50 protein-coding genes and 3 tRNA genes (1 of these 53 only partly in view) are annotated in these 55,022 nt (G+C 34.1%); 36 read left to right on the top strand and 17 right to left on the bottom strand.

The window, feature by feature from the left end:
- The 3 genes from ACR1PN_RS14200 to ACR1PN_RS14210 all read right to left on the bottom strand — a co-directional run.
- Positions 1-1,298, bottom strand: partial view of a sigma 54-interacting transcriptional regulator gene (locus ACR1PN_RS14200; protein WP_433980570.1) — the 5' portion only. Its footprint begins 157 nt before the window's first position; 1,298 of the gene's 1,455 nt are visible here — the first part of the coding sequence; the start codon lies at positions 1,296-1,298; its stop codon lies off the left edge, out of view.
- A 173-nt stretch (positions 1,299-1,471) separates the two neighbouring features.
- The gene (locus tag ACR1PN_RS14205; protein ID WP_433980571.1) at positions 1,472-2,611 is read right to left on the bottom strand and encodes a vWA domain-containing protein; all 1,140 of its coding nucleotides are present in this window, start codon (positions 2,609-2,611) and stop codon (positions 1,472-1,474) included.
- Between the two features lie 104 nt (positions 2,612-2,715).
- Positions 2,716-3,222, bottom strand: coding sequence for a DUF6438 domain-containing protein (locus tag ACR1PN_RS14210; RefSeq protein ID WP_378178705.1), 507 nt, complete (start codon positions 3,220-3,222; stop codon positions 2,716-2,718).
- Positions 3,223-3,336: 114 nt separating this feature from the next.
- On the opposite strand from ACR1PN_RS14210, the gene ACR1PN_RS14215 reads away from it, so the two are divergent.
- The 5 genes from ACR1PN_RS14215 to ACR1PN_RS14235 all read left to right on the top strand — a co-directional run bounded on the left by ACR1PN_RS14215 (position 3,337) and on the right by ACR1PN_RS14235 (position 8,116).
- On the top strand, positions 3,337-4,041 hold the full coding sequence (locus tag ACR1PN_RS14215) for a class I SAM-dependent methyltransferase (RefSeq protein WP_378178701.1): 705 nt from the start codon (positions 3,337-3,339) through the stop codon (positions 4,039-4,041).
- Positions 4,042-4,258: 217 nt separating this feature from the next.
- Positions 4,259-4,810: a ferritin gene (locus tag ACR1PN_RS14220; RefSeq protein WP_378178698.1), complete on the top strand. Its 552-nt coding sequence runs from the start codon at positions 4,259-4,261 to the stop codon at positions 4,808-4,810.
- Between the two features lie 154 nt (positions 4,811-4,964).
- On the top strand, positions 4,965-6,056 hold the full coding sequence (gene ychF, locus ACR1PN_RS14225; protein WP_433980572.1) for a redox-regulated ATPase YchF: 1,092 nt from the start codon (positions 4,965-4,967) through the stop codon (positions 6,054-6,056).
- Between the two features lie 272 nt (positions 6,057-6,328).
- Positions 6,329-7,267 (top strand): helix-turn-helix domain-containing protein, encoded by a 939-nt coding sequence (locus tag ACR1PN_RS14230; protein WP_433980573.1) that lies wholly within the window; start codon positions 6,329-6,331, stop codon positions 7,265-7,267.
- 84 nt (positions 7,268-7,351) lie between these two features.
- Positions 7,352-8,116: an SDR family NAD(P)-dependent oxidoreductase gene (locus ACR1PN_RS14235; protein ID WP_433980574.1), complete on the top strand. Its 765-nt coding sequence runs from the start codon at positions 7,352-7,354 to the stop codon at positions 8,114-8,116.
- A gap of 470 nt (positions 8,117-8,586) precedes the next feature.
- On the opposite strand, the gene ACR1PN_RS14240 is transcribed toward ACR1PN_RS14235, so the two are convergent.
- The gene (locus ACR1PN_RS14240) at positions 8,587-9,735 is read right to left on the bottom strand and encodes a methionine aminotransferase (protein WP_433980575.1); all 1,149 of its coding nucleotides are present in this window, start codon (positions 9,733-9,735) and stop codon (positions 8,587-8,589) included.
- Positions 9,736-9,909: 174 nt separating this feature from the next.
- Between ACR1PN_RS14240 and ACR1PN_RS14245 the strand changes: the two genes are divergently transcribed.
- From ACR1PN_RS14245 to ACR1PN_RS14275, 7 genes are all read left to right on the top strand, one after another.
- Entirely contained in the window at positions 9,910-11,796 is a 1,887-nt protein-coding gene (locus tag ACR1PN_RS14245) for a DNA topoisomerase IV subunit B (RefSeq protein WP_433980576.1), read from the top strand.
- Between the two features lie 34 nt (positions 11,797-11,830).
- Positions 11,831-12,313, top strand: a complete 483-nt coding sequence (locus tag ACR1PN_RS14250; RefSeq protein ID WP_378178674.1) for a hypothetical protein — start codon at positions 11,831-11,833, stop codon at positions 12,311-12,313.
- 2 nt (positions 12,314-12,315) lie between these two features.
- Positions 12,316-14,898 (top strand): DNA gyrase/topoisomerase IV subunit A, encoded by a 2,583-nt coding sequence (locus tag ACR1PN_RS14255; protein ID WP_433980577.1) that lies wholly within the window; start codon positions 12,316-12,318, stop codon positions 14,896-14,898.
- A 6-nt stretch (positions 14,899-14,904) separates the two neighbouring features.
- Positions 14,905-15,555: a rhomboid family intramembrane serine protease gene (locus ACR1PN_RS14260; protein WP_433980578.1), complete on the top strand. Its 651-nt coding sequence runs from the start codon at positions 14,905-14,907 to the stop codon at positions 15,553-15,555.
- Between the two features lie 30 nt (positions 15,556-15,585).
- Positions 15,586-16,698: a helix-turn-helix domain-containing protein gene (locus ACR1PN_RS14265; protein WP_433980579.1), complete on the top strand. Its 1,113-nt coding sequence runs from the start codon at positions 15,586-15,588 to the stop codon at positions 16,696-16,698.
- A 143-nt stretch (positions 16,699-16,841) separates the two neighbouring features.
- Positions 16,842-17,627 carry an SDR family NAD(P)-dependent oxidoreductase gene (locus ACR1PN_RS14270; RefSeq protein WP_378178662.1) on the top strand — a complete coding sequence of 262 codons (786 nt, stop codon included), beginning with the start codon at positions 16,842-16,844 and terminating at the stop codon, positions 17,625-17,627.
- Positions 17,624-18,601: an NAD-dependent epimerase/dehydratase family protein gene (locus tag ACR1PN_RS14275; RefSeq protein WP_433980580.1), complete on the top strand. Its 978-nt coding sequence runs from the start codon at positions 17,624-17,626 to the stop codon at positions 18,599-18,601. The genes ACR1PN_RS14270 and ACR1PN_RS14275 overlap by 4 nt, the downstream gene beginning before the upstream one ends.
- Before the next feature lie 3 nt (positions 18,602-18,604).
- Here the strand turns inward: ACR1PN_RS14275 and ACR1PN_RS14280 are convergent, their stop codons facing one another.
- From ACR1PN_RS14280 to ACR1PN_RS14305, 6 genes are read right to left on the bottom strand one after another with little or no spacing between them, the layout of a single operon-like run.
- On the bottom strand, positions 18,605-18,964 hold the full coding sequence (locus ACR1PN_RS14280) for a DUF4180 domain-containing protein (protein ID WP_433980581.1): 360 nt from the start codon (positions 18,962-18,964) through the stop codon (positions 18,605-18,607).
- 1 nt (position 18,965) lies between these two features.
- Entirely contained in the window at positions 18,966-20,003 is a 1,038-nt protein-coding gene (locus tag ACR1PN_RS14285) for a serine hydrolase domain-containing protein (RefSeq protein WP_433980582.1), read from the bottom strand.
- Between the two features lie 43 nt (positions 20,004-20,046).
- The gene (prmC, locus tag ACR1PN_RS14290) at positions 20,047-20,895 is read right to left on the bottom strand and encodes a peptide chain release factor N(5)-glutamine methyltransferase (protein WP_433980583.1); all 849 of its coding nucleotides are present in this window, start codon (positions 20,893-20,895) and stop codon (positions 20,047-20,049) included.
- On the bottom strand, positions 20,895-21,653 hold the full coding sequence (gene yaaA, locus ACR1PN_RS14295; protein ID WP_433980584.1) for a peroxide stress protein YaaA: 759 nt from the start codon (positions 21,651-21,653) through the stop codon (positions 20,895-20,897). Before yaaA ends, prmC begins: the two co-directional genes overlap by 1 nt.
- Positions 21,650-22,357 carry a lysostaphin resistance A-like protein gene (locus ACR1PN_RS14300; protein ID WP_433980585.1) on the bottom strand — a complete coding sequence of 236 codons (708 nt, stop codon included), beginning with the start codon at positions 22,355-22,357 and terminating at the stop codon, positions 21,650-21,652. The genes yaaA and ACR1PN_RS14300 overlap by 4 nt, the downstream gene beginning before the upstream one ends.
- A gap of 13 nt (positions 22,358-22,370) precedes the next feature.
- A complete protein-coding gene (locus ACR1PN_RS14305) occupies positions 22,371-22,982 on the bottom strand; it encodes an L-threonylcarbamoyladenylate synthase (protein WP_378178640.1) in 612 nt (203 codons plus the stop codon).
- A 101-nt stretch (positions 22,983-23,083) separates the two neighbouring features.
- Between ACR1PN_RS14305 and ACR1PN_RS14310 the strand changes: the two genes are divergently transcribed.
- The 4 genes from ACR1PN_RS14310 (at position 23,084) to ACR1PN_RS14325 (ending at position 23,791) form a co-directional block, all read left to right on the top strand.
- A tRNA-Met gene (locus ACR1PN_RS14310) sits at positions 23,084-23,156 on the top strand.
- Between the two features lie 31 nt (positions 23,157-23,187).
- Positions 23,188-23,260, top strand: a tRNA-Met gene (locus ACR1PN_RS14315).
- A gap of 37 nt (positions 23,261-23,297) precedes the next feature.
- A tRNA-Met gene (locus ACR1PN_RS14320) sits at positions 23,298-23,373 on the top strand.
- A gap of 181 nt (positions 23,374-23,554) precedes the next feature.
- Positions 23,555-23,791 (top strand): glutathione synthase, encoded by a 237-nt coding sequence (locus ACR1PN_RS14325; protein WP_378178464.1) that lies wholly within the window; start codon positions 23,555-23,557, stop codon positions 23,789-23,791.
- A gap of 55 nt (positions 23,792-23,846) precedes the next feature.
- Here the strand turns inward: ACR1PN_RS14325 and ACR1PN_RS14330 are convergent, their stop codons facing one another.
- On the bottom strand, positions 23,847-24,419 hold the full coding sequence (locus tag ACR1PN_RS14330) for a hypothetical protein (protein WP_433980586.1): 573 nt from the start codon (positions 24,417-24,419) through the stop codon (positions 23,847-23,849).
- A gap of 332 nt (positions 24,420-24,751) precedes the next feature.
- Here ACR1PN_RS14330 and ACR1PN_RS14335 point away from each other — a divergent pair, with 332 nt between their 5' ends.
- The 4 genes from ACR1PN_RS14335 to ACR1PN_RS14350 are packed head-to-tail and all read left to right on the top strand — an operon-like array spanning position 24,752 to position 28,870.
- Entirely contained in the window at positions 24,752-25,117 is a 366-nt protein-coding gene (locus ACR1PN_RS14335; RefSeq protein ID WP_047483601.1) for a BlaI/MecI/CopY family transcriptional regulator, read from the top strand.
- A gap of 1 nt (position 25,118) precedes the next feature.
- A complete protein-coding gene (locus tag ACR1PN_RS14340; protein WP_433980587.1) occupies positions 25,119-27,110 on the top strand; it encodes a M56 family metallopeptidase in 1,992 nt (663 codons plus the stop codon).
- A 34-nt stretch (positions 27,111-27,144) separates the two neighbouring features.
- Complete coding sequence (locus ACR1PN_RS14345; RefSeq protein WP_433980588.1) at positions 27,145-27,972, top strand: GLPGLI family protein; 828 nt, start codon at positions 27,145-27,147, stop codon at positions 27,970-27,972.
- Between the two features lies 1 nt (position 27,973).
- Entirely contained in the window at positions 27,974-28,870 is an 897-nt protein-coding gene (locus tag ACR1PN_RS14350; RefSeq protein WP_433980589.1) for a GLPGLI family protein, read from the top strand.
- Between the two features lie 72 nt (positions 28,871-28,942).
- On the opposite strand, the gene ACR1PN_RS14355 is transcribed toward ACR1PN_RS14350, so the two are convergent.
- The 4 genes from ACR1PN_RS14355 to ACR1PN_RS14370 all read right to left on the bottom strand — a co-directional run bounded on the left by ACR1PN_RS14355 (position 28,943) and on the right by ACR1PN_RS14370 (position 34,581).
- Complete coding sequence (locus tag ACR1PN_RS14355) at positions 28,943-30,799, bottom strand: peptidase M61 (RefSeq protein WP_433980590.1); 1,857 nt, start codon at positions 30,797-30,799, stop codon at positions 28,943-28,945.
- A 124-nt stretch (positions 30,800-30,923) separates the two neighbouring features.
- The gene (locus ACR1PN_RS14360) at positions 30,924-32,552 is read right to left on the bottom strand and encodes a M1 family metallopeptidase (RefSeq protein WP_433980591.1); all 1,629 of its coding nucleotides are present in this window, start codon (positions 32,550-32,552) and stop codon (positions 30,924-30,926) included.
- Between the two features lie 136 nt (positions 32,553-32,688).
- Complete coding sequence (tatC, locus tag ACR1PN_RS14365; protein WP_433980592.1) at positions 32,689-33,516, bottom strand: twin-arginine translocase subunit TatC; 828 nt, start codon at positions 33,514-33,516, stop codon at positions 32,689-32,691.
- Positions 33,517-33,621: 105 nt separating this feature from the next.
- Positions 33,622-34,581 carry a KpsF/GutQ family sugar-phosphate isomerase gene (locus ACR1PN_RS14370; protein ID WP_433980593.1) on the bottom strand — a complete coding sequence of 320 codons (960 nt, stop codon included), beginning with the start codon at positions 34,579-34,581 and terminating at the stop codon, positions 33,622-33,624.
- A 146-nt stretch (positions 34,582-34,727) separates the two neighbouring features.
- Here ACR1PN_RS14370 and recQ point away from each other — a divergent pair, with 146 nt between their 5' ends.
- The 14 genes from recQ (at position 34,728) to ACR1PN_RS14440 (ending at position 50,736) form a co-directional block, all read left to right on the top strand.
- Positions 34,728-36,932, top strand: a complete 2,205-nt coding sequence (recQ, locus tag ACR1PN_RS14375) for a DNA helicase RecQ (protein ID WP_433980594.1) — start codon at positions 34,728-34,730, stop codon at positions 36,930-36,932.
- Positions 36,933-36,949: 17 nt separating this feature from the next.
- Positions 36,950-37,201, top strand: a complete 252-nt coding sequence (locus ACR1PN_RS14380; protein WP_433980595.1) for a hypothetical protein — start codon at positions 36,950-36,952, stop codon at positions 37,199-37,201.
- A 337-nt stretch (positions 37,202-37,538) separates the two neighbouring features.
- Complete coding sequence (locus ACR1PN_RS14385; RefSeq protein WP_433980596.1) at positions 37,539-38,624, top strand: glycosyltransferase; 1,086 nt, start codon at positions 37,539-37,541, stop codon at positions 38,622-38,624.
- Between the two features lie 59 nt (positions 38,625-38,683).
- Positions 38,684-39,034 (top strand): hypothetical protein, encoded by a 351-nt coding sequence (locus ACR1PN_RS14390; RefSeq protein ID WP_433980597.1) that lies wholly within the window; start codon positions 38,684-38,686, stop codon positions 39,032-39,034.
- A gap of 39 nt (positions 39,035-39,073) precedes the next feature.
- Complete coding sequence (locus ACR1PN_RS14395; protein WP_433980598.1) at positions 39,074-39,556, top strand: hypothetical protein; 483 nt, start codon at positions 39,074-39,076, stop codon at positions 39,554-39,556.
- Between the two features lie 125 nt (positions 39,557-39,681).
- Positions 39,682-41,085, top strand: coding sequence for a dihydrolipoyl dehydrogenase (gene lpdA, locus ACR1PN_RS14400; protein ID WP_378178427.1), 1,404 nt, complete (start codon positions 39,682-39,684; stop codon positions 41,083-41,085).
- A 138-nt stretch (positions 41,086-41,223) separates the two neighbouring features.
- Positions 41,224-41,823 (top strand): hypothetical protein, encoded by a 600-nt coding sequence (locus tag ACR1PN_RS14405; RefSeq protein WP_433980599.1) that lies wholly within the window; start codon positions 41,224-41,226, stop codon positions 41,821-41,823.
- Between the two features lie 149 nt (positions 41,824-41,972).
- On the top strand, positions 41,973-42,845 hold the full coding sequence (locus ACR1PN_RS14410) for a DUF4476 domain-containing protein (protein ID WP_433980600.1): 873 nt from the start codon (positions 41,973-41,975) through the stop codon (positions 42,843-42,845).
- A gap of 4 nt (positions 42,846-42,849) precedes the next feature.
- The gene (locus ACR1PN_RS14415) at positions 42,850-43,332 is read left to right on the top strand and encodes a hypothetical protein (protein WP_433980601.1); all 483 of its coding nucleotides are present in this window, start codon (positions 42,850-42,852) and stop codon (positions 43,330-43,332) included.
- Between the two features lie 116 nt (positions 43,333-43,448).
- Positions 43,449-44,273 (top strand): CvfB family protein, encoded by an 825-nt coding sequence (locus tag ACR1PN_RS14420; protein ID WP_433980602.1) that lies wholly within the window; start codon positions 43,449-43,451, stop codon positions 44,271-44,273.
- A gap of 162 nt (positions 44,274-44,435) precedes the next feature.
- Entirely contained in the window at positions 44,436-45,029 is a 594-nt protein-coding gene (locus ACR1PN_RS14425) for a TetR/AcrR family transcriptional regulator (RefSeq protein ID WP_378178412.1), read from the top strand.
- Between the two features lie 93 nt (positions 45,030-45,122).
- Complete coding sequence (locus ACR1PN_RS14430) at positions 45,123-46,475, top strand: TolC family protein (RefSeq protein WP_378178409.1); 1,353 nt, start codon at positions 45,123-45,125, stop codon at positions 46,473-46,475.
- 4 nt (positions 46,476-46,479) lie between these two features.
- A complete protein-coding gene (locus ACR1PN_RS14435) occupies positions 46,480-47,541 on the top strand; it encodes an efflux RND transporter periplasmic adaptor subunit (RefSeq protein ID WP_433980603.1) in 1,062 nt (353 codons plus the stop codon).
- Positions 47,542-47,547: 6 nt separating this feature from the next.
- The gene (locus ACR1PN_RS14440; RefSeq protein ID WP_378178403.1) at positions 47,548-50,736 is read left to right on the top strand and encodes an efflux RND transporter permease subunit; all 3,189 of its coding nucleotides are present in this window, start codon (positions 47,548-47,550) and stop codon (positions 50,734-50,736) included.
- 527 nt (positions 50,737-51,263) lie between these two features.
- Here ACR1PN_RS14440 and ACR1PN_RS14445 read toward each other — a convergent pair.
- Positions 51,264-51,860 carry a hypothetical protein gene (locus ACR1PN_RS14445; protein ID WP_433980604.1) on the bottom strand — a complete coding sequence of 199 codons (597 nt, stop codon included), beginning with the start codon at positions 51,858-51,860 and terminating at the stop codon, positions 51,264-51,266.
- 154 nt (positions 51,861-52,014) lie between these two features.
- Between ACR1PN_RS14445 and ACR1PN_RS14450 the strand changes: the two genes are divergently transcribed.
- Both ACR1PN_RS14450 and ACR1PN_RS14455 read left to right on the top strand, forming a co-directional pair.
- The gene (locus tag ACR1PN_RS14450) at positions 52,015-52,887 is read left to right on the top strand and encodes an AraC family transcriptional regulator (protein WP_433980605.1); all 873 of its coding nucleotides are present in this window, start codon (positions 52,015-52,017) and stop codon (positions 52,885-52,887) included.
- A 287-nt stretch (positions 52,888-53,174) separates the two neighbouring features.
- Positions 53,175-53,975 carry a Cof-type HAD-IIB family hydrolase gene (locus ACR1PN_RS14455; protein WP_433980606.1) on the top strand — a complete coding sequence of 267 codons (801 nt, stop codon included), beginning with the start codon at positions 53,175-53,177 and terminating at the stop codon, positions 53,973-53,975.
- A 312-nt stretch (positions 53,976-54,287) separates the two neighbouring features.
- Here the strand turns inward: ACR1PN_RS14455 and ACR1PN_RS14460 are convergent, their stop codons facing one another.
- Positions 54,288-54,734, bottom strand: a complete 447-nt coding sequence (locus tag ACR1PN_RS14460) for a KTSC domain-containing protein (protein ID WP_433980607.1) — start codon at positions 54,732-54,734, stop codon at positions 54,288-54,290.
- Positions 54,735-55,022 lie beyond the last annotated feature (288 nt).

The raw sequence follows: 55,022 nt of genomic DNA on the forward strand, positions 1-55,022 counted from the left end.
ACAACAGTTGTTAATGGTGCGATTTTATTCAGTTTTGCATAAAATTCTTCGTCGGTGTCTCCATAATTTAATTCCAGCTGATTTTTATTAAACCATTGAATCAAATCGGTATAAGGTGTTTTGATTCCTTCTTTTTCCAGTTTTGAAATGCGTGGGAAAATACTTTCAAACTGATTCATTACCGCTTTATCAATTAAGATTTTCGCTACATAATCTGCACCTTCCTGTTCGCCTTCATACACCAATTCGATTTTCCCTGTAATCGACGGAATAATTGACATAAAATCAAGCAATCGAACCGATGTTTTTTCAGCTCCGGTTTCTATCAGACGCAATTTGGCGGCAGCAAAAAGATTTTCCATCGCGCTGATTGTTAATCTCGCACTGACTCCGCTTTTTTCATCTACATATTCGCTTTCACGCGCTGCAAAAGCCACTTCTTCCAATAAATCTTTTGCTAAACCTGAAATTTGAATCTGTGCTTTGTCAGTTTCAGAAATCAAAGCTTCTTGTTCGGTAATTTGTCTTGCAAGAGCAATAGATTTCGGGTAATGTGTGAAAATCTGTGAACCAATTCTGTCTTTCAGAGGAGTTACAATACTTCCTCTGTTGGTATAATCTTCAGGATTTGCTGTAAACACAAACTGAATATCCAAAGGCATTCTCAACTGAAATCCACGAATCTGAATATCACCTTCCTGCAAAATATTAAACAAAGAAACCTGAATTCTCGCCTGCAAATCGGGCAATTCATTCAGAACAAAAATCGAGCGGTTCGCTCTTGGAATCATTCCGTAATGCAAAACTCTCTCGTCTGAATAAGGTAATTTTAAAGTCGCTGCTTTAATGGGATCAATATCTCCTATTAAATCTGCAACATTCACATCTGGAGTTGCGAGTTTTTCGAAGAACCTGTCGGAACGGTGAACCCATGAAATTGGTGTTTCATCTCCCAATTCTGCAATTAAATCTCTTGCATATTTTGAAATCGGCTGGAACGGACTGTCATTGATTTCAGACCCTTTTACAATTGGCATATATTCATCCAAAAGACTGATCATGCTTCTCGCAATTCTGGTTTTCGCCTGTCCGCGTAAACCTAAAAGATTGATATGGTGACCTGCCAAAATTGCTTTCTTCAATTGCGGAATCACGGTGTCTTCATAGCCCCATAATCCTTCAAATACAGGTTCTTTCGCTTTAATCTTCTTGATTAAGTTCGCCTGAATTTCCTGACTGATTGTTTTATCTGTATATCCTGAATTTTTTAGTTCTTTAAATGTTGTATCGTTTTTCATTTTTGTAATGATGTAATTATTCGTTAGTTTTTTAACGCAAGGTTCGCAAAGATTTTTTGAAATACTTTACGCATATTTTTTCATTCGCAAAGGCGTTTCACTCAGCAAAGACAAGAAATATTGCAATATTAGCTCGACTCACTTGTTTCTTTTAACTTTTTCCTTGGCTCTTTTCAAATCCTTTTAATCCTATTTTTTTCGTAATCCTCAAAAATCATTTGTCCCAAACCTGAAAGTCCGGTTAAGAAAGCTTTTCCTTTGTTTTGAGCGGTAAATGCATTTACAAACTGCCGCAAATACGGATCTTGCGCAATCATAAAAGTAGTGATTGGAATTTTGAGTTTTCTCGCTTGTGCAGCTCTATTCAAACATTCAGAGACGATTCTTTCGTCTAAACCAACACTGTTCATATAATATTCGCCGTTGGGAAGTTTCAAACAACTAGGCTTTCCGTCGGTAATCATGAAAATCTGTTTGTTGGTATTTCTTTTTCTGCGGAGAATATCCATCGCCAATTCCAGTCCTGCAACGGTATTGGTGTGATAAGGTCCGACTTGCAGATAAGGTAAATCTTTAATTTTTATGGGCCACGCTTCGTTCCCGAAAACAATGATATCGATAGAATCTTTCGGGTATTTTCTTTTAATTAATTCCACCAGAGCCATCGCCACTTTTTTGGCAGGAGTAATTCGGTCTTCGCCATACAGAATCATTGAGTGACTGATGTCAATCATCAAAACCGTACTCATCTGAGCTTTATGTTTGGTTTCTTCTACGATGAGATCGTCTTCGGTCATTCTGAGGTCAGAAATTCCGTTGTTGATTTGGGCATTTTTCAAACTTTCAGTCATGTTTACTGTGGATAAATCATCGCCGTATTGAAAGTTTCGGTTTTCTCCGTCACGTTCGTCTCCGATTCCGGTTTTTGTGGTTCTGTGATTTCCAATGCCGCTTTTTTTCAGCTTTCCAAAGATTTGGTCTAAAGCATATTCACGAAGCGCTGCTTCCAGTTTTGCTGTGAGAATATTTTTGCCTTTTCCAGTTCCTGAATTTCCGTCTTCAGGATCTTCTTCTTTGATGTATCCTCGTTTTTTCAGGTCTTCTTCAAAATCTTCCAGTGTATATTCATCACTGAAAATATCATACTCTTTGTCGAGCATATCGAGCCATTCAAAAGCTTCCTCAATATCTCCTGAAGTATGCGTTAAAAGATCTTTGAAAACATCGAAAACCCTGTCAAAATGCGAAATCTCTTCGGGAATGTGTTTGCTGAAAGTAAAGCCTTGATGAAAATTAAAATCTTTATTTGTCATTAGGTTGTTCTACTGTTTTGAAGAGACAAGTTAGGGAAATATTCTATAAAGGTTGTGATTAGAAAAATAGAAAATGTTTATGATGTTAATTGAAAGGAGCGTAATTAAAAACAATCAAATTTGTAATCTGTCATAAATTTTTCCCCTTTTTCAACTTTGCCGGAACATATTTTATTGAAGAAATTAATTACATGAATTTGAAAATCATCGGTTGGATTGCGTGTTTGATAACAGGTTTTATCGCCTCCTCTTTGCACGACTAGGGTGATTGTTGGTGTATCTGTAATCATTCCATCACGGTAATATTTATATTTAGGGTTTGATATTTTCTGTATTTTTTGATTTAAATTCTTAAACGTAACATCATCTAATTTCCCCTTAAAATATCCCATCTTTGAAGAATCTAATTCGTAACCATAAATTGAAAAATCATCTTTGTAAATTTGTTCAGCAAATAATTTGAAAGTTTTATCACTATTAATTTCAAGATAGTATGTTGGACAAGTTCCAAAACAACTTGTCGTTTTGTATGTAATTTTATCAAACATGGGATTCTCTTTAGTACATCCACAGATTAAAAAAGCAACAATAAGTATAAATAAATATTTCATCAGTGATAATTTAGATACAATAAATTTAATTATTTTAAACTTTACAATATCACTTTATGCAACAAGCGTTTATAATCTTTGGAAACTCTTATCTTTGTACCCACAATTACCACTATGAAAGACTTAATGGGGCGCGCAATCTGGGATTATTTTCACAAAGAAGATCCAAAAGATCTGCAGACTGAAACTTCAATTTCTGAACTTGATGAACTTCCGGTAGATTATCTTTTCAGAGATTTTGAAGAGATGAATAAAATCGAAAAAAAAGCTTTGAAATTAGCTTCGGGAAGAGTTTTGGATATTGGAGCAGGAGCAGGTTCTCATTCATTGTATCTTCAGAATGAAAGAAATTTAGATGTGACTGCTTTAGATATTTCGCCGAAGTCAATCGAGATTTGTAAATTAAGAGGAATTCAAAAAGCAGTTGCACAGAATATGCTTGAATTTTCCGGAGAAACTTTCGACACGATTCTTTTATTAATGAATGGAACGGGAATTTTCCAAAGCCTGAAAGTCATTGATATTTATCTTAAAAAACTTCATTCTTTATTAAATAAAAACGGACAAATATTAATTGACAGCACAGATATTTTATATATGTTTGATACCGATGAAGATGGCGGGGTTTATATTCCAGCGGAAAGATATTATGGCGAATTAGATTACACGGTTCATTATAAAGGTGAATCTGAAGACCCAATCAAATGGCTGTATCTTGATTTTAATACCTTAAAAAATGCAGCTGAGAATAATGGTTTCAGAATAGAAAAAGTAGTTCAGGATGAAGATTCTTATCTTGCAAGACTGACCGAAAAATAATTTGATTTTTAAATTTAAAAGTCATTATTTTTATTATAAATCTAAAGTCAATTCCGAAGAGGTTTTGGCTTTTTTATTTTAGACTCACTATAAATTATTTGTTTAAAAACATGATTTATAGTTGATTGTGTTTTGTGTTTTTTGAAAAATTCAAGAAAAAACTTTTCACGGAATCATTTTTGTATCCTTAATCATAATCACACTAAAATATACAATTATGAATACCAACAGACTTTCACCTGCGCTGGAAAAAGCATTGAGTGACCAGATGAATAAAGAAATTCACGCTTCACACACGTTTTTATCATACGGAATTTGGGCAGATGATAAAGGCTATCAGGGAATTGCTAACTTTTTGTACCGTCATGCGCAGGAAGAGAGAAATCACTCCATAAAATTTATGGAATATGTTTTAAACAGAGGCGGAAAACCAAAAGTTGACGCTATTCCGGCTCCGCCTGCAGATCCTGAATCTTTAACGGCTTGTTTCGATGGAGTTTTCAGACACGAAGTAGATAATACAACTGCCATTTACAAATTGGTAGATATGGCTTTGGAAGAAAAAGACTGGGCAACCTGGAATTTTATGCAGTGGTTTGTTCAGGAGCAGATTGAAGAAGAAACTTTGGCTTCTAACTTAATTGATAAGTTGAAAATTGCCGGTGGAGACAGAGCTACAGACGAATCTTTATTTACTTTAGATAACGCAATGGCTTCAGCGCCAAACGATGTTCCTTTAGCTCAGGAAGCTACAGGAGATAATCCATAAACACAAACGCACTAAAAATTATTTCTGAAAATCCGCCTAATTTTTGGCGGATTTTTTTATTATGAAATACGCAGTAAAATAACTATATTTGCACGCTGAAAGTGAAAGGTAAAACAATCTTACACTTTAAACCTTAAACTTTGAATTTTACAATATGAAATGTGGAATCGTAGGCTTACCAAATGTAGGTAAATCAACTCTTTTTAACTGCTTAAGCAATGCTAAAGCACAGTCAGCGAATTATCCTTTCTGTACCATCGAGCCGAATTTAGGAACGGTTTCTGTACCGGATCAGAGATTATTCGAGCTTGAAAAATTGGTAAATCCTGAAAGAGTTTTGCCTGCTGTTGTAGAGATTGTAGATATCGCAGGTCTTGTAAAAGGAGCGAGTAAAGGTGAAGGTTTAGGAAACCAATTCCTGGCAAACATTCGTGAGTGTGAAGCGATTATTCATGTTTTGAGATGTTTCGATAACGGAAATATCGTTCATGTTGAAGGTTCGGTTAATCCACTAAGAGATAAAGAAATTATCGATATCGAGCTTCAGTTGAAAGATTTGGAAACAGTAGGTAAAGCTGTTGAAAAAGCGAAAAAGTTCATCAAGTCTGGTAAGAAAGAAGATATTTTGACGTATGAAACGCTTCAAGGTCTTCAGAAACATCTTGAAGACGGTAGAAATGCAAGAGAATTTGCCGTAAATGATTTAACAAAATCAATTATCGGAGAAGTTCAGCTGTTGACCAACAAACCGGTTCTTTACGTTTGTAATGTAGATGAAAATTCGATTAAGAACGGAAATGAATGGATTGCTAAAATTGAAGAGATGGCAAAAGCTGAAGGTGCTGAAATTGTAGTTTTGGCAGCTCAGATAGAAGCGGATATCAACGAATTGGAGACTTACGAAGAAAGAGAGATCTTCCTTGACGAGTTAGGTCTTACAGAACCCGGAGTAAACCGTCTGATCAGAAAAGCTTATGATTTACTAAAGCTTCAGACCTATTTTACAGCGGGTGTAAAAGAAGTAAGAGCCTGGACAATCGGACAAGGTTGGACCGCTCCTCAAGCTGCAGGAGTTATTCACACAGATTTTGAGAAAGGTTTCATCCGTGCAGAAGTGATTAAGTATAATGATTATGTGACTTACGGTTCAGAATCAAAAGTAAAAGAAGCCGGAAAGCTTTCTGTTGAAGGCAAAGAATACATCGTTCAGGATGGTGATATTATGCACTTCAGATTTAATGTTTAAAAATATTAAAAGTTAGTTATATAGTATTTTAAATGCGCTTCCATGAATTTGGGAGCGTTTTTTTTAACCACTAAAGTCGCAAAAGTTTAAATTTAAAATTTTGAAAACAGAAGTTCATAAAATAAAAATCAAAAATTTTTAAAAGCTTTGGTGTTCTTTAGTGGCTTTAATTCTATTTAAAGGCTAAGGCTTTTGTGGGTTTTGGGATTGAAATTATTTCAAAGGTTTTTTTTTGAATTCTTGCTATATTTGAATCATACAAATTCCACATCATGGAAAAACTTGCTCATGCATCACTAGAAGATTTTTATCTCGAAATGACCAAAAGATTAGGGAAAGACATGGAAAGCATCTTTCCAAAAGGTCTTCACAAAGATATCGGTCATTTTAATGTTTTTGATATTGCGCAGACAATTGCAACGGTGAAGAAAACCTGTGAAATGCCTTACAACAGAAGGAAGTATTATAAAATAAGCTTAATTCGCGGTAAGAACAGAGCAGAATATGCAGATAAGATTATTTCTATAAAAAAGAATGCACTATTGTTTGCAACCCCGAAAGTTCCGTATCATTATGTTCCGGAGGATGAAAATCAGTCTGGGAATTTCTGTGTTTTTACGACAGATTTTTTCACGAAAAACTCAACACATAATATTCTTGAAGATTTGCCATTGTTTCAGCCGGGTGCTATTCCTATTTTTGAAATTGATGATGATTTGGCAGATGAAATTGATTTAATATTTACTAAAATTAAAAAAGAGATCGATTCCGATTATGAATTTAAATATGATTTAATCAGAAATTATGTTTCAGAATTGATTCATTACGGACAAAAACTGCAACCTTCGGAAAAAGTTCAGAATTCGCACAATGCTTCTATGAGGGTGGTTTCTTTATTTATTGAGTTGTTAGAAAGGCAGTTTCCTATCGAATCTTCGAATCAGAGAATTCAGCTGAAAGTTGCCAATGATTTTGCCGAACGATTGTCGATTCACGTCAATTATTTAAATAAAAACTTAAAAGAAAATACGGGTAAAACCACAACCGAGTTTATTGCAGACCGAATTGTTCAGGAAGCGAAAATTCTTTTAAAACAAACGAACTGGAATGTCTCTGAAATTTCATACGCTTTAGGTTTTGAAGAGATAGCTCATTTCTCAAATTTCTTTAAACGTAAAACTTCACTCACGCCTTTGCAATTTCGTGCCTGATTTGATTTTTGCAAATTTCAGATTGATTGAGGCAATCAAATGACTCCGAAATTGACGCAACTTTGTAACATCAAAAAATCAATTATGGAAAACAGAACAAAAATTGCCCTTGTTACGGGTGGAAGCAGAGGTTTAGGAAAAAACTCAGCGTTAAAAATTGCAGAAAAAGGACTTGACGTCATTATTACTTACAATTCCAACAAAGAAGAGGCGGATAAAACGGTAGCTGAAATTCAGGCTTTAGGAAGAAAAGCGATTGCTTATCAGTTGAATACAAAAGATGTAAAGTCTTTTGATGAGTTTGTAAAAACGGTTGGAGATCATTTAGAAGAAAATACAGGAAGCAGAAACATTGATTTCTTAATTAACAATGCAGGAACGGCTTTATATATGCCGGTTGCAGATGTTACAGAAGAACAGTTGGATGATATGGTGGATATTCATTTTAAAGGTGTTTTCTTCCTGACTCAGAAATTCTTACCGTTTATGAATGATAATGGCGGAATTATCAATCTTTCTTCAGGTTTGGCAAGATTTGCAATGCCGGGGTCGTCGGTTTACGGTTCAATGAAAGCAGCTATTGACCAGCTGAGTAAATATATGGCGAAAGAATTGGGCGCAAGAAAAATTAAGGTAAATGCCGTTGCTCCGGGAGCGATTGAAACTGATTTTGGTGGCGGAAGAACGAGAGACGATAAAAATGTAAATGCCATGGTTTCTAATAATACGGCTTTAGGAAGAGCAGGTTTGCCGGATGATATCGGTGGAGTAATCGCTTTTTTATGTACCGATGATGCAGGTTGGATTACGGCACAAAGAATTGAAGTTTCCGGCGGAATGTTTTTCTAAAAATTAAGCATCTCTCGCAGATTGAGCAAATTTTACAGATTTTTATTATCTGCGTAATCAGCTAAATCTGCGAGAGATTTATATTTAAACAGGATTGAGTTTCCTGTTATTATTCAAACAATAATTTAAAAATTTAAGAGTTTGCTCCAAAGGAGCAATATCTGTGTAGACAAAAAAAACACGCTTGAACAGCGTTCCGTAGGAGCGCTATCTTTCTCTTAAATTGTAAATAGTCTATTTTAAATTTTTGTAGGTTGGTTAAAAATGACTTAGGAAATGTAGGCGTTAAGAAAATAAAATTTATGAACGAAAAGAAAATTCTCTTGTTCGAAGCGCGACGAAAATTTCAAAATAAAACCAATCGTGAATCGCGCAAGTTTAGAATTTTTAGAGAATAAAATTTATTTTTAGCCGACAGTTCCAGTCTTGAATTTTTGTTTCTTTTGTTTCAAGACAAAAGAAAAATTACTTTATAGTTTTGCCAAATTCTCAATCGCTTTTTCCAGCGTTTCATTCTTCTTTGCAAAACACAATCTGATCACATTTTCATTGAGTTTATCTTTGTAAAAAGCAGAAAACGGAATACTTGCCACTTTGTGATTAACAGTTAATTCTGTTGCGAAATCAAAATCATTTTTATCTGAAATTTTATCATATTTCAAAGCCTGGAAATATGTTCCTTCACAATCGAGAAGCTCAAATGAAGTTTGCTTCAAACCTTGTCTTAAAAAATCTCTTTTCTCCTGAAAAAACCGATTGAGCTGATTGTAATGTTCATCGTTTTTCATGTATTCAGCCAAAGCCATCTGAAGCGGAGTGTTGACACAAAAAACATTAAACTGGTGCACTTTTCTGAATTCCTCAGTTAATACTTTTGGAGCGGCGCAATACCCAATTTTCCAGCCGGTGATGTGAAATAATTTCCCGAACGATGCCACTAAAAGACTTCTTTCTTTTAATTCGGGATATTTGCAGATGCTTACATGTTGATTTCCGTCAAAAATAATATTTTCGTACACTTCATCGCTTAAAATTAAAATATTCGTGTCTTTTACAATTTTTATTAATTCCTGAATATCATTTTCCTTAAAAATCTTTCCTGAAGGATTGTTAGGATTATTCAGGATAATCATTTTTGTTTTTTCTGAAACCAAACTTCTCACCGCATTCCAATTAATTTCGTAATCAGGAGCTTTCATCTGGAAACGTTTTACAATTCCGCCAAAAAGTTCTACAGTTGGTTCGTAGCAATCATAAGCGGGTTCAAAAATAATTACTTCATCATCTTTCTGTACGAAAGTGGCGATTGCTGTGAAAATTGCCTGTGTTCCGCCTGCAGTAATCGTAATTTCAGATTCGGGATGATAAACTGCGCTATGGCTGTTTTCTATTTTTCTTGCGATTTCTTCTTTTAAACCTATAACTCCACCTAATGGAGCATATTGATTAAATCCTTTTTTTATAAAATCATCCGCTAGATTCAGCAGTTTAGAGTCTGTCTCAAAATCAGGAAAACCCTGTGAAAGATTAATGGCCTGATATTGATTGGCAAGTTGAGACATTTGGGTAAATATGGTAGTTCCTACATTGGGAAGTTTAGAAGAAGGAAGTTGTATCATTTAAAATTCTTTATGAATCTAAATTAAGGGAAATTTTTAAATATTACGTTTCCTAAACCAATAAATATAGGTTTGTATGATGAAAATTTAACTAAAAATGTTAATAAATAGAAACTTAAAAATTCGGATATTTTTCTGCGTTTTTGTACTTTTGTATGTTTGCTGAAATAATATATGTCACAAGAAATACAACCTATCTATTCCGAAGATAATATCAGAACCCTCGATTGGCAGGAACATATTCGTTTGCGTCCCGGTATGTATATCGGTAAGCTTGGCGATGGTTCGTCTGCTGATGACGGTATTTATATTTTGCTGAAAGAAATTCTGGATAACTCGATTGATGAGTTCAGAATGAAATCCGGTAAAAGAATTGAAATAAAAGTAGATGACGGAAAAGTCATGATTCGAGATTTCGGCCGTGGAATTCCTTTAGGGAAAGTCGTTGACGCAGTTTCAAAAATGAATACAGGAGGTAAGTATGACAGCAAGGCATTCAAAAAGTCAGTAGGTCTGAATGGTGTCGGTACAAAAGCTGTAAATGCATTGTCAGATTATTTCCGTGTGCGTTCTTTCCGTGACGGAAAAATGAAAGTTGCTGAGTTTTCGAGAGGTTTAATTACTGAAGAACATGCCGAAAAGGAAACTTCAGACAGAAACGGTACCGAGATTTCTTTTACTCCCGATTCGGAAATTTTCCTTCACTATAAATTTAGAAAAGAGTATATCGAAAGAATGCTGCGCAATTATGCGTATCTGAATCCTGGATTAAAAATTATTTTCAACGGCGAAACTTTCTATTCTGAAAACGGTTTGAAAGATTTATTGGATGAGGAACTTGAGAATGAAACGCTTTATCCGATTATTCATTTAAAAGATAATGATATTGAAGTGGCGATTACGCATACTGATAAATCACAGACGGAAACCTATTTTTCTTTCGTAAACGGACAGAATACGACACAGGGCGGAACACATTTGAATGCCTTTAGAGAGGCCTTTGTAAAAACAATCCGTGAGTTTTTTAATAAGAATTTTGATGCATCTGATGTAAGAAAATCGATTGTTGCAGCAATATCCATTAACGTTGAAGAACCTGTTTTTGAATCTCAGACAAAAACCAAATTAGGATCGAATGATATGGGACCGAACGGGCCAACGGTTCGTATGTTTATCATTGATTTCCTAAAAAGTAAATTAGATAATTTCCTTCATAAAAACCCTGAAATTGCAGAAGCGATTCAGAGAAAAATTTTAATTTCAGAAAGAGAAAGAAAAGAACTTTCAGGAATCCAAAAATTGGCGAGAGAAAGAGCGAAGAAAGTTTCGCTTCACAACAAAAAACTGCGTGACTGCAGACAGCATTACAACGATCAAAAAGCGGAAAGAAAAGCGGAGACACAGATTTTTATTACCGAAGGAGATTCAGCATCAGGTTCAATTACCAAATCTAGGGATGTTGAAACTCAGGCTGTATTTTCACTGAAAGGTAAACCGTTGAACTGTTATGGCTTAACCAAAAAAGTGGTTTACGAAAATGAGGAGTTCAACTTGCTTCAGGCTGCTTTAAATATTGAAGAGAGTCTTGAAGACCTGCGTTACAATCAGGTGATTATTGCAACCGATGCCGATGTCGACGGAATGCACATCAGGCTTTTAATGATTACGTTCTTCCTTCAGTTTTTCCCGGATGTGATTAAGAACGGACATTTATATATTCTTCAGACTCCATTATTCAGAGTTAGAAATAAGAAAGAAACGAGATACTGCTATTCTGAACAGGAAAGAATAAAAGCGCTGAACGAATTAGGAAAAAATCCTGAAATTACCCGATTTAAAGGTTTGGGAGAAATTTCACCGGATGAATTTAAACATTTTATCGGAAAGGATATTCGTTTAGAACCTGTTGTCATCGGAAAAGATCAGACCATTGATCAGCTTTTGGAATTCTATATGGGTAAAAATACTCCGGACCGACAGGTATTCATCCTTGAAAATCTTGTGGTGGAAGATCCGGATATTAACAAGAAAGAAATTCTGGATGAAGCACTTGAATCTTAAAAAATAAAAACACCAAACAACACAAATATAAAGGATGAGATTAAGTAACAGAAAAAAAGCTCCCGTTTATAATTTTTTCAACACTTTTTTATTAATGATGCTTTCAGCAGGAATTGTAGGATTTATTTTTGATGAAATGCGATTTAATATTTTAGGAGGGAAAAGTATATTTTTAATTATTGTTCCACTCATATTACTGGTGATTTTTCACCTAAACGGACGGCAGATTTTCGAGTATGACAGTGATGGGGAAGCATTGCATTTTAGGAATAGGAATATTGTTCCCTTTCTTAGCAGAGCACTGAGTGATGAATTCCCCAAATATAAATTAATCAAATTTGAGATGGTGAATATTTTATTTTTTAAAAGATTATATATTACCGTATCAAGTAAAAATACAGGTTCAACTATTTTAAAGTATGATACTTCTTACCTTACAAGAAAAGAAGCCAACGACTTAAAATTATCCCTCAATAAAGTAGTAAAAGCTAATACAGAGAAAAGACCTCAAGAATAATAATGATAGAAGAACACTCGCACGAAGGCGAAAGCTTAAAAAAAGTTTCAGGACTATACAAAGACTGGTTTCTGGATTATGCGTCTTATGTAATTTTAGATAGAGCCATCCCGTCTGTTTATGATGGCTTTAAGCCGGTTCAGCGTAGAATTATGCATTCCATGCGTGAACTGGAAGACGGGCGTTACAATAAAGTGGCAAATATTGTCGGTAATACAATGAAATATCACCCGCACGGTGATGCTTCCATTACCGATGCCATGGTCGGAATCGGGCAGAGAGAATTGCTGATCGATACTCAGGGAAACTGGGGAAATATCTATACAGGAGATTCTGCTGCTGCTGCACGATATATTGAAGCGAGATTAACACCTTTTGCTTTGGAGGTCGTTTTTAATCCTAAAACAACAGAATGGGCAAAATCTTATGACGGCAGAAACAATGAGCCGATCGACTTACCCGTAAAATTTCCGCTTCTTCTTGCACAAGGTGTGGAAGGGATCGGGGTTGGGCTTTCCACAAAAATTCTTCCGCATAATTTTAATGAACTGATCAATGCATCAATAGCTTATCTGAAAGGCAAAAAGTTTGAGATTTTCCCTGATTTCCTGACGGCGGGTTATCTTGATGTTTCAGAGTACAATGATGGTGCAAGAGGAGGAAAAGTAAGAGCCAGAGCAAAGATTTCTCAGGTTGACAAGCATACTTTGATGATTTCTGAACTTCCTTTTTCTAAAACAACCAGCGACCTTATTGATTCTATTCTGAAAGCAAATGAAAAAGGGAAGATTAAGATCAAAAAGATTGAAGACAATACTTCAGATAAAGTAGAAATCCTGATTTATCTTCATAATGAAGTCTCTCCGGATAAAACAATTGATGCGCTCTATGCATTTACCGATTGTCAGGTCACAATCTCTCCGAATGCCTGTGTAATTGTCGGGGACAAACCAATGTTCCTAAGTGTTTCTGAAATTTTAAAAATGAACACCGATCACACGGTTTCTTTATTAAAAAAAGAACTGGAAATTGAGCTTCACGAATTACAGGAAAGCTGGCATTTTTCTTCCTTGGAAAGAATATTTATTGAGAACAGAATTTACCATGATATTGAAGAGGTAAAAAGCTGGGAAGAAGTTCTGAAAACCATTGATGAAGGTCTAAAACCACATACAGCACATCTTCTAAGAGCGGTTACAGAAGAAGATATTTTAAGGTTAACTGAAATCAGAATTAAGAGAATTTCGAGATTCGATTTAGATAAATTTAAAGAAAATATTGCCGCTTTAGAGGGAAAAATTGAGCAGGTAAGATTCCATTTAGCCAATCTTATTGCGTATGCAATCGAGTATTATCAGAATATTCAGAAGAAATACGGAAAAGACAAAGAAAGAAAAACAGAATTAAGGGTTTTTGATACTATTGATGCAACAAAAGTTGCCGTTGCTAATGAAAAATTCTATGCCAACTTTGAAGAAGGCTTTATCGGAACTTCTCTGAAAAAAGACCAATATTTATTTGACTGTTCAGATATCGACGATATTATTACGTTCAGAAAAGACGGAAGTATGAAAGTCGTAAAAGTGGAAGCCAAAACGTTTATCGGAAAAGATATTCAACACGTTGCGGTCTGGAAAAAGAATGATAAACGGACCGTTTATAACATGATTTATCGTGAAGGACGAGACGGACCATACTATATGAAGCGTTTTTCTGTAACCGGTGTTACAAGAAATACTGACTATCCTTTGGCTTCAGATAAAAAAGGTTCAGAAATGCTGTATTTTTCAGCCAATCCGAATGGGGAAGCTGAAGTTGTAACGGTTTTATTAAAACCAAACCCAAGAATCAGAAAAAATAAAATGGAAATCGATTTTTCGGAACTTGCGATTAAAGGAAGAGACTCAAAAGGAAATCTGGTTACCAAATATTCGGTGAAGAAAGTTGATTTGAAGGAGGAAGGGGTTTCTACTTTAGCGCCAAGAAAAATCTGGTTTGACGAAACGGTAAGAAGGCTTAATGCTGATGCAAGAGGAACTTTATTGGGGAATTTTAAAGGAGACGATAAAATTCTTACAATTAACGCTCAAGGCGAAGCCAAACTAGTGAGCTTTGATCTTGGAAACCGTTTTGATGACGAATACATTGTTCTTGAAAAATGGAGGCCAAATCAGCCTGTAACTTGTATTTATTATGACGGTGAAAAAGATATTTACTTTATCAAAAGATTCCTGCTGGAAAATACGGTGAATGTTCAGACATTTATGCCATCAGAACACCCGAAGTCATTTATCGAAAGAATTATTGTAGCCAATAATGCAACAGCAGAAATTGTTTTCGCAAAAGATAAAGGAAAAGAGCGTGATCCGGAATCTGTCAATATAGATGAGTTTATTGCTGTGAAAGGAATAAAAGCGATCGGGAACCAATTCACGAAATTTAAAGTTAAAAATATCAATATCACAATTCCGGAACCGGAAGAAGAGGAACCTGAAGTGTATGAAGAACCCGATTTTTCAAATTCAGGAGATGATGAAGGAGGAACGATCGGAGATTTGTTCCAGAGTGATGGAGATGGAAATTAGAAAATTATGAGTATTATTATAATTATTGCCATTACAGCAATTATAAGTTTTCTTGCTTTTAATAATCAGGAGATATTTGAAAAATATAAGTTTAATGTAGGAGCAATTCAGCATAGAAAAGAATATGTAAGAATCATCTCTGCGGGATTTCTGCATGCAGACATAATGCATCTACTGTTTAATATGATGACATTATATTTCTTCGGACCTATAATTTTAGAAGGATTTGGAAATATAGGATTTTTTATTATCTATTTTGGATCTATCCTTTTAGGCAATATTTTCTCTTTATTTATTTATCAAAAGCAACCTTGGTATTCAGCAATTGGAGCGAGTGGCGGTGTTTCGGGAATCTTATTCGCAGCAATAGCTATGTCACCAAATATCGGAATTTACTTCTTCTTCATTCCAATTCCTATTCCTGGTTTTGTATTTGGTTTGTTGTATTTCAGTTATTCTGTTTATATGATGCTAAATCCTAAACAGTGGGATAATTTAGGACATGCAGCGCATTTAGGAGGAGCATTTTTCGGGCTGGTTTATGCTATTATTCTTCAACCTCAAAGTGCAATTCATAATTCTTTGTTTATAGGAATTATGTCACTTCCGCTCATTTATTTAGCGTATGAAATATTTATAAGAAAAAGAATCGGCTAAGCTGATTTTAAAATAAAAAAATAAAAACCAATGAACACAGCCGAGTTAAACAATTTTATCGTTACACTTATTTATGGTTCGTTGGTTTTGTTGTCTTTACTCAAGCTTACCAATCCATTAAAAGTTAATAAAAAAGCTAACCTATGGTTCGGAATATTTCTTTTTTTGTGGTCAACATTCTGGTTGGATGAGATTCTGTCTTTGATTACCCATTCTGTAGTAAAAGTAAATTCAATCTTGCTTGTTGCTTTTATACAGTTTTTTACGCCGATTGTTTTCTTTTTCAGTGTGTTGTTTTACACCAATCCGTCTTTTAAGTTTAAATTATCAGATGTAAAATATCTTATTCTTCCCGTTCTTTTTTTCGTTATTCTTTTAATAAGAAAAACAGAAACGTACGAAAGCCGGCCAGATTTTTTTGAAACTATTGAAGTTTTTTACATCAGCTTAATTTTATTTCAGGCTCTTTTTTATACCGGTCTCTCTTATTTTACGATCAGAAAGCATCAGAAAAAAATTCAGCAATTCTCTGCCAATACGGAAGGAATTGATCTTAACTGGCTTGAATACATTATTCTCGTACTCTTAAGTGTAAACATTGTGTATGTAGTTTACAATTTGTTTTACAATTCATATTCTTTAAATCTTTTTATTAATCTCATATTCTTATCGGTGATTTATTTTGTTGCCTATTATTCTTTAAAGCAGAGAGAAATTTATCCTGTAGAACAAAAACAACGTGAAGAATTGATTACAATTGAAGCTGAAACGGAAGAAATCAAAAAGAAGCTTATTTCTGATGATGAACTGATCCGAATTAAAAACGAGCTGGAAAAAGCGATGGCAGTTCAAAAACCATATCTTGACAGCGAGCTGAATCTGATCAAACTTTCAGAGCTGATTTCAGTTTCTACCCATCATTTATCTTATGTAATTAATACCGGGTTTCAAAAGAATTTTTTTCAGTATGTGAATGAATTCAGAATTGATCATGCCAAAAAACTGCTCAAAGAAAATCAGAAGCTCTCAATTTTAGGAATTGCTTACGAGTCCGGTTTCAACTCGAAGACATCTTTCAATACAACATTTAAAAAACTTACCAACCAGACTCCTTCCGAATTTAAAAATAGTTCAGGTTTATAATTTTTAACTTTTTTGTACTTTAAGTAATTGATTGTCAGTATTAAATGTGATTGTCGGTTTTTTGTTGAGAAGGTGTTCGCTCAGATAATACGGAACATAAGAGATGGTTTCCGGGCATAATTTTGTCCAAGAAATTTACTGTTATGAATACCAAAGAAACTTATGCTGTTGTTACCGGAGCGAGTCAGGGTTTAGGAAAGGCATTTGCCGAAAATCTTGCCAAAAAGAACATCAACGTTATTCTGGTCAGCCTTCCTGGTCAAAATTTAAAAGAGCTTAGCCAAGAAATATCAGAGAACTATAATGTAAAAACTGAGCATTATGAAATTGATCTTTCGGTAAGGGAAAATGTTTTGCAACTTACCGATTGGATCAATAATTTATTCAATGTAAATATTTTAATAAACAATGCGGGTTTAGGTGGGACTAAAAAGTTCTTAGAGGCAAGTCCGGGTTATATTGATCGCATTCTACAGGTAAATGTTATGGCAACTTCTTTGATTACACATCAGCTATTGCCAAACTTATTAAAGCAAAAGCAATCTTACATTCTGAATGTCTCGAGTATGGCTGCATTTTCTCCGATTGGTTTCAAAACGGTTTATCCGGCATCCAAAACATTTATTCATTCATTTTCCAGAGGTTTACATGAGGAATTAAAAAATACAAGTGTTTTTGTAAGTGTTGTGAATCCCGGAGCCATGAAAACCAATACAGATGTCTGCAAAAGAATAGAAAAACAGGGCTTTCTAGGAAGATTAACACTTCTTGATCCAAACAAAGTTGCGCATTATTGTATCGAACAGCTTTTCAGGAAAGATTCTGTTATCATGGTGAATCCTGTAAGCTGGCTCGTTATGAAAATACTCCCGATCTGGATTAAATTACCTTTGATGACCAATGCCATTAAAAAAGAAATCGAAGCATGAGAAAAGCTTTTGTTACAGGAATTACGGGGCTCTTAGGAGCGAATGTTGTTTTAAAATTATTACAGGATGGTTATTTTGTTATTGCTTTGGTGCGCAAGAAAAGCGGCTATTTGGGTGAAGAAAACAAAAACCTGATGCTTGTTGAAGGCGATTTGTTTTCAGATGTTTCAGGATATTTGACGGATGTGGACTATGTCATTCATATCGCAGCCGAAACCCGGCAAAATCTGCTTTCTTATGCAGATTATAAGAAAATAAATTATGATGCTGCAATTCATCTGTTTTCGCAGTCTGTAGCAGCAAATGTGAAGAGATTTTTATTTGTAAGTACAGCCAATACTTTAGGTTTTGGAAGCTTGAGGAATTTAGGAAGCGAGAATGTCCGGCAAAAATATCCTTTCACTCATTCTTTTTATGCGAAAAGTAAACTAGAAGCTGAAAATTTTCTTTTAAAGAATAATAAAACAACAGAAGTTATTATTCTAAATCCTACTTTTATGATTGGAGCATACGATTTTAAACCTAGCTCAGGCAAAATTATATTTTGGGTCTGGAAGAAAAAACTGGTCTTTTATCCGAAAGGCGGAAAAAGCTTCGTTCATGCTGAAGATGTTTCAAATGGAATTTTGAAAGCATTGCAAACGGGAAAAAATGGTGAGAAATATATCTTAACCAACGAAAATTTAAAATACCGGGATTTTTTTAAAAAGGTAAATAAAGTTGCCAATCAAAAACCATTAATGATTCCTATACCGGATTTTTTATTAGCTATATTGGGTTTTTCAGGAGATTTGTTGAGGTTTTTTAAAATCAAAACCAATCTGAGCTCGGTCAATATGAAAGCTCTTCAAATCGATAATTTTTACTCTAACAAAAAGTCAATTGCTGAACTTAAAATTGAATATCAGCCAATTGAAAAAGCGATCGAAGATGCAATTTGTTTTTTTGAAAAGCAAAATCAGGCGAAAAAATAAAAATTACTTTGAAAGCTTTTCTAAAGCTTCTGCTAAGCTTTCTACGAAATTGATGTGCTTTGTCTTATTGCTTTCAAAAATAAAATCATTAATACTTTTGCTTTCAAATTTGCTGAAATCTCCCACAATGGCAAGGCGAATTCTGTAGTTGGAAAATTTCTGAAGAATTTCTCCGGCAATTCCTGTTTTTAAGTCAAAAAAATCAGGACTGATGTTTTTCTCATGGATGATCGCTAAACCAAAATCCTGATAGTATATATTTCCAACTAAATCGCCGCCGTCTTCCATTGATTGAATGATGATTTCGTCTGAAATGATTTCGGCAATTTTTTTATTGTTGATAAGATGAGCTTTGATTTGCATTTTAATTTAAAGTTTTTTTGACATCATTTAGAAAGCTGTTTACCGGAAATGCGTCACCTTGATTGGTAAGTACAATGATGGTCTTATTATTCTTCAAATCTCTCCAGAAAATACTTCTAAAACCATTTAATCCACCTGTATGACTCACAATTTTGTTATCTTTAGAATCGTCGATATACCAACCAAAACCATAGTTTGACAATTTTCCGTCGGATAATTTGAAAGGATTGTACATTAAGATCGAATTATTTTTATTGATCAGTGAACCATTACGGAGAGCGCGATCAAATTTATACAGATCTTTTGTTGTTGAATATATACCACCATCACCAGTTGTTAATATTGAATAATCATCAAGTAGTTTCTTTTGGTTGTAGCCTAAAGCTTTATTTCTAATCACAGGTTTTGATTCATCATAAACTTGTGTATTTGTCATTTCTAATGGGACAAAAATATTTTCATCTAAAAACTTAAGATATGACTTTCCGGAAATTTTTTCGATAATTAAAGATAATAGGATATAGCCGCTATTACTGTATTCAAACTTGCTTCCTGAAAGAAATTGTAATTTTTTTTGTTGTTGTAGCCAATGAAGAACATCTCTATTCTTTAGTCCTTTTTTACCTGACAAAACTTTTTCATAATCCCGAACACCAGATGTATGAGTAAGTAAATGTCTTATTGTAACATTTTTTGCGTAATCAGGCAATTCAGTAAGATATTTTGAAGCTTGATCATCAAATGACAGCAATCCTCTTTGTTGAAGCAAAATAATCGCTGTTGCAGTGAATGGCTTACTTAAAGAAGCAATATAAAAAGGAGTATCTGTAGTTAGTTTTTCCTGAGTTTCAAAGTTACTAAAGCCTAAAGCTGTATCTACAATTATGCTATCATTTTCCGTGACTAATACAGTTCCGTTAAATTTTCCATTGTTATAATATTTATCAACAATATTTTGAGCATTTTTATTGCAGGAGAACAACAATAAGAAAAGTGAAAATTCGAAAAAAATAATAACTTTAGTTGAAGAAATACGCATAATAGTTCATGTAAAAGAAATGATAGCTAAAAGTAAGACTAATTTATTTCTTTCCAAAAATAAAACGATCGTTTTCACTCAGATCTTTCATAAGTTCAACTTGCGAAAAATCTTTATACAATTCAAGAGTTTCTTTTCCTAATTTCTGATTGATTTCCAAAAACAATAATCCTTCTTTATTCAGATGTTTTTTTGAATCTTCAGCGATTTTACGATAGAAAATTAATGTATCCGAAGTGGGGGAAAATAATGCCATTTTCGGCTCAAATTCTTTTACTGAATCTGCAATCTCATGTTCTTCATCAATCCCGATGTAAGGCGGATTTGAAATAATAACATCAAAGTTTCTCTTTAAATCTAAATTCAGATAATCCGCATGAATAAAATTGATTTCCAAATGGTGAAAATCTGCATTTTTCTTAGCATTTTCTAAAGCTTTTTCAGAAAAATCAACCGAACTCACTTGGGCATCGGGGAAATGTTTCTTTAAAACCAAAGGAATAACTCCGCTTCCGGTTCCGATGTCGAGAATTTTGAGATTTGAGATTTGAGATTTGAGATTTGAAATTTTTTGGATCGCAAATTCAAGCAGCTCTTCCGTTTCAGGACGTGGGATCAGAACATGTTCATTTACAAAAATTCTCATCCCGTAAAATTCGGTTTCTCCCAAGATCTGTAAATACGGTTTTCCTGTTTTTAATTCTGAAATGATGTTTTGAAATTTTTTTTTATGCTCAACAGAAACTTCCTGATCAGAAAACTGCCTCTGTTGAATTGAATTTAAACCTAACAATTCTTCTGCAAAAACCTGAAATATAAATGTCGTTTCAGACGCCGTATAAATTTCAGAAACTGAGTCTGAAAAATGCTGTTTTAGTTGTGATAACGTCATTATCTTGTAAAAACCAGTTTTGTATCTGTCGATTTTTCTTCATCAATTCTATAGCCTTCATAATTGAAAGCTTTTACATCATTCAAATTTTTTGCATTGGTTTCTGCGCAGAATCTTACTACCAAACCTCTTGCATGCTTTGTGTAGACAACAATTGTCTTTGGTTTTCCATCTTTCATTTCATAAAAATCAAAATCAATAACTTTATGATTCAGTTTTTTTCTGTCAACTACTTTTACATATTCGTTACTCGCAAGATTCAGAAGAATTTCGTTTTTCTTCATTTCGGAATTGAGCTGTTCTGTAACTTTTTCGGTCCAGAAATCATAAAGGTTTTTATGGTTTTCAAATTCAAAATTCCTGCCCATTTCCAGACGATATAACATTACTTTATCCGAAGGTTTCAGCAGGCCGTAAAGACCGGATAAAATTCTGTGGTTTTTCTGAAGATATTCAACTGCATTTTTATCCAGAGTTTTAGCATCAAGTCCACGATAGACCTCACCTGTAAAGGCAAAAAGAGCAGGTGCAGATTCTTTTGCAGTCGGCTTAGCTTTCCATTTTTGATTTCTTTCCCAGTTTTCGTCTGCAAGTTTTGACGAAATTTCCATCAGATCAGAAAGATATTTCGGCGATTTATGTTTTAAGTGAGATTGAATCATTTCAGCTTCATTAATGAATTTTGGAGTAGAACTTCTCAAAAACTCTGTAGAGTTTTCTACATTCATTAATTTGGCAGGAGAGGTTATAATTTTCATAGATTAAGGAGAGTTAAATTTTTAAGATCAACAAAATTCATGATCATCAGTGATATCAAGTCAAACATAAAATGACAAATGATCAGAATTTTGATGTTGGAATATTTTTTATAAAACAGAGCAAACACAATTCCGATAAAGAAAGGCACAACAACCTGACCTACCGTTCCATAAGTGCTGTGCAAAATTCCGAATAAAATGGCAGAAATAATAATTCCTAACGCCGGACTGTTGTATATTTTTTCGATTCTTGGCTGGATGTAAGCTCTCATCAGTAACTCTTCGATAACTCCTGCGGTAAGACAGGTGAAGATAATCAGAAAATAATTGTTTTTAAATAAAAAACTTATCTGTAAGATCTTATCACTCAGTTTTTCTTTTGTTAGGAGCATAATGATCCCGTTCAGGAAAGCTCCGCCAAATGCACAGATTAAATATAAAATAATAACAGCTCCGAAATAAAAGGTAGGTGGATATTTCCTGTCTTCCCAAACAAAAAAAGACCTGTTTTCGATAAAGAAATTATAAATTAAAATAAGTAGCAGAACCAGCCACAGGGAAAGCCTGTTGTAAAAAAAGATCTCGCCTGTTAAGATTTTAGATTTGAAAAATAAATTAATTAATGGTATTGAATACAGCATAGATGCAGCAAGCAATACGAAAGTCAAGAGAATACCAATAGAATATCTTCCGTTCAGGCTCATTGTAAAAACTGATCTAAATTTCTCCTTTTCCCTGGCGGATAACTTCAGGTTCGCCCGAAGTTAAATCTACAATAGTCGAAGCCACATTGTCTCCATATCCTGAATCGATCACAATATCAACCAAATGGTCATATTTTTCAGCAATAAGTTCAGGATCGGTTGAATATTCAATGATTTCATCATCATCTTTTATGGAAGTTGAAGCAATTGGATGTCCCAATTTTTCAACAATCAATTGTGGAATAGGATGATCAGGAACACGAATACCGATGGTTTTATGATTTTTATAAGCTAAAGGTAAATTTTTGTTAGCATCTAAAATAAAAGTGAAAGGACCCGGAAGACGGTTTTTCAGAAATCTGAAAACTGAAGTATCAATTGGTCTTGTGAAATCAGAAAGATGGCTTAAATCATTACAGATTATAGAGAATTTTGCTTTCTCTAGCTTCTGCTTCTTTATCTGTGCTAATTTTTCCATGGCTTTAATATCAAAAATATTACAGCCTAAAGCATACACTGTATCAGACGGATATATAATCAGTCCGCCGTTGTTCAGGGTTTTAATTACCTCATTGATAAGGTTTTCTTGAGGATTTTCGGGGTAAATTTTTAGAATCTTTGCCATAAACAAATGTACGAATATTTAAACTGAATCAAAGAATATGCCTTTATTTAAAAGAAAAACTTGCAGTTGTAAAATATATTCGTATATTTGCAGTCCAATATCGCGGGGTAGAGCAGTAGGTAGCTCGTCGGGCTCATAACCCGGAGGTCGCACGTTCGAGTCGTGTCCCCGCTACTAAGATCACTTTTGAAGTGTAAAGAAACATCGCGGGATGGAGCAGTAGGTAGCTCGTCGGGCTCATAACCCGAAGGTCATCGGTTCGAGTCCGGTTCCCGCTACTAAGATAACGTTGTCGGTAAACGTTTAAAAATATACCGCGGGGTAGAGCAGTAGGTAGCTCGTCGGGCTCATAACCCGGAGGTCGCACGTTCGAGTCGTGTCCCCGCTACCAACAGGAGAATCAGAAATGGTTCTCCTTTTTTTTACCAAAAATTCGGAGATTTTTTTTAAGTATAATTACTTCTGTAACTAAAATTGTTTAAATAAATTTTTGAGATTCGTTTTTAAGTTATTATTTCCACCCATAATATTTTGGTTTGTTAATTGCTTTTGTGTTTCTAAAATAAATAATTATGGGAAATATTACATTTAGAAAAGAAGATTTTATAAAAGATGACCGCAGATATAAAGTAGAAGTAGATAAAGGTGTCGGTAAAGGCGTAGATCTAATTGTGGAAAGAGAAACAGAAGCTGGCGAATATGAAGTGATTCAGGCGGAAATTATAAGATCTGCAGACGAGCGTGTTTTCGTAGCCTGGAGCGAACCATTCAACGGTAGAGTAGTCAGTGACGAATACAAAAAGTTATAAAAAATGTCCCGCTTCGTAGAAGCGGGACATTTTAATTTATTGTTTTTAAAAAAAACTATTTGTTAGCTAACGTTTCAAATGGAGCTAGCTTAAAATCTTCAGATTTTACCTGTTCAAAGTAAGAAGATTTGTTGTTTCCTTTTAATCTTTTTACTGCCTTCGATGCTGCTGTAAAATCAGTATCAATTTTGGTGGCAATTTCTGTGGGTTTGAAATCTTTCTTCACACTGTCATCATCTACTCCTAAATATCCATTTTTCTTAGTAATATAGTTGATGAAGTTGTCGTAATTTCCTAAAGTGTTTCTGAAATATTGAGTGTGATAATTCATACACTTTGTAGCTGTTTTCGATTTGTTTACAATACAGCTTGCCATATTTCCTCTATATAAATCAAATTCCAAAGCTACTGCGTCATATTCTTTTTTCAATGCTGCTTTACCATTGCTTAAAACTGTTGCATCCCCCTGCGAATCGCTTATTTTTTTCAAATGTTCCAATACCAAAGGAACGGTGTTTTCAATTTTTGTTTTTGCTTCTGTAACCGATCCGAAAACAGAAGAAGTCTGCGCTGATGTTACATTAAAAATCAACAGCATTAAAACAGAAAGTAGAGTATATCTTTTCATTAGAAATTTTTAAAGCACTAAAATAAATATATTTTCTCATTCTGTACATATTCATTTTAATTTTATTTAATAAAAATTAACAAGTTTTAAGAATTTATATTGAATTTAAGCTTTTTTCTAACGATTAATTATAGCATATTTTATGTCTATTAAAAATTTAACATATTTTAATATTTCGTAAATAATTGATTTACAGTAATTTGTTTGAATTTAATTTTTATCACTAAAAAAATAGTTGTTTGAATAAAAAATAATTCTACATTTGTATAACTAATTTATTAGTGATAAGGAATTTTTGTTAACTTTATCAGACTAAACTTAAATTATACATTATGATCATACAGACCTTAACAAAAGCAGAAGAACAGGTAATGCAGTTTTTATGGAAACTCGAAAAAGGTTTCCTGAAAGATGTTCTGGATCTTTATCCGGAACCGAAACCGCATACCAATACGGTTTCTACGATTCTGAAAGTTCTTAAGGATAAAGAATTTGTAGATTATCATGTGTACGGAAGACAGCATGAATATTTTCCTCTGGTAACGAAAGAGCAATATTCCGGGAAAACAATGAAGAGTCTGGTGAAGAATTATTTCAAAGGTTCTTATAAAAGTGCCGTTTCTTTTTTAGTAGAAAAAAACGAAATGACGGTTGAAGATCTTGAAATGCTGTTAAACGAACTTAAAAACAAAGACTAATATGGAAGCTCTTATTTTTTACTTCGGAAAAGTAATTATCTGTTCAGGTGTAATGTTTTTGTATTATCAGTTGTCTTTAAAAGACAAGACCTTTCATCATTACAACAGATTTTATCTTTTGTCTGCCATGCTGATCTCGATCTTGCTGCCTCTTATTAAAATAGAAGATTTTACGATAGAAGTAAGTAATAATCTTTATTTACTTATCAGTAAGATGCAAAGTTTTAACGAACAAAAAAACTTAGATAATGACCACATTTATTTTAGAATTATTTTTTCAGCTTTGGGATTGGTTTCTCTCTATTTTTTAGGGAAATTTCTATATGGGATTTTCAGAATCCAGCAGCTCAAAAGCCAGTTTAAGAAAGAAAGTTTTGAAGGGGTAAATTTTTACCAGACCAATCTTTCGGAAGCTCCTTTTTCCTATTTCAGAAACCTTTTCTGGAAGAATTCCATTGTCATCAATTCTGAAGTAGGAAAGCAGATTTTAAAGCATGAAATGGTTCATATTGAGCAGAAACATTCTTTCGATAAAATTTTTATTGAAATTATTACTTCCGTTTTCTGGTTCAATCCGTTCTTTCATATCATTAAAAAAGAAATCAATTTAATACATGAATATCTGGCTGATAAAAAAGCCGTAAAACAATCGGACACCAAAGCATTTGCGCAGATGCTTTTAGCAAGCCACTTTTCCGGAAATCAGTTGCCTGCAACCAGTCCGTTTCTAAGTTCAAACCTTAAAAAAAGACTCAAAATGTTACAAAAACCCCAAACAAAGTATGGGTATGCGCGAAGAATATTTGCCTTACCGGTTTTATTTACTGTTGCTTTCGCTTATATGGTAAATGCCAAAAACAAAGAAATAAAAGAAACCAATATTGAGATTGATAAAGCGGTTGCAGAAATGAAAAGAGATACCATCTCTCCGAAAAATAAAGCCGCCCAGATTCTGCAACTCCAGCAGGAAAAAATTTCAAAAGCGAATGAAAAACTTAAAGTTCAGTCTGAAAAGCTAAAAACTTTGAGCGAAAAATCGAAAGAGAAAGCTGCAGAGTTAGAAAAAATAGCAAAAGAAAAAGGCGAGAAAAGCTATGAATTTGAATTAAAAGCAAAAGAGTTGAATCAGCTTTCTAATGAAATGGATAAGATTGCTGAAAGAGATATGCAGTTCAAAATTGATTTTGATGAACTGATGAGCAGCAGAGACAAAATTCTGGCAAATAAAGATCCTAAAGTAGTTTTAAAAGATATGAACTTTAAAAGAGTTTTTCCTGATGGAGAAAACTACAGGATCAATATAAATGGAGAAGACATCGATCTGGAAAAAATATTTGACTCTAAAGAATTTAAAGAGAACTTTAAGCTGAGTGAAGAGAAAATCAAAGCTTTGAAAGATAATTTTGCATCTCCTGAATTTAGAGAGAAACATGGCAAAATCAATAAGTTTTATCTGAATGGTAAAGATGTTTTTTCAGATTCAGAAGAATTGAAGAAAATAGCAAAGCAATATTCAGGAAATGGGTATAGCTTCTACAACGGAACGAGTAATTTTTCTAAAAAAGAGCTTACAAAAAAAGAAAAGAGAAAGCTTGAAAAATTAAATAAAGAAAGAGCTGAAGCCGAGAAAAAGCTTAAAGAAATCCGAAAAGAGCAAAGAGAATTACAAGGAAATCCTTGGATCGTTTCTGTAGATGCGCATGTACCAAAAGTTAGCTATTCTGCTACATCAAGTTATACGGAAACTCCGATTCCTCCAAAAAGCAGAATTTTATCTAATGGTGCTACTTTTCAGACCAATGTGAAAGATATTGTTAAAGCTAATTCTGTTGGAGATGTCAAATATTTCATCAATGGGAATGCGAGTACCAGTGAAGAATTAGGTAAAATTGACCCAAAGAATATCGAATCTATTAACATCAATAAAACAAAAGTTTCAGGAAAAGAAGCTGGGGAAATTTATATTAAGACAAAGAAAAATAACTTTAATTAAGCTTACCGGAATTTAAATTAAATAAATTTTCAAAATGAAAAAACTGATAACCATTTTCTGTTTATTGCTCGTCGGAATTTTAACTCATGCACAGAATAAACGCTTCACGTACGAATATAAATTTATTCCGGATTCAACAAATACAGCAGAAGTGAAAACAGAGATGATGAATCTCGATACATCACCTTCCGGATCCAAATTTTACAGCTATACGGTTTATCATGCCGATTCTATTTCAAGAATTGATCTGGAGAAACAACTGGCTGCAACCGGAATGATTAATATTAAAGCTAATTCAAGGGGCTCGGTAAGATATTCTGTCTCCAAAAAATATCCTAAATACGAAACTTTTCTGCACAGCAGACTTCTAATGGATAAATACAGGGTTTCAGATGAAAGACCCATTAATTGGAAAATCGACACCGATAAACAGAAAATAGGGGAATGGAATGTACAGAAGGCGGAAGCAGATTTTGCCGGAAGACACTGGATTGCATGGTTTTCTGCCGATATTCCAATTCAGGATGGCCCATATAAATTCCGAGGACTTCCAGGGCTTATCGTAAAGTTGGAAGACCAGACGAAATCTCATGTTTTCACATTGCAAGCCATTAAAAATATAGATTCTATTCCTAATGATGTTTTTGATTCAAAAGAAATTGCAATCAATTTAAAACAATACGACAAGTTGGTAAAAGATTATGAAAATGATCCTACAAAAGGTTTAAAGCAAATGCAGATGGGAGGAGTGACCATGATTATGAAAGAAGGTACAGGAAATCAGATGAAAAGTCAGGAAGAACGCCTGAAAGCGAGTATAAAAAAAGATAATAATAGGATTGAACTTAACAGAATAAAATAAGATGAAAAAAATATCTTTGGTAATGTTCTTAATAATCGGTTTTGGTGTTTTTGCTCAGAACCGGTTTTTCTACGATTACAAATTTATTCCAGATTCTACTGACAGATCCAAAGTGCTTAGTGAAGTGATGCTTCTGGATATTGATAAAACAGGATCAAAATATTATGGTCAGCAAAAATTCATTGCAGACTCTACTTCCCGGGCTGATTTGGAGAAACAGCTCAAACTAAGTCCGAATAATATCAGCATGAACAGAAGAGATAAGCCTGGACAGGTAAATTATAAGGTAACAAAAGAGTATCCTGATTTTAAAACCTATCTGTTTACAAATATTTCTTCCGACAGTTATAAAGTGGAAGAAGATAAAAAACCGGAATGGAAAATTCTTCCCGACAAACAGAAAATAGGAGCGTATAATGCCCAAAAAGCAACTACAAAATATGGCGGAAGAGAATGGACGGCATGGTTTTCAACTGATATTCCGTTTCAGGACGGACCATACAAATTTTACGGATTGCCTGGTCTGATCGTTAAAATTGAAGATAAAACAGGTTCGCACTCTTTGACTCTGGTTGGTAATAAAAGCATCCAGCCTACCGTAACAAAGGAACTTGAACTTCCTCAAGGAATACAGCTGTACGGAATGGGAGGAAAAGAAATAGAAATCAATAAATCCCAATTCAAAAAAGTATGGAAAGCTTATAAAAATGATCCGACAAAAAATATGCGCGAAATGATGTCGAAAAATTCGGACACCAACAGAATTGTCTTTAAAACAAAAACTTCAGATGGAAGAGAAATTTCAGACCCGAACCAGGTTTTCAGAGAAATGGAGAGGAGCGCAAAAGAAGGTTTTAAAAAGAATAATAATCCTATAGAACCGGAACTTTATAATTAACAATTTTAATATTTTATAAACGAAACAAGCGGAGAAATTTTCTCCGCTTGTTTTTTTGTTTAATAAAATATTTTATTTCTTACCAGTTAACCACTGATCCTGTAGTTTTTGTTCTGCAGAAGTTGGGTTGGCTTTAAATACAAGGGTTTCAACAGTCATTCTTTCAGGTGCCGCTTTACCTTTCAGATCAATCTTGTCCATTTTATCTCCGTTTTTGCGGAGTACGGTAACGGTAACATTCTGTCCTTCTTTAATGGATTGTGCATATCCGATAAATTCCTGCGCATTTTGGATGTTGATCGTTTTTCCGTCCATTGCTACTACCTGATCGGTGATCTTCATTCCCAGATTTTTGGCAAATGTAGAAAGTGCAGAATGATCATCAAAAGCAAAAGCATTATTTATCTCATCAAAACCGGTCTGCTCCGGACTCTTGATAAACCAAAGAATTGGTGGCGTCTCCTGTTTGTTGATCTCAACACCAACCTGACTTAAATATTCTGCGTAAGGAGTTGGCTGGCTTCCTGCAATGTATTTGTTATAAAAATCTTTCACTTGCGGGTAACCTGTAATCGTTACCAATTCATCAATCAGTTTATCATCTTTAAAAGGTTTGTTTTCACCGAATCTTTGAGACAGTTTTCTGATCATATCACGGTAACCCATCTCTCCGTTTGATAGTTTTCTCAGCTCAATATCGAGACACATGGTAAGAAGTGTACCTTTTTCGTAAACATTTCTGTATTGATCTTTATATTGATCCTGAAGAATATTTTTACTCATGACCGTAAAAGGCATCGTGTCATCATAATTCTTAGAATTTTTAATCTTATCAGCGATTCTCTGTAAAAATTGCTCTTTCGTAATTAAACCCTCCTGAATCTGGAATAAGTTGGCAAAATATTCTGTTCCGCCTTCATACATCCAAAGATGCTGAGACATTTTCGGGTCTGCGTAATCGAAATAGTGAATCTCTTCAGAGTGGGTTTTCAAAGGATTTACCGTGTGGAAAAACTCGTGAGAAACCACATCAACGATCGATTCGTCAATCGCTTCTTTCGGCATCATTTCATGAAGAACCACACTTGTAGATTCGTGGTGCTCCAGCGCTCCGAAGCCTTTTATCTGCGGACCTTGAGCTCCTGCAAGATAAAGCATGATCGCATATTTCTTGTTGGTGTTCATATCTCCCAAAAATTTCTTCTGAGCAACCACCATTTTTTCTAAATTATCTTTAAAATCGGCTGCTTTATATTTTCCCGTAGGAGAATAAACGCCTAAAACAAGATCCATTCCGCCTGCATTGAAAGTAATATAATCGGGTTTTGAATACATTAGCGGAGAATCTGTCAGTTTTGCATAGTTAGCTAAGGTGAAAGTATCTGTTGCTTCAGATTTATCCTGGTCTACCAAAGCCGTCGTACCATAAAAATCATTAGGCTTCTGAATGATCAACTGATACGGAACATCCTGCATGTTATCGATGTACCCTACAAAACCGTGAGTATTGATTAAATATACTTTTCCTTGTTCAATATCTGTTCCTGAAGGAGAAAATACGGCTTTATGCTTATCGGTTTCGTTTTCTTCATCAAAACTGTCATTAACGAAATAAGTAATTTTAGTTAAAGCCTTCGCATTTTTTAATGAATACGTATTGTCGTTTACTTTGGTAAAGGCGAGCTCTTTTCCTTTATTATCTAAAAACTTTATTCCTTCTACAAATCTTCCGTAGTCATCCACAGAATACGTTCCGGGAACGGTTTTTGGAAAGTGGAATTTCACATCATTCGATTTCATTTTCGGAAATTCCATGGTTACGGCCACTTTATCGTCTTTTACATTAACCAAATCGATATTGGTTTTAATCGATTGAGCCTGAACTAAAGCTACTGCCAAAATTCCTAGGCTTAATGCTATTTTTTTCATTAGGTTTAATTTATAGATAAGTAGTTGATTTTAAATTGAATTTGTTACAGGTAAAAATATAATTAATTACTAATTTTTAGTTAAAAAAAAGCAAAACCAAAAATTGGTTCTGCTTTTAATTAATTTAAACTTTTTTATATCTGATATAATAGTTCTTACTAAACTGTACCGGATTTGAGTTGCTAAGTTTCAACGTCTGCCAAGATTCATTAGGAGAAATCGTTTGACTCCCAAATATTATCGGAAGATTTAAATTTTTCACAGTATTGGTATAACGGTATTTCAGTTCATTTCCATTTTGAGAATATTCCAAAACAGGAACATCAACCGTTCTTAAATATTGATTGAAAACAGTTGTAAAATCAAATCCTGCCTTCTCGGAAATGTATTTCTCCACTTGTTCGGTAGTAACGGTCTGATGATAAAAATCTTTATTCAAACCTCTCAAAATCTGTCTGAATTTTGCATCATCATTGATGACTTGTCGAATTGTGTGAACCATACTTGCGCCTTTTGCGTACATATCGCCACTTCCTTCATTTCTTACTCCGTATTTTCCGATAATCGGAATATCATTCAATATATTATTCTGAATTCCCTGTGCATAAATGTCAGCAGATTTTTTATCGAGATAATTTTCGGTAAAGAGAACTTCAGAATAATTGGTAAAAGCCTCATGAATCCACATGTCAGCCTGATCTTTTGCTGTAATATTATTAGCAAACCATTCGTGCCCGCTTTCGTGGATGATGATGAAATCCCATTTTAAACCAACTCCGGTTTCGGATAAATCTCTCCCTAAATATCCGTTTTGGTAACCATTTCCGTAAGCAATATTGCTTTGGTGTTCCATTCCCAAATGCGGCGATTCAACCAACTTATAAGAGTCTTCATAAAAAGGATAAGGGCCAAACCAATATTCAAAAGACTTAAGCATCGGTTTTACCTGCTCGAACTGCTTTTTTGCTTTATCTAAATTATAGTCTAAAACCCAGTAGTCCAGATCTAATTTTCCTTTTTCACCTTCATACGAATCTTTAAAATTTACATATTTTCCTATACTCGGAATGATTGAATAAGCATTAATAGGGTTTTTAACTTCCCAAATGAAAATATTCTTATTATTTTCTGTCTTCTGATTAATTAGCCTTCCGTTTCCGATTCCAACTAAATTTTTCGGAGTAATAATTTTCATCACAATTCCAAAATCAGGTTCATCGCTCCAGATATCTTTTGTAGGAAGCCAGACTGATGCTCCGATCCCTTCGTCGGCAACACTCATCCAGGGATTTCCTTTTTTATCGGTTTTAAAAATCCATCCTCCGTCCCAAGGTGCATTTTTAGCAATGATGGGCTTTCCTGAATAACCAATATTTATGGTATGTTTTTCTCCCTTTTTAAAGTTTTTCTGAGAACTAATGAAAATAAAAGCGCCTTCTCTTTTAAATGGTTTAGGACTAGGAAAGCTAGACTGTACTACATCCACTTTCATTGGTTGCTGCAAATCAATCTGAAAAACAGGGTTTGATACATCTTTTATAATTTCAAAGCTTATTGTATTATTTCCGGTGAGACTTCTTTGTTCAAAGTCAGGCTCTACAGACAGATCATATTTTTTTACATCCCAGAAGTTACGGAATTCTGTATTGGAGCCTTTTAAAGTATCCGCTTTAGTGAACGTTTTACTTTGCTCAAAAAATTGTCCGAAAGTAAGGCTTGAAACCAATAAAAGAGAATATGAAATTTTTTTCATTTTGATAAGATGAAATTTGACCAATGCCAAAATTAAAGAATATTATTAAGAATGATTGAGTTTTACTGTCGATTTTAAATTATAGGGCGTAAAAATCTTAGATTTTTACGCCCTATAATTTTATGAAGTAGAAAGATTAATGTGTAACTTTCTGCAAAGCTGCTTCTCTTTTCTGAACTTTTTTATAAGTATAAGAACACATTACGATACTAAATTCATACAGCAATAATAACGGAAATGCTGCCATCAACATACTCAGAACGTCTGCAGGAGTGATGATCGCTGCAACTACCATTATTAAAACAATAGCATGTCTTCTGTAAGTCTTCATGAATTTCGGATTCAAAATTCCGATATTTGTTAAGAAATAGATCAAAACCGGAAATAAAAACACAACACCCATTCCTAAAACCACTTGTAAAAACAAAGTCGTATAATCACTTAAATCATATAATGGAATAATAATATCTGAGATTTTAAAAATTACTCCAAAATTGACAGCAAAGGGTAAAATCAGGAAATATCCGCATAAAACTCCGGTCATGAATAAAATCCAAACAGAATTGATGATGAAAATTGAATTTTTCCTTTCATTGGGATGCAGCGCCGGACTTATAAACCGCCACAATTCCCATACAATATAAGGGAAAGCAGCAACAATACCACCAAAAATAGAAACTGCCATCATCACGTTAAACTGTTGATATAATCTCTGTACACGTACCGGAAATTCATCAGGTAAAGTAATACTGTCTTCACCTAAAAGCCATCTCGAGAAATCATTCACCAGTCTGAAGGTCGGAAAATCATTTCGGGTCGGACCAAAGAAAATATGATCCATAATCCAGTTGATATTGAAGCCCACTACAATCGCAGCAATTACGATTGCTATAATAGAGCGGATCAGATGACCTCTCAATTCGCCAATATGTCCCCAAAAAGACATGTCTTTATCTTCGCTCACAGATAATTTTTTTAAGTTTCAAATTTAGGAAAAAGTTTGTTCATGACAGAAGAAGGATAAAATTTCAAATCTTATTTATAAATTAGACTTATCCTCAACCTCAACTTAATTAATTCCCTCATCCAGCAGTTTATGCAGATCAATAATTCCGAAATATTTTCCGTTTTCGGTGACAACAAGTTGTCCGATGTTATTTTCTTTTAAAATTTTCATGGCCTCTTTCGCCAATGCAGTTCTCTCAATAGTTTTCGGATTTGCAGACATAATATCTTTAGCCAGAACTTTTGAAATATCTTCGCCTTTCATCAGCATTCTTCTTAAATCTCCGTCTGTTATTACTCCGATGATGTTATTTTCATTGGTAACAACCGTAATTCCGTGTCTCGAGCTGCTGATAGATATAATAACATCTTTTACGGTGTCATTTTCTGTAACTTCAGGTTTTTGGGAAGAAAGAAAGTCATCCACTTTAGAGATCAGGTTTTTACCTAAACTTCCTCCTGGATGAAATTTTGCAAAATCATTCGCTTTAAACTCATTCATTTCCATTAAAGCAATTCCCAATGCATCACCAAGGGCCATTTGTAAAGTGGTAGAGCTTGTAGGCGCCAATTTTATCGGGCAGGCTTCCATATCAACATGAGTATCCAGAATAACATCCGAAAACTCAGCCAATTTACTTTTTCTGTTCCCGGTCATTCCGATAAGGGCAGAAGAATAATCTTTTAAATAAGGAACCAGATTAACAATCTCAGGAGAATTTCCCGAGTTGGAAATGCATAAAACAACATCCTGTTTCTGAATTACACCCAAATCGCCGTGAATGGCTTCAGATGCGTGCAAAAACTGTGATGGTGTTCCTGTAGAATTCAAAGTAGCAACAATTTTATTTCCTACGTGTGCAGATTTACCAATTCCCACAACAATCAATTTTCCTTTGGTAGAGTGAATGATTTCTACTGCTTTTACAAATTCGTCGCCGATTCTTTCTTTCAGTTTTTCAAGTTCAGAAATTTCTATGGTCAATGTGTTTTTTGCAATTGAGATAATTGTGTCTCTTTCCATTTTTATGTTGAAATTAATATACAGATCACCAAAGATTTCAATTTGTATTCATTATAAATTGAAGGATTAAAAAAAACTACAGTTTTTATTTTAAGTAAAATTTTTATAACTTTGGATTAGATGCAAATTTAGCAATACAAAATTAGATGAGCGCAAAAAATGCCAATTTATCGGGCGAATTAAAAAAATACTTTGGGTTTTCTACTTTCAAAGGACAGCAGGAAGAGATCATCAAAAATCTCTTAAATGGAAAAGATATTTTCGTTCTAATGCCTACAGGCGGCGGTAAATCACTGTGTTACCAGCTTCCGGCTCTCATTTCAGAGGGTACTGCGATTGTCGTTTCACCACTGATTGCGCTGATGAAAAATCAGGTAGATGCAGTCAACGGATTATCTTCAGAAAGTGGGGTTGCCCATGTTCTTAATTCATCTCTAAACAAAACTCAGACCAAACAGGTTTTTGATGATATAAAAAGCGGAAGAACCAAACTGCTGTATGTAGCTCCCGAATCATTAATTAAAGAAGATTATTTGGAATTTTTCAAAGATGTGAAAATTTCGTTCTTTGCGATTGATGAAGCGCATTGTATTTCAGAATGGGGACACGATTTCCGACCTGAATACAGAAATTTAAAACAGATTATCGATAAAATTGCGGATGTTCCCGTAATTGCTTTAACGGCAACTGCAACCCCGAAAGTACAGGATGATATTCAGAAAACTTTAGGGATGACCAATGCTTTGGTTTTTAAAGAAAGTTTCAACAGAGCCAATTTGTTTTACGAAGTAAGACCAAAAGTAAATATTGATAAGGAAATCGTAAAATTCATTAATAAAAATAAAGGAAAATCGGGTATTGTTTACTGTTTAAGCCGAAGAAAAGTAGAAGAATTTGCACAGCTTCTTCAGGTAAACGGAATCAATGCGCTCCCTTATCATGCTGGTTTAGATCAAAAAGTAAGAGTTGCCAATCAGGATAAATTTCTGATGGAAGAAGCAGACGTCATTGTGGCTACAATCGCCTTCGGGATGGGAATTGATAAACCGGATGTACGTTTTGTCATTCACTACGATTTTCCTAAATCTCTTGAAAGCTATTATCAGGAAACCGGTCGTGCAGGTCGTGATGGAGGAGAAGGATATTGCCTCGCTTTCTACGATCCTAAAGATATTGAAAAACTTGAGAAATTTCTGGCCCAAAAACCTGTTTCCGAAAGAGAAATTGGTTTACAGCTTTTAAACGAAGTTGTTGGCTATGCCGAAACTTCAATGAGTAGAAGACAATATATTTTATATTATTTTGGTGAAAGCTTTGATCCTGTAAATGGCGAAGGTGCGAAAATGTGTGACAACTCATCGAATCCGCCAAAGCTGAAAGATTCAACAGAAGATCTCCGAAAGGTGCTTGAGCTTATAGAAGATACACAGGAAAAGTTTAAATCTAAAGATTTAATTTCTGTGATTACAGGTAAAGAAACTGCGGTTACAAAGTCATATAAATTAGAACAGAATCCTCATTTTGGTTTCGGTAAATCTGAAAAAGACAATTATTGGAAGTCTATTTTAAGGCAGGCTACCGTTCAGAATTTTCTGCAAAAAGATATTGAGACCTATGGAGTTTTAAAAATTGCAGAAAAAGGAAGAAAGGTTTTAAGCGGAGACTTTAAAGAACCTTTTCAGATTGCTGAAGATCGTGAATTTGACCTTTCACAAACCAAAGCTGAAAGTGATCAGGTGCAAATGCAGTCAGGTGGAGGCTTAGATCAGAATTTATTTGCTTTACTTAAAGAACTCAGAAAAAAGGTGGCTAAAAAGCACGGAATTCCGCCTTATACCGTTTTTATGGACCCGAGTTTGGAGGATATGACAGTTCAATATCCCATCACGGTTGAAGAAATTGCTAAAATATATGGGGTTGGAGAAGGAAAAGCTAAGAAATATGGTAAAGAATTTGCTGACTTTATTGCCCAATATGTTGAAGACAACAATATAGAGCGAACTCAGGACATGGTTTTGAAGCAGGTTGCCAATAAATCAAGCCATAAAGTTTTTATCATTCAGAGCACCGATAAAAAGATTGATCTTGAAGATATTGCAAAAGCGAAAAACCTTTCGATGGATGATCTTCTGAAAGAAATGGAGAGAATCGTTTATCAGGGAACGAAGTTGAATATCGACTATTACATTGAAGATAATTTTGATGAAGATATTGTAGATGGTTTCATGGAATTCATGAACGAGTCTGAAAGCGACAGTATGAAAGTTTTGCTGGATGAATTCGGTGATGAATTGTCTGATGAAGAAGTTAGAATGCTGAGAATTAAATTTATCAGCGATGTTGCCAATTAATTTTAAATCAGCTCAGAATGGAAAACCCAATTCATGAAGCGAAAAAAGAGCTTATTCAGTGGATCAAAGACATGGGTGAGCTTGAAGATATTGCAGAATTACTTGAAATCAAGAATAAAAAAACTGCTGTTGATAAAGTTGCAGAATCTCAGGCTGAGTATGCTGTAAAAGATGATTTTGATGAAAGGTTTGCGAGAGGAATGACAGGTGAAGAGCTTATGAAAAAAGTTTATACACATATTGATTTATTGCCTTGGAAAGAGAAATAGTTTTCTAATGAGGTTGAATTGTTTCTTGTAAACTTAGTCGATATTTTATATTCAAAAAATTATTTCGGCTTTAAAAGCGATGCTAAATTGTATGTAGAAGAAATTGTTTTTTTATGTAATGAATTATGATTTTCACGTAAATGGTTATAACGCTCCCGAAAATTTCAAAAAATTCGGCAAAAAGTTTATAAAATACAAAGCAAATAATACCTCTTGGTACATATTTTTTGATCAGAAAGCGAACAGATTTTTAGTAAACCATATCATAAACAACCACTCTCAAGATTTTCCTGAGTTGTTTTAAAATGATTAAATTTATCATTACAAATTTTTCAGGATGAATAAGAAAATTTCGGTCATATTTATTCTGCCGGATCTTGAAACCGGAGGTGCAGAAAGAATCGTTACCACCATAGCAAATCATCTCTCAAGAGATCGTTTTGAGCCAAAGATTTTGCTTCTTCGCAAACAGGGAGGATACCTCGGTTTTCTTAAAAATGATGTTGAAATCATAAACATTGATACCGAAAGAATCCGACATTCTTTAAAACCAATTCTCAAAGAAATTTACAGAAGAAAGCCCGATATTGTTTTTTCGGGTTTTGGAGAAGTGAATGCTTATTTATCTTTATTCATCAAGCTTTTTCCACGTACTAAATTTATTGCCAGAGAAACCAATGTGGTTTCTAAACATGTGACGAGAAAAGAAATTAAATTTTTCTATAGTTTTTACAATAATTACCAGCAGATCATTGCACAAAGTGATGATATGAAAAAAGATCTGATTGATAATTTTAATATTAAACAGGACAAGATTGTTAAAATCAACAACCCCGTAGATTTTGATTTTATTGAAGATAAACTTAGAATTTCACAAAAACCTGAATGTTTTAAACTGAACTATAAAAATGTAGTTGCAATAGGTAACTTATCGGCCAGAAAGGGCTTTGATAATCTTTTGAAAGTTTTTTCGAGGTTGAAAAACGAAAAAATCATCCTGCATATTTTAGGAGATGGCAAAGACCGTGAGATTCTTCATCAGATGAAAGATTTTTTAGGATTAAAAAATGTAATCTTTCATGGAAGACACGAGAACCCGTATCAGTTTTTGAAATTCGCAGATCTTTTTATTCTTTCCTCACGCTATGAAGGCTTTCCGAATGTTCTTTTGGAAGCTGGCGCATGCGGAACCTATTCTTTAGCCAATAATTGTCCGGGAGGGATTAATGAAATTATTCAGCATAATATAAACGGTGAAATTGCCGACATAGAAAATCATGAAGATTTCTCACAAAAAATCATGACGCTTTTGCATCGGGGTTATGATTCAGAAGCAATAAAAAATTCAATCAAATCCAGATTTTCAAAGGAGATTATTTTAGACAGGTATGAAAGGATTTTACTGGATCTGATGAGAAAGTAATCATCTTTAATTTTCTTAAATTTGAACTTCAAAAAATTTCAAAAATTATTATTTCATTCATGAAAAAACTTCCAAAATTAGGTTGTGCTTGCGAAAAACATGATTTAATTGAATCCGAATACAGAACTTCAATTGTAGGAACCGATTTTACAGAAGGTAGAAATGCTGAAGTAAATATTATTCAATGTAAACTTTGCCAGAGAATTTGGCTCAAATATTCTTTTGAATCTGAAATATCTCCGGAATTAAGCAGATGGTTTAAAGGAATTATCGCTAAAAAAGAGGTTGCAGAAATGAAACCTGAAAATTCAATAGAATATTTAGAAAACCTTCCATGGTATATTTGTGGCGGAAATTTTTTTGGAAATAGAGAAGTTTTTAGTAAAGGAAAATTGAATTTTCATATTTAGAATTTTAGTTTAGGAAAAATTATGATTTATCTTTTATAAATGAATACAAAACTTTTACTAATAATTTTCGGTTTTCTTCTTTTAATAGGATGTAAAAGTCCAAAAGAAAGAATTACAGACACTATTCTCTATGAGGATAGTATTGGCTACTGGAATTATGAATGGCCTAGAGAGAGAGCTGAAGATTATGGTTTTACTTTCAAATTTATGAAGAAAAATAAACTTCAAAAATTATCATTTAGCAAAACTAAAAATAAAAGATGGATATGGAATGATTATCCATACGATCAATCTATTTACAGATGGGGCGTTGCTGATGATTCAATTTTTACTTTTATGAATTATAATTCAAAAATAAAAATTACTAAATATAACAGCGATACAATATGGCTTAATGATAAAGAAAGACTTAGAGAAATGCTTTTGATTAAGGTAAAAGGAAATTTAAATATCCAAAAAACTGTTGAAATAAAATCTGTTGATAGAAATACGGGAGAAGAAATTGAGCCATTGGATATTTAACTTCTATCATCCAGCTTCCCTCTTCCCTCTTAAAAAAACTTGACAAAACTCACTTGGGTGCGTGGTAATTAATCAGTAAATTTGTGAGAACTAATCTTTAGATAATAAATAAATTAAAATATAAAATGAGTCAATTTGATGTTACCGTAATCGGTTCCGGTCCTGGAGGTTATGTAGCGGCTATCCGCGCTGCACAGTTGGGTTTCAAAACAGCAATTATTGAAAAATATTCTACGTTGGGCGGAACTTGTCTTAACGTTGGATGTATTCCTTCAAAAGCACTTTTAGACAGTTCTGAGCATTTCGAAAATGCAAAACATAATTTCGAAAACCACGGAATTATCATCAACGAGCCAAAGGCAGACATCGCAAGAATGATTGCGAGAAAAAACGAAGTGGTAGAGCAGACTACAAAAGGAATCAATTTTCTGATGGATAAAAACAAAATCACTGTTTTTGAAGGTCTTGGAAGCTTCGAATCTGCAACTCAAATTAAAGTGACTAAAAACGACGGTTCTTCTGAAACCATCGAATCTAAATATACGATCATCGCAACAGGTTCTAAACCATCATCTTTACCTTTTATCACTTTAGATAAAGAAAGAGTGATCACTTCTACTGAAGCTTTGAATTTAAAAGAAATTCCTAAACATTTGGTTGTCATCGGTGGAGGAGTTATCGGTCTTGAATTAGGTTCAGTTTATTTAAGACTTGGAGCTCAGGTAACAGTGGTTGAATTTATGGATAAAATTATCCCTACAATGGATGGAGCTTTAAGCAAAGAATTGACTAAAGTTCTTAAAAAACAAGGGATGAAGTTTATGCTTTCTACAGCGGTTTCAGCGGTTGAAAGAAACGGAGATTCTGTGAAAATTACTGCTAAAGATAAAAAAGGAGAAGAAGTTACTGTTGAAGGGGATTATTGTTTGGTTTCTGTAGGAAGAAGACCTTACACAGACGGTCTTGCTCTTGAAAAAGCTGGTGTTGAATTGGATGAAAGAGGAAGAATTAAAACCAATGATCATTTACAGACAAACATTGCCAATATTTATGCAATCGGAGATGTAATCAAAGGAGCAATGTTAGCTCACAAAGCTGAAGAAGAAGGGGTTTTCGTTGCTGAAACTTTGGCTGGACAAAAACCTCACATCAATTATAACCTAATTCCGGGTGTTGTTTATACTTGGCCGGAAGTTGCCGGAGTTGGTAAAACTGAAGAGCAATTGAAAGAAGAAGGTGTAGCTTACAAAATCGGAACTTTCCCGATGAGAGCTTTAGGAAGAAGCCGTGCAAGTGGTGACGTTGATGGTCTGGTAAAAATTATCGCTGACGAAAAAACGGATGAGGTTCTTGGTTTCCACATGATTGGGGCGAGAGCTGCAGATTTGGTTGCTGAAGGTGTGATGGCAATGGAATTCCGTGCAAGTGCAGAAGATATTGCAAGAAGTTCTCACGCTCATCCGACGTATGCAGAAGCTGTAAAAGAAGCTGCTTTGGATGCCACAGGAAAAAGAGCGATACATATGTAAGACTTGATTAAAGATTTAATCATTTAAATATTTAAAATCTAAGACTGCCTCAATTTGATGGCAGTCTTTTTTGTTGGTCAAAAGATTGTTTATAAATTAGTTAAAGAATAAATTTGTGGAACCATAAAAAGACAAATTTTGAAAAAAATATTATATCTAAATATTATTTTAATAATCTTAATACTTGTTGCAAATGTTGCGATATTTTATGGCATTAATTTCCCAATGCCTTTTGATTTTATAAATCATTTTACAGATTATGAAACAGAATATATCTTAATTATTTTACTAATCATCGGATTATTAGCTTATCTAATTGCATCAGTAAAAAACAAACAAAATAATTTTCTACATATTTTTTTTATACTTAATTGTCTGTTTTTAGCATTTCTTGCTTTTGAAGGAAGTTCAGAATATATAAAGAAGAAAAAAGAACTTACACTTCGTGAAATGGAATATATTAAACAAGCTAAAAAAGATATTGAAAATGATAGGGTTACCTATAAGTTTGCAGGAGGACTGGCTGTTTCTGACTATGATGAAGAAATAGAAAAGAAAATTGACGATATTTATAAAAAGTATGGTGTGACTTATTTTAATACAGGATGTATAGTAGATTTTATGGATCTCAAAGCTCAAAAAAAATACCAAGAAACTGTAAAACCTTATTTAATAAAAAGAAACGGAAAAAATTGGGAGCTGAAAATGAAATCCGAAATTGAAAAAATAAGAAACTGACTTTTGGTTTCTCTTTTTTTATCTAAATTTCCCTTGGATTCAATATTTATGACAAGGTTAAGCCGATCAATTTTAAATTTCATTTTAATTGAAATTCTCGATTTTTGGCATGAAAATAGAGCGCGAATTCATTATAAAGTGAAATCATTATGAAAAAAATATTTACAGTCTGTGCGATCTTATCCGGTCTACTATTTTTTGCGCAGGAAGCGGGAAAGGCAGGAGAGCTTTTGAAAAATGAAGCTTCAAAAAGAGAGATGGAATCTTCTACAGTTCAAAGAGAAAGTTCACGAAATAACAATTCCGGAAACTCAGGATTTAGAAACCCAAATAATCAGAAAAATCAAAACAGAAGACCGACGAATCCAAACTATCAGTGGAATCAGAATTATGGATATGCAGAAGTTTTTCTGAGAATTCCGGAACAGGGATATTTCAGTGTAGAATTGGCAGATCAGATGATTGCAAACAATTCGGGAAGATACAGATTTTTCGATCTTCCGTCGGGAAGAATTCCGATTTCAATTTATGACAACGGGTATTTAATTTACAGAACGACTTTAAATGTGAGAAATAACAGCAGAATGGTTCTGGACTTTTTTACCGATGAAGGATTATATCTTTTGGATTCTTATCCGCTTCAGAATGGATATTACGGCTTCAACAATTGGAATGATTTGTGGAATAATCCTTACGGAAATTCAGGAAATAACGGTAATGTTAATTATCCGAATGTAATGGATCATCTTACTTTCCAACAGTTTATGTCTGCGATGAAAAAAGATGCATGGTTTGATGATAAGAAAATTGCTTTCATCAATCAGCAAGGTCGTCATGCGATGTTTACTTCGGAGCAGATTGCTGTCCTGGTAAAGGATTTAAGCTTTGATAAGAATAAAATCGCTCTGGCAAAATCGTTGTTTTCAAAATGTGTTGATAAGCAAAAATATTTTGTAGTAGGAGATGCATTGGATTTTGAAAGCAGCAGAAAAGATTTATTGGATTTTATATCTAAAAATTAATTTCATGAGAAAATTAATTCCATTTTTAATGATTGTTTTTTCAGGATTAATGTTGAGTCAAAATATTGAGTTTGTAAAAAAGACCGTTCAAAGTATTAATCAGATAAAAGATTTTAAAATTAAAACAGTTCCTTATTCTTATTTTATGGATAAATCTGAGGTAACAGATAACGGAATTGAATTGAAAGGCTTCTATAAAGACGGAAAACTCAGAAAAATGGAACACTTTATGGGCTTATCTGCATGGAAAATCATTACGGAATATTTCTACTCAGAAAATGGTAAATTAATTTTTGTTTATTCAAAAAAACTTCAGACTGTTGATGAAAATGGTTATCTGGAAAAACCTCAGTTGTTATCTGAATTGAGATATTATTATCAACAAGATAAGCTCATAAAAACGGTCGGAACATTTAATGATGAAGAAAAAACCGATTATCTGAGAGAGTCTCAAAAACTCATCCAAGATTTGAAAAATTATAAATAATTAATTTTAAATCGATTCAGAAAACTCAAACTCTTCAACTCTAAAACGTTCCAACTCAAAATCCCCTAAAACTCTCCAACTTATTTTCATACCTTTGCATACTAAATTTATCATTGATGCAACTCGGAAAAACCCAGACTTTAAAAATTTCAGAAAAAAATAATTCAGGATGGATTCTTACAGACGAAACCGGCGAAAAAGCCTTTTTGTCTAAAGTTTTCGTTCAGGATGAAAAAGAAGTAGGCGAAGAAGTTGAAGTTTTCGTTTATCAGGATGATAACAAGCTGAAGGCGACAACCGAAATTCCGCTCGCTGAAGTAGGGGAATTTGCGGTGATGAATTGTGTACAAAGTCTTCCGAGCGGGGCTTTTATGGATTGGGGAATCATCAAAGATTTATTTATTCCTTACAAACGGCAAAAATCTAAAATTATCGAAGGAAAAAGATATCTGGTGTATCTTTATGTAGATGAAAATTTAGAATTGATTACCGGAACTACCAAGTTTAAAAGAAATCCACAATATGAAAACCTGCCTTTCCAAAAAGGAGATAAAGTAGATTTATTAATGATGAATGAAAGTGAATTAGGCTGGAATGTGGTGATCAATAAAAAATATATCGGTCTGATTTATTCTTCAGATGTTTACAAAAAACTGTATCCGTTGTCTGAAGAAGAAGGTTATATCAAAGAAATTCGTGAAGATGGTAAAATAGATGTTTCTCTTCAGCCTCAAGGTTTTGAAAATATTGATGAATTTAAGCAGAAAATTCTTAATAAACTAGAAGAAAACTTCGGTTTACTGCATCTTTCAGATAAATCTTCTCCTGAAGAAGTGAAAGATGAGCTTCAAATGAGTAAAAAGAATTTTAAGAAAGCAATTGGTGGGCTTTACAAAGATAAGATTATCGATATTTTGGAGGATAAAATAAGATTATTGTAAATTTATTCATAAATATAAAAAGGTCGGGCGGAAACTATGTTTCCGCCCGACCTTTTTATATTAACCATGAAATATATGACGAAAATCACATTAATTATTTTGTTTAACAATTTTGTCAAAACAATTGATTGGTTTATATTTGCACAAATTTGTTTAACAAAAATGTCAAATCAAGCAAAAAAAGACCAGACCCAGGAATTAATCAAGGAAACCACGAAGAATCTGTTCTTCGTGAAAGGTAAATTTGATGCTACAACGCAGGAAATTGCTGATGAGGCGGGTGTCAACAGAACGCTTATCAATTACTATTTCAGATCAAGAGATAATCTTGTTCAGATTGTTTTTGAAGAAGCGCAGAAAGTAGAAAGAGAAAAATCTGAGGTGATTATGAATTCAGATCTGCCTTTCAAACAAAAAATTGCACAGTTTATTGAAGAAAGCTTAGCGACAAGTCTTCAGTATCCCTATCTGGAAACGTATATCGTTTCACAAATCAATAAAGGAAATTGTCAGAAAAAAGATATTGAAGAAGATGACTTACAAAAGCTCTACAGAGATATCGAGGAAGAAATGGAATTAGGTAATATCGAAAAAATGAAACCGGTACATTTTGTACTGAATATGATCGCTTTATTGGTGTTTCCTAGTGCTATCAGACCTTTATTCATGGAGAATATGAACATTAATGATGAAGAGTTTGATAAACTGATTGCCGAGAGAAAAGATATTATTTTAAATATGCTTTTTAAGAAATAATTAATAAATCTTAAAGTAATTTAAAAATTGAATCGTCCTTAGGAATAAAAGATATAAACAAAGAAAACAAAAAAATAAACGAAGTATAAAATTATGAACAGAAAACGTATAACTGCTAAAAAGCTCAAGATTGGTGTAGCTGCAGCATTTATGATGTTGGCCTCTTCATCAGCTTATGCACAACAGCAGATCTCTCTGCAGGAAGCCATTAAACAGGCGTTGCAAAATAAAGCTGAAGCAAAAAAAGCGGCTTTACAGATTAAAAAAGCGGAATACAAAATCGATGAAGCAAGATCAGGAGCTTTACCACAGATCGGTGCAAGTGCAGGAGTTACTTACAATCCGGTTATTCAGGAGTCATTACTTGAATTCGGAGGCGAAAGAATCCGTGCTCAGTTAGGGCAGGCTTGGCAATCACAGGCTGTAGTGACTTTAAATCAGACTATTTTTGACCAAAGAGTATTTACCGGGCTTAAGGCGGCAAAATCTACCAGAGAATTTTATGTTTTAAACGCTCAGCTGACTAACGAACAGATTATTGAAAACGTTGCAACAGCATATTATCAGGTTTTTGTACAGGAAGAGAATCTTAAAACTTTAAATGTAAGCTACGCAAATACCGAAAAGGTAAGAAACGTCATTAAAAGTCTGGTAGATAATGGTCTGGCAAAAGGAATTGATCTTGACCGTACGAATGTTCAGTTAACAAATATCAGTTCAAGCAGACAGCAATTGGTGAATGCAGTAGAGCTTTCAAAAAATTCTTTGAAATTCTATATGGGAATTCCAATTGATACCCAAATTGAATTAGAGGAAAAAGCAATTGAACCTCAGCCTCAGCTTTTAGCTGACGCCGTAAATCTTGAAGGCCGTTCTGAGCTTAAAGTTTTACAAAAAAACAGAGAACTTTTGGTATTTAATAAAAAAGCGACAGAAGCATATTTATATCCTACAGTAGCTTTGCAGGCAAACTACGGTTGGGCCGGGATGGGTAAAAAATTCCCGCTTACCAATGGCCTGAATAACGGAGTTCTTTGGAGTGATTATTCAGCAATTGGTTTGAATATAAACATTCCGATTTTTACCGGAGGTTCTACAAAATCTAAAATTGCTCAGGCGGAAATCGATATTCAGGATTTAGATCAGGATATTCAGAATACAGAACTTCAGCTTAGCCTTGAATATAAAAATGCGGTGACCAATATTGAAAATTCATTAATTAATATTGAAAGCATGAAGAACAACGTAACGCTTGCTGAAAAAGTACAGAAAGATACTCAGTCTAATTATCAGTACGGTTTAGCGACGCTTACAGAAGTTTTAGATTCTGAAAATGCTTTGACGGATGCAAAACAGAATTATACAACAGCATTATTAGATTACAAGCAGGCTGAAATTAAATTAATAAAAGCTAAAGGAGAACTCAATACTTTACAAAACCCATAGGAACATGAAAAAAACTTTAATATATATCATCGTAGCGGCTGTACTTGTTGGTTTGGCAGCATGGAAAATTGCCGATAACAAAAAGAAGCAGGAAACCGAAGTAAAAGAAGTAGCAAAACAGGTTGACAAAATCAACGTAAACGTGATTACGGTTTCAAGAGAAAATATCGACACCGATTATACGGCGAACGGAACTTTCATTCCGAAGCAGGAATCTAATCAGTCTTCTGAAATTTCAGGACGTATCGTAAGCGTTTTGGTGAAAGAAGGCTCAAGAGTAGGAGCCGGGCAGGTATTGGCTACCATTAAAAAAGATGCGATCGAAGTTGATGTTACCCAAGCTCAGAATAATTTGCAGAATGCAATTATCGACAATCAGCGTTACGAAAATGCCTTTAAAACAGGTGGTGTTACAAAACAGCAATTAGATAATTCAAGATTACAATTAAAAAATGCTCAGGCTGCAGTGAGAGCTCAGGGTGTAAAAGTAAATGATACAAGCATCAGAGCGGGAATCAGCGGAATTATCAACAAAAAAATGGTAGAACCGGGAATGGTAGTTTCTCCGGGAACAGCTTTATTCGAAATTGTTAATATTAATAGTTTAAAGCTTTCTGTTTTAGTGGATGAAAGCCAGATCGGAAGAATCCAGTTAGGCCAGGAAGTGGCAATTAATGTAAATGTTTTACCTGATGAATCTTTCACAGGAAGAATTACATTTATCGCACCTAAAAGTGATGCTTCTTTAAATTTCCCTGTTGAAATTGAAGTTCAGAACAGAGGAAACTTAAAAGCAGGGATGTATGCTACAGCGACATTTAAAACCAATCATGGTGCAGAAACTCAGAATATGTTAACCGTACCTGCAGAAGCTTTCGTAAACGGAGTGAGCTCAGGTCAGTTATTTGTAGTGAATAATGGAACTGCTAAAATGATTAAAGTTCAAACCGGAAAGGTTTATGGCGATAAAGTTCAAATCCTAAGCGGATTAAACGGTGGTGAACAAGTCATTACAAGCGGGCAAATCAACCTTGATAACGGTTCAAAAATCAATATCGTAAAGTAACAGAAGATGAAGTTAGCAGAAATATCCATTAAAAGGCCGTCCCTTGTCATCGTATTATTTACGATTCTGACATTGGGAGGTTTATTAAGCTACTCCATGATGGGGTACGAGTTGATTCCGAAGTTTGAAACCAACATGGTAACCATTTCTACGGTATATCCGGGAGCTTCACCTTCTGAGGTGGAAACTTCAGTAACCCGAAAGATTGAAGATGCCGTTGGTTCTTTGGAAAACGTAAAAAAAGTAGAATCTTCATCTTACGAGAGTTTATCGGTAATTATGGTTCAGCTGAACACGGGAGCCGATGTAAATTACGCTTTGAATGATGCACAGAGAAAGGTAAATGCTATTTTGGCAGACCTTCCTGAAGATGCAGATCCGCCGTCGTTACAGAAATTTTCATTGGATGATCTACCGATCATGACATTGAGTATTTCAAGTGATAAATTGAATAATAAAGAACTTTACGATCTTTTAGACAAGAAAATCGAGCCCATTTTTTCCCGTGTAAATGGTGTGGCTCAGGTTGATCTTGTTGGTGGACAGGAAAGAGAAATTCAGGTAAATTTAGATGAAAAGAAAATGCAGGGTTACGGCATCGCAATCGCAGATGTGCAACAGGCAATTCTTTCTTCAAACCTAGATTTCCCGACGGGAGCTTTGAAGACGAGAACGTCAAGATCTACAATCAGACTTTCCGGAAAGTATAGAAACGTACAGGAAATGAATAATCTTGTGGTTTCAAATAAAAACGGAGCTCAGGTTAGACTTTCAGATATCGCTACAGTTTTCGATACACAAAAAGATGTTGAGAAAATTGCAAGATACAATCAGTTACCAACTATTTTGCTTCAGGTTAAAAAACAGTCTGATGCAAACGCAGTATCGGTTTCTGAGTTAGTTCAAAAGACTATTGCTCAGGTTCAGGACAATTATAAAACGCAGGGTGTTAAAATCAACATTGTTGATGATACAACAGATTTTACGCTTGAAGCGGCTGACCACGTAATTTTCGACTTATTCTTGGCGATTATTCTGGTAGCGGTAGTAATGTTGTTATTCCTTCACAACATCAGAAACGCATTTATCGTAATGGTTTCGATCCCGATGTCTTTGATTGCAACGGTAATCGGAATGTATTTGATGGGATATACCCTAAACTTAATGAGTTTACTAGGACTTTCATTGGTTGTAGGTATCCTGGTGGATGACGCGATTGTGGTATTGGAGAACGTTTACCGTCACATGGAGATGGGAAAAAGCAGAATTCGCGCGGCATACGACGGAGCTTCTGAGATCGGATTTACGGTAACGGCTATTACTTTGGTAATCGTGGTGGTATTCTTACCAATTGCGATGAGTTCAGGTTTGGTATCTGATATCTTGGCGCAGTTCTGTGTGACTGTAGTTATTGCAACAATGTTATCGTTATTAGCTTCATTTACCATCATTCCTTGGTTATCTTCAAGATATGGTAAATTGGTACACCTTTCAGGTAAAAATCCTTTTGAGAAATTTATCCTTTGGTTTGAAAAGCAATTAGAGAAATTCACACACTGGATTACCGGAATTTTGGAGTGGGCGTTAAAAACAACTTTAAGAAGAATTATGACGGTGGTAGTCACTTTCATTATTTTGATTTCTTCATTTATGTTGGTGGCATTCGGATTTATCGGAGGTGAATTCTTCCCTAAAATGGACAGAGGACAGTTCCTTGTTCAGATGGAGTTATCAAAAGATGCTTCTGTAGAAAAAACAAACCAGGTAACATTGGCCGTTGAAAAATATCTGAGAGAAGACAAAGATGTGGTTGATATGATTACAACAGTTGGTCAGCAGTCATCAGGTTTTGGTGGGGCACAGGCTACATTGTATCAATCTGAAATTCAGGTAATCTTGGTTGATAAATCTGAGCGTAATGAAAGTACAGATATTAAATCTGCTAAAATCAAGAGAGCTTTAGAAGAAAAATTCACCGGAGTTGAGTTCAAAACAGCACCAATCGGATTAATGGGAGCAGATAATGCCCCAATTGAAATGGTAGTAACGGCTCAGGATAACGAAACGGCAAACAAAGAAGCTAACAGAATTCTTGAATTGCTTAAAAAAGTTCCGGGTTCTGTAGATGCTGAACTATCAACCGATTCTGGAAATCCGGAAGTTCAGGTGAATATTGACAGAGATAAAATGGCTTCTTTAGGCTTGAATCTTTCTAGTGTAGGACAAACGATGCAAACGGCATTCAGTGGAAATACAGACGGAAAATTCAGAGCGGGAGAGTACGAATATGACATCAACATCCGTTTCGGAGATGCGAACAGACAATCGATTGAAGATGTAAGAAACCTGATGTTTACAAATCCTCAGGGCGAACAGATCAGATTAAGCCAGTTTGCTGAGGTAAAAATGGGTTCAGGACCAAGTTTGCTGGAACGTAGAGATAAAGCACCTTCTGTAAAGGTAAAATCTAAAGTGGTTGGTCGTCCGGTTGGAGATGTTGCTAACGAATGGGCGGCTCAGTTCATGGATAATGAAAAAACAAAACCAGCAGGCGTAAGCTACATTTGGAGTGGTGATATGGAAAACCAGACCGAAGGTTTCGGTACATTAGGAATCGCTTTATTAGCGGCTATTGTATTGGTTTATCTGGTAATGGTTTCACTGTATGACTCGTTTGTGTATCCGTTTGTGGTATTATTCTCCATTCCGTTGGCATTGATCGGGGTAATGGTAATCCTGGCAATTACAGGAAATTCATTGAATATCTTTACGATGTTGGGGATGATTATGTTGATTGGTTTGGTAGCAAAGAACGCAATTATGATTGTCGACTTTGCCAATATGAGAAAAGCGGCAGGAGCAAACACTCACGATGCTTTGATTCAGGCGAACCATGCTCGTCTTCGTCCGATCCTGATGACAACGATTGCGATGATCTTCGGGATGATCCCGATTGCAATTGCAAAAGGAGCAGGAGCAGAAATGAACAACGGATTGGCTTGGGTAATTATCGGTGGTTTGACCTCATCATTATTCCTTACCTTGATTATCGTACCGGTAGTATATTCATTGTTTGACTCTATTCTAAGAAGAATGGGTAAACATGAAAAAGTAGACTATGAAGCTGAAATGAAAGCCGATTACGAACACAGAGAACTAAGTGAGGACGGATTTACTCCGAAACACGTAGACTAAAATATAACAACCTTTAATTAACCGAAAAACCGTATCAGCAATGATGCGGTTTTTTTTTGTGTCATTTGCGAGGAGTGCAGCGACGAAGCAATCTCAAAATATATGCGTTATGATTATCATTCAGAATGAGTTTAAGAAGCGCTTAGTTTATAACAAAGGCGCAGAGATTTTAACATGTATCTGCTTTAGACAAAAGAAAATCAAATATTTTCAAAAACTTAGCTATAATAATTTTTATCGCAGATAAAATCTTTGCGCCTTAAGATAATTGATATTTTAAACATTTTCGCGCCTTTGCGTTTAACTAAAAACAAAAAAGCTTCCAAAATAACCTGAAAGCTTTAAAACATAATTCAGATAAAGTCTCAATGGGACGACCTTCTAAAGAATAGGATTTACATCGTATTATCCATCAACGAGCAATCATCACTCATAAAAAAAATCAGATTTTCTCTGAAAAATTCAGCAAAAACCTGACTTTAGAAACAAACTATATAAAAATATTTTCTTTTAGACTGAAATAAAAACTATCTCAAGCTAATTACCTTATTAAAAATTTTGCCGTTTTCTTCTACACTGATAACGTAATGATCGGCTGTTTTTTTACTCAGATCAAAATTGATACTAAGTTCTCCATTATCTGAAGATTTTGTTTCATTATAATAAATAGTGTTATCAAAATCTGAGACCGTAATTTTTGCATCCCCCTTTAGTCCTGATAAAAGTAATTTTACTTTATTACCATCCACTAAAAATTCTGGTTTAATGACTTCCGATACAGGTGTTTTTTCAATCATCACTTTTTTATCAGAAGCTACAGTGATTTTATACTTTTCGATTTTTTGTTGTGATTCAAGAACCAGATAATAAACTCCCGAATCAAGATCTTTAAAATTATAAAATTTGTTTACAGAGCTCGAATTATCAAACGTTTCGGAGAACAGTTCTCCGTAAAAATCATTGTAAACAGCTACCGATACATTTTTTGCATTCGACAGTTCAAAGCTTACGGTTTCTGCTTCAGTTTTTCCAAATGAAAGAGAAAAGTCTTTTTCTTTACTCATTGCAGTTGATGAGACAGATAAGAAACCGATCAATAATGCTGATTGAAATACCTTTTTCATAATATTAAATTTTTCATTTGTTAATACTGCAAAATTAGATCAAACCTTAACTCAATTCTACTATACAATTTTCACATTTATGTTCTATTTTAACCTTTAAGTTAATTTAATGAATATTATTTGTTAATTTTGTATAGAATATAAGAATTGGAGTATGAAACATTCTAACCCGGCGTTTGAAGCAGTGAAACCCAATCTGGGAAGCAGTTTTACAAGTCTGAAGTTTTTAAAAAATGAAAACATTAAATCTCACGTTTGGCATTATCATCCTGAAATTGAGCTGATTTTTGTTTGTGGAGGTTCAGGAAAAAGGCAAATAGGAAGTAATATTTCTTACTTCTCAGATGGAGATTTGGTTTTAATGGGAACCAATCTTCCACATTGTGGAATGACCAATGAAAATACCAACAACGAATATGAAATGGTTATACAGTTTAAACCGGATTTTTTAGGCCAAGAGATTTGGGCTTTACCCGAAATGCAGAAGATATCGGTTTTACTCGAAAAAGCAAAAGCTGGAATTGTATTTTCCGAAAAAATAAAGAAACAAGTAGGAGAGAAAATTGTTGAAATGCATCACTCGGACTCATTTTCAAAGCTGATGAAATTTTTGAGCATTCTGGATGAACTTGCCTCTACGAATGAATACAGAATTTTAAATGCCGGAAAATACTATTTACAAACTCAGATGGAGGATAATGAGCGAATCAATCATATTTTTAATTATGTAAAAGACCATTTTAAAGCACAGATTACGTTGGATGAAATGGCAGATTTATCGAGCATGAAAGTACCATCATTTTGCCGTTATTTTAAAAAAATTACCAATAAAACCTTTACTCAGTTTGTCAATGAATATAGGATTACACACTCCCTAAAACTTCTTGCTGAACAGCCGCTAAGCATTACAGAAGTCTGCTTTGAATCAGGTTTTAATAACTTCAGTTATTTTAATAAAACGTTTAAAGAGTTTACGGGTAAAAGCCCTTCTCAATACAGAAAAGAATTTAATTATTTAATTGAATAAACACAAAGTAAAGCTTCAAGAAAACTTAAATTTTCACGGGTTGTCATTTTGAGCGAAACAGAGTAGAGTCGAAAAAATCTCATTTCTAAATTTTAAAAGATTCTTCATTTCATAATGCTTCGTAAAATTCCATTTAGAATGACAAAAGAACTTTTGAATTCATTTCTGTCTTAATAAAATTTAAAATACAACGAAGAAATTATAACAGAAACCCCAACAACCTTTCAAATTTTAACCCCTATATTTGTATAAGGTTTAACGATTAAGAAGAAGAAAAACAAAATTTTATGAAGAATATTAAGCTGATTGTAACCGATATGGACGGAACCTTCCTGAACTCAAAATACGAAGTAAGCCCGGATTTTCCTGAGGTATATGAAGAACTGAAAAAAAGGAATATTCTTTTTGTTCCTGCCAGTGGAAGACAGATGTCAGGAATCACCCAATATTTTGGAGATATCGAAAATGAAATAGGTTTTATTGCAGAAAACGGAGGATATGTTGTCTATAAAAATGAAGAAGTTTTTGCGGATAAATTAAGTCAGAAATCTATTGCGGATATCATTCAGGCAGTGAGGGAGATTCCCGGTGCAAGAGCTGTTTTAAGCGCAAAAGGTAGCTCATATTACGAAAGTGATGATCAGGATTTCGTCGATTATTTTTCTAAGTATTATATTAAGAATGAGAAAAAAGAAGACCTTGCAGTGGAAGTTGACGATTCGGTCTTTAAAATTGCAATTTATCATCCGGTAAGTTCCGAAGAGTTTTTATATCCCGCTTTGAAAAGATTTGAAAATGAAGATTTGGTTGTGGTAGTTTCAGGAAAAAACTGGGTGGATATTATGAATAAGAATACCAACAAAGGAAACGCCATTGAGAAACTGCAGAAATCGCTGAATATTCTCCCCGAACAAACAATGGCTTTCGGAGATTATCTGAATGATATTGAAATGCTTAAAAATGCCCATTATTCTTACGCCATGAAAAATGCACATCCTTCAGTAAAAGAAGCCGCAAAGTTTGAAGCGTGCTCCAACGATAGTTTTGGCGTTCTGGAAACCATAAAAACTTATCTCAACGGAGATTAATTTCCAATTACAAACACATAAACCGCATCAGTAATGATGCGGTTTTCTTAATGTCAATTGCGAACTGACTGAAGATCTGCGAATGTAATTTATTAAACGCAAAGGCACAAACTTTTTATTTTTATGCAGTTTTTAAGACGCAAGAAAATCAAAGGTTTTCAGCAATTTCAATAATGAATTTTATCACAGATAAATCGTAGCGCCTTAAAAACAGTTGCCATTAAAAAATATCTTTGCGCCTTTGTGTTTAACCAAAAAATAAAAAAGCTTCCAGAATCATCTGAAAGCTTTGTATATTATAATCTGAAAAAATTAGTCTGCCATTGCCTCACCGGACTTTCTGTAGACAAAACTTCCATAGATATGCCTTCTTGCAAAACGACTCGGAGAATCAGAATTTACCATTTTGATGTAAGTGTTTTTCGGAACACCAATATATTCGTACATATTTCCGTTCAAATGTTGAACTGTAAGAACTGATTTTTCCAGATAAAAATCCTGGATATTAGATTTGGTAATCGTTTCCGTATATTCTTCTTTATATCTTTCCTGTGTTTCAGGATTAATGCTCACCAAAAAATGATAGGCTTCAATCACAGACTTGCTTTTTTCTTCCGCTTCCTGTTTTCCCGCTTCATTATTGATGAATTTATCAGGATGCGTATCTTTCATCACGTTTCTGTAAATTGTTTTTAATTCCTTCAACGTAACGTTTTTATCTACTTCAAGAAGCTTTCTGTAATCGCCTATTTTTTTCATAATGGATAATCCTTATTTTCGGGGTGCAAAATTAAGGTTTTATTTTTGAAAATCGTAAGTTTTTGATTATTAATTTGTTTTGTTTCAAAAATTAATAACTTATCTTAAAACTCGAAAAAGATAAGTTCCAGAATTTAAGCTGTTTTTTTATTTCATATAGATGTCTAGACCTGAAATAACGATACACAAAAAAGAATCGTTATGAAAGAACCATTAGAATCGCTTTATGTAAAGCGTACACAGAAAGATTACAGTTTAAGTTTGAAACTTCAGATTGTAAAAGAAATT

The sequence above is a fragment of the Chryseobacterium sp. RLHN22 genome (genome assembly GCF_051011795.1).
Classification (GTDB): Bacteria; Bacteroidota; Bacteroidia; order Flavobacteriales; family Weeksellaceae; genus Chryseobacterium; species Chryseobacterium zhengzhouense.

Coding starts and splice junctions, on each gene's coding strand:
- prmC (WP_433980583.1), bottom strand. CDS start 20,895: ATGACGTTATCACAACTAAAACAGCATTTTTCAGACTCAGTTTCTGAA.
- ACR1PN_RS14345 (WP_433980588.1), top strand. CDS start 27,145: ATGAAAAAACTGATAACCATTTTCTGTTTATTGCTCGTCGGAATTTTA.
- ACR1PN_RS14390 (WP_433980597.1), top strand. CDS start 38,684: ATGAAAAAACTTCCAAAATTAGGTTGTGCTTGCGAAAAACATGATTTA.
- ACR1PN_RS14205 (WP_433980571.1), bottom strand. CDS start 2,611: ATGACAAATAAAGATTTTAATTTTCATCAAGGCTTTACTTTCAGCAAA.
- ACR1PN_RS14325 (WP_378178464.1), top strand. CDS start 23,555: ATGGGAAATATTACATTTAGAAAAGAAGATTTTATAAAAGATGACCGC.
- ACR1PN_RS14250 (WP_378178674.1), top strand. CDS start 11,831: ATGAGATTAAGTAACAGAAAAAAAGCTCCCGTTTATAATTTTTTCAAC.
- ACR1PN_RS14350 (WP_433980589.1), top strand. CDS start 27,974: ATGAAAAAAATATCTTTGGTAATGTTCTTAATAATCGGTTTTGGTGTT.
- ACR1PN_RS14235 (WP_433980574.1), top strand. CDS start 7,352: ATGGAAAACAGAACAAAAATTGCCCTTGTTACGGGTGGAAGCAGAGGT.
- ychF (WP_433980572.1), top strand. CDS start 4,965: ATGAAATGTGGAATCGTAGGCTTACCAAATGTAGGTAAATCAACTCTT.
- ACR1PN_RS14435 (WP_433980603.1), top strand. CDS start 46,480: ATGAAAAAAACTTTAATATATATCATCGTAGCGGCTGTACTTGTTGGT.
- ACR1PN_RS14220 (WP_378178698.1), top strand. CDS start 4,259: ATGAATACCAACAGACTTTCACCTGCGCTGGAAAAAGCATTGAGTGAC.
- ACR1PN_RS14255 (WP_433980577.1), top strand. CDS start 12,316: ATGATAGAAGAACACTCGCACGAAGGCGAAAGCTTAAAAAAAGTTTCA.
- ACR1PN_RS14215 (WP_378178701.1), top strand. CDS start 3,337: ATGAAAGACTTAATGGGGCGCGCAATCTGGGATTATTTTCACAAAGAA.
- ACR1PN_RS14340 (WP_433980587.1), top strand. CDS start 25,119: ATGGAAGCTCTTATTTTTTACTTCGGAAAAGTAATTATCTGTTCAGGT.
- ACR1PN_RS14425 (WP_378178412.1), top strand. CDS start 44,436: ATGTCAAATCAAGCAAAAAAAGACCAGACCCAGGAATTAATCAAGGAA.
- ACR1PN_RS14335 (WP_047483601.1), top strand. CDS start 24,752: ATGATCATACAGACCTTAACAAAAGCAGAAGAACAGGTAATGCAGTTT.
- ACR1PN_RS14430 (WP_378178409.1), top strand. CDS start 45,123: ATGAACAGAAAACGTATAACTGCTAAAAAGCTCAAGATTGGTGTAGCT.
- ACR1PN_RS14280 (WP_433980581.1), bottom strand. CDS start 18,964: ATGCAAATCAAAGCTCATCTTATCAACAATAAAAAAATTGCCGAAATC.
- ACR1PN_RS14380 (WP_433980595.1), top strand. CDS start 36,950: ATGGAAAACCCAATTCATGAAGCGAAAAAAGAGCTTATTCAGTGGATC.
- ACR1PN_RS14410 (WP_433980600.1), top strand. CDS start 41,973: ATGAAAAAAATATTTACAGTCTGTGCGATCTTATCCGGTCTACTATTT.
- ACR1PN_RS14285 (WP_433980582.1), bottom strand. CDS start 20,003: ATGCGTATTTCTTCAACTAAAGTTATTATTTTTTTCGAATTTTCACTT.
- ACR1PN_RS14240 (WP_433980575.1), bottom strand. CDS start 9,735: ATGATACAACTTCCTTCTTCTAAACTTCCCAATGTAGGAACTACCATA.
- ACR1PN_RS14260 (WP_433980578.1), top strand. CDS start 14,905: ATGAGTATTATTATAATTATTGCCATTACAGCAATTATAAGTTTTCTT.
- ACR1PN_RS14395 (WP_433980598.1), top strand. CDS start 39,074: ATGAATACAAAACTTTTACTAATAATTTTCGGTTTTCTTCTTTTAATA.
- ACR1PN_RS14440 (WP_378178403.1), top strand. CDS start 47,548: ATGAAGTTAGCAGAAATATCCATTAAAAGGCCGTCCCTTGTCATCGTA.
- ACR1PN_RS14230 (WP_433980573.1), top strand. CDS start 6,329: ATGGAAAAACTTGCTCATGCATCACTAGAAGATTTTTATCTCGAAATG.
- ACR1PN_RS14355 (WP_433980590.1), bottom strand. CDS start 30,799: ATGAAAAAAATAGCATTAAGCCTAGGAATTTTGGCAGTAGCTTTAGTT.
- yaaA (WP_433980584.1), bottom strand. CDS start 21,653: ATGAAAATTATAACCTCTCCTGCCAAATTAATGAATGTAGAAAACTCT.
- ACR1PN_RS14385 (WP_433980596.1), top strand. CDS start 37,539: ATGAATAAGAAAATTTCGGTCATATTTATTCTGCCGGATCTTGAAACC.
- ACR1PN_RS14445 (WP_433980604.1), bottom strand. CDS start 51,860: ATGAAAAAGGTATTTCAATCAGCATTATTGATCGGTTTCTTATCTGTC.
- ACR1PN_RS14265 (WP_433980579.1), top strand. CDS start 15,586: ATGAACACAGCCGAGTTAAACAATTTTATCGTTACACTTATTTATGGT.
- ACR1PN_RS14455 (WP_433980606.1), top strand. CDS start 53,175: ATGAAGAATATTAAGCTGATTGTAACCGATATGGACGGAACCTTCCTG.
- ACR1PN_RS14270 (WP_378178662.1), top strand. CDS start 16,842: ATGAATACCAAAGAAACTTATGCTGTTGTTACCGGAGCGAGTCAGGGT.
- recQ (WP_433980594.1), top strand. CDS start 34,728: ATGAGCGCAAAAAATGCCAATTTATCGGGCGAATTAAAAAAATACTTT.
- ACR1PN_RS14210 (WP_378178705.1), bottom strand. CDS start 3,222: ATGAAATATTTATTTATACTTATTGTTGCTTTTTTAATCTGTGGATGT.
- ACR1PN_RS14450 (WP_433980605.1), top strand. CDS start 52,015: ATGAAACATTCTAACCCGGCGTTTGAAGCAGTGAAACCCAATCTGGGA.
- ACR1PN_RS14275 (WP_433980580.1), top strand. CDS start 17,624: ATGAGAAAAGCTTTTGTTACAGGAATTACGGGGCTCTTAGGAGCGAAT.
- ACR1PN_RS14305 (WP_378178640.1), bottom strand. CDS start 22,982: ATGGCAAAGATTCTAAAAATTTACCCCGAAAATCCTCAAGAAAACCTT.
- ACR1PN_RS14370 (WP_433980593.1), bottom strand. CDS start 34,581: ATGGAAAGAGACACAATTATCTCAATTGCAAAAAACACATTGACCATA.
- ACR1PN_RS14245 (WP_433980576.1), top strand. CDS start 9,910: ATGTCACAAGAAATACAACCTATCTATTCCGAAGATAATATCAGAACC.
- ACR1PN_RS14420 (WP_433980602.1), top strand. CDS start 43,449: ATGCAACTCGGAAAAACCCAGACTTTAAAAATTTCAGAAAAAAATAAT.
- ACR1PN_RS14330 (WP_433980586.1), bottom strand. CDS start 24,419: ATGAAAAGATATACTCTACTTTCTGTTTTAATGCTGTTGATTTTTAAT.
- ACR1PN_RS14360 (WP_433980591.1), bottom strand. CDS start 32,552: ATGAAAAAAATTTCATATTCTCTTTTATTGGTTTCAAGCCTTACTTTC.
- lpdA (WP_378178427.1), top strand. CDS start 39,682: ATGAGTCAATTTGATGTTACCGTAATCGGTTCCGGTCCTGGAGGTTAT.
- ACR1PN_RS14300 (WP_433980585.1), bottom strand. CDS start 22,357: ATGAGCCTGAACGGAAGATATTCTATTGGTATTCTCTTGACTTTCGTA.
- ACR1PN_RS14460 (WP_433980607.1), bottom strand. CDS start 54,734: ATGAAAAAAATAGGCGATTACAGAAAGCTTCTTGAAGTAGATAAAAAC.
- ACR1PN_RS14415 (WP_433980601.1), top strand. CDS start 42,850: ATGAGAAAATTAATTCCATTTTTAATGATTGTTTTTTCAGGATTAATG.